Origin of the sequence: Amycolatopsis sp. 505, assembly GCF_031625235.1 — a bacterium.
Classification (GTDB): domain Bacteria; phylum Actinomycetota; class Actinomycetes; order Mycobacteriales; family Pseudonocardiaceae; genus Amycolatopsis.
Genome location: NZ_JACKQP010000001.1, coordinates 617660 through 675330, shown reverse-complemented (window position 1 = coordinate 675330; position 57671 = coordinate 617660). Strand labels below are relative to the sequence as shown.

The window sequence follows — 57671 nt, the reverse complement described above, 5'->3', positions numbered from 1 at the left end:
CCCGCGTCCGGGCCGAGCTGCTCGGGCTCACCCAGGACCTCGCCGAGCCGGTGGTGGCGGCCGACCCGGACGAGCCGATCGCGATCGTCGGCATGGCGTGCCGGCTGCCGGGTGGCGTGGCCTCCCCGGAGGACCTGTGGCGGCTGGTGGCCGAGCGCGTCGACGCCGTCTCGGCGTTCCCCGGGGACCGCGGCTGGGACCTCGACACCCTGATCGACCCGGATCGGGAACGCGCCGGGACGTCGTACGTCGGCCAGGGCGGCTTCCTGCACGACGCCGGCCAGTTCGACGCGGGCTTCTTCGGGATCTCGCCCCGCGAGGCCGTCGCGATGGACCCGCAGCAGCGGCTGCTGCTGGAGACGTCGTGGGAGGCCCTCGAGAACGCCGGCGTCGACCCGATCGCGTTGAAGGGCACCGACACCGGGGTGTTTTCCGGCCTGATGGGCCAGGGCTACGGAGCCGGTGCGGTGTCGCCGGAACTCGAAGGGTTCGTCACCACCGGGGTCGCGTCGAGCGTGGCGTCGGGCCGGGTGTCGTACGTGCTGGGCCTGGAGGGCCCGGCGGTCACCGTGGACACGGCGTGCTCGTCGTCGCTGGTCGCGATGCACCTCGCCGCGCAGGCGCTGCGGCAGGGCGAGTGCTCGATGGCACTGGCCGGCGGGGTCACCGTGATGGCGACGCCGGGGTCGTTCGTCGAGTTCTCCCGCCAGCGCGCGCTGGCCCCCGACGGGCGGTGCAAGGCCTTCGCGGCGGCGGCCGACGGCACCGGCTGGTCCGAGGGCGTCGGCGTGGTCGTCCTCGAGCGGCTTTCGGTGGCGCGGGAGCGCGGCCACCGGGTCCTCGCCGTGCTGCGCGGCAGCGCCGTCAACCAGGACGGCGCCTCGAACGGGCTCACCGCGCCGAACGGCCTCTCGCAGCAGCGGGTCATCCGCCGCGCGCTGGCCGCCGCGGGACTAGGACCGTCCGATGTGGACGTCGTCGAGGCGCACGGCACCGGGACGACCCTGGGCGACCCGATCGAGGCGCAGGCCCTGCTGGCCACCTACGGCCAGGAGCGTGAGACGCCGTTGTGGCTGGGGTCGCTGAAGTCGAACATCGGGCACGCGCAGGCGGCCGCGGGCGTCGCGGGCGTGATCAAGATGGTGCAGGCGCTGCGGCACGAGGTTTTGCCGCCGACACTGCATGTCGACAAACCGACTCTCGAGGTGGACTGGGCCGCCGGAGCCGTCGAGCTGCTGACGGAAGCCCGCGAATGGCCGCGCAACGGCCGCTCGCGCCGGGCCGGGGTGTCGTCGTTCGGCGTCAGCGGCACCAACGCGCACCTGATCATCGAGGAAGCACCCGCCGAAGAGGCGGTCGCCACCTCGGAAGCCCCGGTGGTGCCGCTGGTGGTGTCGGCGCGCAGCAAGGAGGCGCTGTCCGGGCAGGCCGAACGGCTGGCGACGCTCCTCGAAGGGGACGTCTCGCTGACCGAGGTCGCCGCGGCGCTGGTGTCGCGGCGCGCGGTGCTGGACGAGCGCGCGGTCGTCGTGGCCGGTTCCCGCGAGGAAGCCGTGACCGGCCTGCGGACCCTGGTCCGCCGCGAAACCGGGACGCCGGGCAAGGTCGTGTGGGTCTTCCCCGGCCAGGGAACGCAGTGGGCCGGGATGGGCCGCGAGCTCCTCGACGAGTCCCCGGTGTTCGCCGCGCGGATCGCCGAGTGCGCGGCCGCGCTGGAACCGTGGATCGACTGGTCGCTGCTCGACGTCCTCCGCGGCGAAGGCGACCTGGACCGGGTCGACGTGCTGCAGCCCGCGTGTTTCGCGGTGATGGTCGGTTTGGCCGCGGTGTGGGAGTCCGTGGGGGTGCGCCCGGACGCCGTCGTCGGCCACTCGCAGGGCGAGATCGCGGCCGCGTGCGTGTCGGGGGCGCTGTCGCTGGAAGACGCGGCCAAGGTGGTGGCCCTGCGCAGCCAGGCCATCGCGGCGGAACTCTCCGGCCGCGGCGGGATGGCTTCGGTCGCCCTCGGCGAGGACGACGTCGTCTCGCGGCTGGCGGACGGCGTCGAGGTGGCCGCCGTCAACGGGCCCACGTCGGTCGTGATCGCCGGGGACGCCCAGGCCCTGGACGAGACCCTCGAAGTCCTGTCCGGCGAAGGAGTCCGCGTGCGGCGGGTGGCCGTGGACTACGCGTCCCACACCCGGCACGTCGAGGACATCGAGGACACCCTGGCCGAGACCCTGACCGGGATCCGCGCGCAGGCGCCGGTGGTGCCGTTCTACTCGACCGTCACGAGCGAATGGATTCGCGACGCCGGTGTCCTGGACGGCGGCTACTGGTACCGCAACCTGCGCAACCAGGTCCGGTTCGGCGCGGCCGCGGCGGCTCTGCTCGACCAGGGCCACACGGTGTTCGTCGAGGTCAGCGCGCACCCGGTGACGGTCCAGCCGCTGAGCGAACTCACCGGTGCGGTCGTCGTCGGGACCTTGCGGCGGGACGACGGTGGCCTGCGGCGCCTGCTGACGTCGATGGGCGAGGTGTTCACCGGCGGCGCCGACGTGGACTGGACGGCGGTGGTGCCCGCCGCCGGCTGGGTGGACCTGCCGACCTACGCCTTCGACCACCGGCACTACTGGCTCGAACCGGCCGCACCCGAGTCGGCCGGCGACCCCCTCCTGGGCACGATCGTCAGCTCGCCCGGCTCGGACCGCCTCACCGCCGTGGCCCGGTGGACGCGCCGGACGCAGCCCTGGGCGGCGGACGGCCTGGTGCCGAACGCGGCGCTGGTCGAGGCGGCCATCCGGCTCGGCGACCTGGCCGCCAGCCCCTTCCTCGCCGACCTGACCATCGACACGCCGGTGGTGCTGCCGCAGCGCGGCGGCCGGGACGTCCAGCTGATCGTCGGCGAGCCCGGCGAGCAGCGGCGACGGCCGATCGAGGTCTTCTCCCGCGAGGCGGACGAACCGTGGACGCGGCACGCCCACGGCACCCTTGCTCCTCCCGCCGCCGCCGAGGGGCCTGACCCGGCGGCGGCGGGAGTCGCCACCGACGTCACCGTCGACGGCCTGCGGGACACCGACCGCTTCGGCATCCACCCCGCGCTGCTCGACGCGGCCGTCCGCACGGTCGTCGGCGACGACCTGCTCCCGTCCGTCTGGACCGGCGTGTCCCTGCTGGCTTCCGGGGCCACGGCCGTGACCGTGACGCCGACGGCGACCGGCCTGCGGCTGACCGACCCGGCCGGGCAGCCCGTCCTGACCGTCGACGCGGTGCGCGGCACGTCGTTCGCGCGTGAACCGGGGACCACCGACGCGCTCTTCCGCGTCGACTGGACCGAAATCCCGCTTCCCGCGGGCGAAGCCGGCTTCGTCACCCACGAAGCCACGTCGGTCGAGGGCACCCTCTCCGCGCTCCAGGCCTGGCTGGCCGAGCCCGGGGAAACCCGGCTGGCCGTCGTCACCGGGGACGGCACCGAACCCGGCGCGGCCGCGATCTGGGGCCTGGTGCGCTCGGCGCAGTCGGAACACCCCGGCCGGATCGTCCTGGCCGACCTCGACGACCACGCCGCGCTGCCCGCCGTGGTGGCGAGCGGCGAACCCCAGGTCAGGGTGCGCGACGGCGTCGCTTCGGTGCCGCGGCTGGCCCGGGTGACCCCGCTCCCGCCGGCGCGGCCGCTCGACCCCGAAGGCACCGTCCTGATCACCGGCGGCACCGGCACGCTCGGCGCGCTGACCGCCCGGCACCTCGTCACCGCGCACGGCGTCCGGCACCTGGTGCTGGTCAGCCGCCGCGGCGAGGCCCCCGAACTGCACGCCGAGCTGACCGCGCTCGGAGCGTCCGTCACCATCGCCGCCTGCGACGTGGCCGACCGGGCGCAGGTCGAGGCCGTCCTGCGGGCGATCCCGGCCGAGCACCCGCTTACCGCCGTGATCCACACCGCCGGCGTGCTGACCGACGGTGTCATCACCGAGCTGACCCCCGACCGGCTCGACACCGTGCGGCGCCCGAAGGTGGACGCCGCCCGGCACCTGGACGAACTCACCCGGGACGCCGACCTCGCCGCGTTCGTGCTGTTCTCCTCGGCCGCGGGGGTGCTCGGCAACCCCGGCCAGGCCGGGTACGCGGCCGCCAACGCCGAGCTGGACGCGTTGGCCCGCCGGCGGAACAGCCTGGGTCTGCCGGCCGTGTCCATCGCCTGGGGCTACTGGTCGACGGTCAGCGGCATGACCGAGCACCTGGGCGCCGCCGATCTGCGGCGCAACCAGCGGATCGGCATGTCCGGCCTCCCCGCCGACGAAGGCATGGCCCTGCTCGACGCCGCCATCGGCACCGGCGGTGCGCTGGTCGCGGCCAAGTTCGACGTCGCCGCCCTGCGGGCGACGGCGAAGGCCGGTGGCCCGGTGCCGCCGCTGCTGCGCGGCCTGGCTCCGCTGCCGCGCCGGACCGCGGCCAAGACGGCGTCGCTCACCGAGCGTCTCGCCGGCTTGGGGGAGGCCGAACAGGCCGAAGCGCTGCTCGATCTGGTCCGGCGGCACGCCGCCGAGGTCCTCGGCCACTCCGGTGCCGAGTCCGTCCACTCCGGACGGACGTTCAAGGACGCCGGCTTCGACTCGCTGACCGCGGTCGAGCTGCGGAACCGCCTCGCGGCCGCGACCGGCCTCACCCTGTCCCCGGCGATGATCTTCGACTACCCGAAGCCCCCGGCGCTCGCGGAACACCTGCGCACCAAACTGTTCGGCGAAACCGCCCGGCGGCCGGCCGAGATCGGCACCGCCGTCGTGGACGAGCCGATCGCGATCGTGGCGATGGCGTGCCGGTTCCCCGGCGGCGTGCGCAGCCCCGAGGACCTGTGGCGGCTGGTCGCCGACGGCGTCGACGCGGTCACCGAGTTCCCCGCCGACCGCGGCTGGGACACCGACCGGCTCTACCACGAAGACCCCGACCACGAAGGCACCACGTACGTCCGGCACGGCGCCTTCCTCGACGACGCCGCCGGCTTCGACGCCGCCTTCTTCGGCATCTCGCCGAACGAGGCGCTCGCCATGGACCCGCAGCAGCGGCTGCTGCTGGAAACGTCCTGGGAGCTGTTCGAGCGGGCCGCGATCGACCCGACCACCCTGGCCGGGCAGGACATCGGCGTCTTCGCCGGCGTCAACAGCCACGACTACAGCGTGCGGATGCACCGGGCCACCGGGGTCGAGGGCTTCCGGCTCACCGGCGGCTCGGCGAGCGTGCTCTCCGGCCGCGTCGCCTACCACTACGGCATCGAAGGCCCGGCCGTCACGGTCGACACCGCGTGCTCGTCTTCGCTGGTCGCGCTGCACATGGCGGTGCAGGCGCTGCAGCGCGGCGAGTGCTCGATGGCGCTGGCCGGCGGCGTGATGGTGATGGGCACGGTCGAGACGTTCGTCGAGTTCTCGCGGCAGCGCGGCCTGGCGCCGGACGGCCGGTGCAAGGCGTTCGCCGACGCCGCCGACGGCACCGGCTGGTCCGAGGGGGTCGGCCTGCTCCTGGTGGAGCGGCTGTCCGAGGCGAGGCGACAGGGCCACCAGGTCCTGGCCGTGGTCCGCGGCTCGGCGGTCAACTCCGACGGCGCGTCCAACGGCCTGACCGCCCCGAACGGCCCGTCCCAGCAGCGCGTGATCCGCAAGGCCCTCGCCGCCGCCGGACTGTCCACAGCGGACGTCGACGCGGTGGAGGCGCACGGCACCGGGACCACCCTGGGCGACCCGATCGAGGCCGAGGCGCTGCTCGCCACCTACGGGCAGGATCGCGAGCAGCCGCTGTGGCTGGGTTCGGTGAAGTCGAACCTCGGGCACACGCAGGCCGCGGCCGGGGTCGCGGGCGTGATCAAGATGGTCATGGCCATGCGCCACGGCGTCCTGCCCAAGACGCTGCACGTCGACCGGCCGTCGTCCCACGTGGACTGGTCGGCCGGGGCGGTGGAACTGCTCACCGAGGCCCGCGACTGGCCGGCCGGCGGCCACCCGCGCCGGGCGGGCGTGTCCTCGTTCGGCATCGGCGGCACCAACGCGCACGTCGTCCTCGAAGAGGTGCCGCAACCGGCCGGGACCGCGGCCCCGGAGCCGGCCGGGTTCCTGGTGCCGGTGCTGCTCTCCGCGCGTTCGGCGGCCGGACTGCGCGGACAGGCCGCGCGGCTCGCCGGCTTCCTCGGCACCGAGGTGCGCGTCCCCGACGTCGCCCACGCGCTCGCCACCACCCGGGCTCAGCTCGACCACCGGGCCGTCGTCCTGGCCTCCGACCGGGACCGGCTCCGCGGCGACCTCACTGCCCTCGGCCCCGGTGTCGTGACCGGGACGCCGGTGGACGGCAAGCTGGCCGTCCTGTTCACCGGCCAGGGCAGCCAGTGGGTGGGCATGGGCCGCGAACTCGCCGAGACGTTCCCGGTCTTCCGCGACGCCTTCGAGGCCGCCTGCGCCGCCGTGGACACGCACCTGGGCGGACGTCCGCTGCGCGAGGTCGTCTTCACCGACCGCGACCTGCTCGACCGGACGATGTACACCCAGGGCGCGCTGTTCGCCGTGGAAACCGCGCTGTTCCGGCTCTTCGAGTCCTGGGGCGTCCGGCCGGACCTCCTGGCCGGCCACTCGATCGGCGAGCTCGCCGCCGCGCACGTGTCCGGGGTCCTGGACCTGGCCGAGGCGGGCGAACTGGTCGCCGCGCGCGGCCGGCTGATGCAGGCGCTGCCCGCGGGTGGCGCGATGGTGGCCGTCCAGGCGACCGAGGACGAGGTCGCACCCCTGCTCGGCGCCGGCGTCTGCGTCGCCGCGGTCAACGGCCCGGACTCGGTCGTGCTCTCCGGCGCCGAGGACGCCGTGCTCGCCGCCGCGGCCGACCTGGCGGGCCGTGGCCGCAAGACGAAGCGGCTGACCGTCAGCCACGCCTTCCACTCGCCGCTCATGGAGCCGATGCTCGACGAGTTCCGGGCGGTCGCGGAACGCCTGACCTACCGGCCCGGCGCGCTGCCCGTCGTCTCGACGCTGACCGGGGAGACCGCGGCGCTCGACACCCCGGACTACTGGGTCCGCCAGGTGCGCGACGCCGTGCGGTTCAGCGACGCCGTCACCGCGCTGAGCGGCCAGGGCGCGACGACGTACCTCGAACTCGGTCCGGGCGGGGCGCTCGCCGCCATGGCGCTCGGCACGCTCGGCGGGTCCGAGCAGAGCTGCGTCGCCACCCTGCGCAAGAACGGCGCCGAGGTCCCGGACGTCCTGACCGCGCTCGCCGAACTGCACGTCCGCGGCGTGGCCGTGGACTGGACGGCCGTCATCGACCGGCCGGCGACGGCGGTCGGGACCGTTCTGCCCACCTACGCCTTCCAGCACCAGCGCTTCTGGGTCGACACCGACGACACCCCGGAACTCGCCCCGCCTGCCGAGCCGGTCGCCGCCCGGCTGGTGACGGACGTCCTCGAGCTGGTCCGGGAGAGCGCCGCCGTCGTGCTCGGGCACCGGGACGCCGACGCGTTCGACCTCGACCGGTCCTTCAAGGACCACGGGTTCGACTCCCTGAGCGCGATCAAGCTGCGCAACCGCCTGCGCGACTTCACCGGCGTCGACCTGCCCAGCACGCTGATCTTCGACTACCCGAACCCGGCCGTCCTCGCCGGCCACCTGCGGGCCGAGCTCTCCGGCGAGCGTCCGGCCGCGCCGGTCGTGGTGACGCGGGAGGTCTCCGACGAGCCGATCGCGATCGTCGGCATGAGCACCCGCCTGCCGGGTGGCGCGGACAGCCCCGAAGAGCTGTGGAACCTCGTCGCCGAGGGCCGGGACGCGATCACCGGCTTCCCGGTCGACCGCGGCTGGGACCTCGACGGCCTCTACCACCCGGACCCGGCCCACGCCGGGACGAGTTACACGCGCTCGGGTGGCTTCCTGCACGACGCCGCCCAGTTCGACGCCGGTCTCTTCGGCATTTCGCCGCGCGAAGCCCTCGCCATGGACCCGCAGCAGCGGCTGCTGCTGGAGACGTCGTGGGAGGCCCTCGAACGCGCGGGCGTCGACCCGCTCTCCGCGCGCGGCAGCGACGTCGGCGTCTTCACCGGGATCGTCCACCACGACTACGTGACGCGGCTGCGCGAAGTGCCCGAGGACGTCCAGGGCTACACGATGACCGGCACGGCTTCGAGCGTCGCGTCCGGCCGGGTGGCCTACGTCTTCGGCTTCGAGGGCCCGGCGGTCACCGTGGACACCGCTTGCTCGTCGTCCCTGGTCGCCATCCACCTCGCGGCGCAGGCCCTGCGGCAGGGCGAGTGCTCGATGGCGCTGGCCGGCGGCGCGACCGTGATGGCCAGCCCGGACGCCTTCCTGGAGTTCTCCCGCCAGCGCGGCCTGTCCGCCGACGGCCGGTGCAAGGCCTACGCGGAGGGCGCGGACGGCACGGGCTGGGCCGAGGGCGTCGGCGTGGTCGTCCTCGAACGGCTTTCGGTGGCGCAGGAGCGCGGCCACCGGATCCTGGCCGTGCTGCGCGGCAGTGCGGTGAACCAGGACGGCGCGTCCAACGGCCTCACCGCCCCGAACGGGCCTTCGCAGCAGCGGGTGATCCGCGGCGCGCTGGCTTCGGCCGGACTCGCTCCGTCCGATGTGGACGTCGTCGAAGGCCATGGGACCGGCACGGCGCTGGGTGACCCGATCGAGGTCCAGGCGCTGCTGGCCACCTACGGGCAGGAGCGGGAGACGCCGCTGTGGCTCGGCTCGCTGAAGTCGAACATCGGGCACACGCAGGCCGCCGCCGGGGTGGTCGGCGTGATCAAGATGGTCATGGCCATGCGGAACGGCGTCATGCCGGCCACGCTGCACGCCGGCGAGCGCACGAGCCAGGTCGACTGGTCCGCGGGCGCGATCGAGGTGCTCACCGAGGCCCGGGAGTGGCCGCGCCACGGGCGGCCGCGCCGGGCCGGGGTGTCCTCCTTCGGCGCCAGCGGCACGAACGCGCACCTGATCATCGAGGAAGGCCCCGCCGAGGAACCCGCGGCGGAAGCGACGGCGTCCGTCGTGCCACTGGTGGTGTCCGCACGCAGCACCGGATCCCTGACCGGGCAGGCCGGCCGGCTGGCCGCGGTGCTCGAAGACGAGTCGCCGGCCGGGGTGGCGAAGGCCCTGGTCTCGGGCCGCGCGATGCTGAACGAGCGCGCGGTCGTCATCGCGGGCTCGGCCGGCGAGGCGCAGGAAGGCCTGCAGGCACTGGCTCGCGGCGAGAACGCGCCCGGCGTCGTGACCGGGACCGCGGGGAAGCCCGGCAAGGTCGTCTGGGTCTTCCCCGGCCAGGGCTCGCAGTGGCTCGGCATGGGCCGGGACCTCCTGGACTCGTCGCCGGTGTTCGCCGAGCGGATCAAGGACTGCGCCTCCGCGCTGGAGCAGTGGACGGACTGGTCGCTGCTCGACGTCCTGCGCGGCGACGCCGACCTGCTGGACCGCGTCGACGTCGTGCAGCCCGCGAGCTTCGCGATGATGGTCGGCCTCGCCGCCGTGTGGGACTCCCTGGGTGTCGTCCCCGATGCCGTGCTGGGCCACTCGCAGGGCGAGATCGCCGCCGCGTGCGTGTCCGGGGCGCTGTCGCTGGACGACGCGGCCAAGGTGGTCGCGTTGCGCAGCCAGGCGATCGCCGCGGAACTGGCCGGCCGCGGTGGCATGGCGTCGGTCGCCTTGAGCGAGGAAGACGCGGTCGCGCGGCTGACGTCGTGGGCGGACCGGGTCGAGGTGGCCGCGGTCAACAGCCCGTCCTCGGTCGTCATCGCGGGCGACGCGCAGGCCTTGGACGAGGCCCTCGGAGCCCTCGAAGCCGACGGCGTCCGGGTGCGGCGGGTCGCGGTGGACTACGCCTCGCACACCCGGCACGTCGAAGACCTCGCCGGCACCCTGGACCGGACCCTGGCCGGGATCGACGCGCAGGCGCCGCAGATTCCGTTCTATTCCACCGTTCTCGGCGCGTGGCTCGAGAAGGGCGTCGTCGACGGCGGCTACTGGTACCGGAACCTGCGGCAGCAGGTGCGGTTCGGCCCGTCGGCCGCGGTCCTGGCCGGGCTGGGGTACACCGTGTTCGTCGAGATCAGCGCCCACCCGGTGCTGGTCCAGCCGCTGAGCGAGATCAGCGACGACGCCGTGGTGACCGGCTCGCTGCGGCGCGAAGACGGCGGGCTCCGGCGCCTGCTGGCCTCGGCGGCCGAGCTGTTCGTCCGGGGCGTGGCGGTCGACTGGGCCGCGACGCTGCCCGCGGCCGGCTGGGTCGACCTGCCGACGTACGCCTTCGACCGCCGCCACTACTGGCTGCACGAAGCCGAAACCACCGAAGCCGCCGCCGAAGGCGTGGACGCCGAGTTCTGGACCGCCGTCGAACAGTCCGATGTGGACAGTCTGGCCGAGCTGCTCGACCTGGTGCCGGAACAGCGCGGGGCGCTCAGCACCGTGGTGCCCGTGCTGGCCGGGTGGCGGGACCGGCGCCGCGAACGGTCGACCGCCGAAAAGCTGCGGTACCAGGTCACCTGGCAGCCCCTGGAGCGCGAAGCCACCGGCGTGCCGGGCGGGCGCTGGCTCGCCGTCGCCCCGGCCGGCACCTCCGACGCGCTGCTGAAGGAGCTGACCGGCCAGGGCCTCGACCTCGTCCGGCTGGAGATCGAGGACCCGTCGAGGGACCAGCTGGCCGAGCGGTTGCGCGGTGTCCACGACCTCGACGGCGTCCTGTCGCTGCTCGCGCTCGACGGCGGGCCCGCGGACGCCACCGAGATCACCGCTTCGACCCTCGCGCTGGTCCAGGCCCTGGGTGACGCCAACGTCACCGCGCCGCTGTGGTGCCTCACCTCCGGCGCGGTGAACATCGGCATCCAGGACGCCGTCACCGCACCGGCCCAGGCGGCCGTGTGGGGCCTCGGCCGCGCCGTCGCGCTGGAGCGCCTCGACCGGTGGGGCGGCCTGGTCGACCTGCCGGCCGCGATCGACGCGCGCACGGCCCAAGCCCTGCTCGGGGTCCTGAACGGTGCCGGCGGCGAGGACCAGCTCGCGGTCCGCCGGTCCGGCGTCTACCACCGGCGGCTGGTCCGCAAGCCGGTGCCGGAGTCCGCGACGGGCAAGTGGGAACCCCGCGGCACGGTCCTGGTCACCGGTGGGGCCGAAGGGCTCGGCCGGCACGCCTCGGCCTGGCTCGCGCGGTCCGGCGCCGAGCGGCTCATCGTCACCGGCACCGACGGCGTCGAGGACCTGCGGGCCGAGCTGGCCGGGTTCGGCACCACGGTCGAGTCCTGCGCCGACGGCGACCGGGACGCGATCACGCGGCTGGTGGCGGAGTCGGAGGTCACCGCGGTGGTGCACGCCGCCGACATCGCGCAGACCAGCTCGGTCGACGACACCGGGCGGGCCGACCTCGACGAGGTGTTCACCGCCAAGGTGACCACCGCGGTGTGGCTGGACCAGCTGTTCGAGGACACCCCGCTCGACGCCTTCGTCGTGTTCTCCTCGATCGCCGGCATCTGGGGCGGTGGCGGCCAGGGCCCGGCCGGTGCGGCGAACGCCGTCCTCGACGCCCTGGTCGAATGGCGCCGGGCCCGCGGCCTCAAGGCGACGTCGATCGCCTGGGGCGCCCTGGACGAGATCGGCATCGGCATGGACGAGGCCGCCCTCGCCCAGCTGCGCCGCCGCGGTGTCCTCCCGATGGCGCCGCCGCTGGCGGTGACCGCGATGGTGCAGGCCGTCGCGGGCAACGAGAAGGCCGTGGCGGTGGCCGACATGGACTGGGGTGCCTTCATCCCCGCGTTCACGTCGGTGCGGCCCAGCCCGCTGTTCGCCGATCTCCCCGAAGCGAAGGCGATCCTCCAGGCGACGCAGGACGACGGCGAAGACGGCGACACCGCGGCGTCGCTCGCGGACTCCCTGCGGGCGGTCCCGGACGCCGAGCAGAACCGCATCCTGCTGAAGCTGGTCCGCGGGCACGCCTCGACCGTCCTCGGCCACAGCGGCGCCGAGGGCATCGGCCCGCGGCAGGCGTTCCAGGAGGTCGGCTTCGACTCCCTGGCCGCGGTCAACCTCCGCAACAGCCTGCACGCGGCCACCGGGCTCAAGCTGCCCGCGACGCTGATCTTCGACTACCCCACCCCGGAGGCGCTGGTCGGCTACCTGCGCGTCGAACTCCTCCGGGAGGCCGACGACGGGCTGGACGGGCGGGAAGACGACCTCCGGCGGGTCCTCGCGGCCGTGCCGTTCGCCCGGTTCAAGGAAGCGGGCGTCCTGGAAGCCCTGCTCGGCCTGGCCGAAGCGGAAACCGGCCCGGAGCCGGAGGTCCCCGCACCGGCCACCGCCGACGACGCAGAACTGATCGACGCACTGGACATCTCCGGTCTCGTGCAACGGGCCCTCGGGCAGACGAGCTGACCGCCGATGGCGAACGAATCGTGGAGGAAGAACATGTCCGCGCCGAACGAGCAGATCGTTGACGCACTGCGCGCTTCGCTGAAGGAGAACGTCCGCCTCCAGCAGGAGAACGCCGCGCTCACCGCGGCCGCGGCGGAGCCCATCGCGATCGTCTCCATGGCCTGCCGCTACGCGGGCGGGATCCGCGGCCCGGAGGACTTCTGGCGCGTGGTGTCCGAAGGCGCCGACGTCTACACCGGCTTCCCGGAGGACCGCGGCTGGGACGTCGAAGGCCTCTACCACCCGGACCCCGACAACCCGGGCACGACGTACGTGCGCGAAGGCGCCTTCCTGCAGGACGCGGCCCAGTTCGACGCCGGGTTCTTCGGCATCTCGCCGCGCGAGGCCCTCGCCATGGACCCGCAGCAGCGGCAGCTCCTGGAGGTGTCCTGGGAGACCCTCGAACGGGCCGGCATCGACCCGCATTCGGTGCGGGGCAGCGACATCGGCGTCTACGCCGGGGTCGTCCACCAGGACTACGCCCCCGACCTCAGCGGGTTCGAGGGTTTCATGAGCCTGGAGCGCGCGCTGGGCACCGCGGGCGGCGTCGCCTCCGGCCGGGTCGCGTACACGCTCGGCCTCGAAGGCCCCGCGGTCACCGTCGACACCATGTGCTCGTCGTCGCTGGTGGCGATTCACCTTGCCGCACAAGCCCTTCGCCGCGGTGAGTGCTCGATGGCCCTGGCCGGTGGCTCGACCGTGATGGCCACGCCGGGCGGGTTCGTCGGCTTCGCGCGGCAGCGCGCCCTGGCCTTCGACGGGCGCTGCAAGTCCTACGCCGCGGCCGCCGACGGCTCCGGCTGGGCCGAGGGCGTCGGCGTCCTGCTGCTGGAGCGGCTCTCGGTGGCCCGCGAACGCGGGCACCAGGTCCTGGCCGTCATTCGCGGCAGCGCGGTCAACCAGGACGGCGCGTCGAACGGCCTGACCGCGCCGAACGGCCCGGCCCAGCAGCGCGTCATCCGCAAGGCCCTCGCCGCCGCCGGGCTGGCACCGTCCGATGTGGACACGGTGGAGGGGCACGGTACGGGGACCGTGCTCGGCGACCCGATCGAGGTCCAGGCTTTGCTGGCCACCTACGGGAAAGACCGCGAGACGCCGTTGTGGCTCGGCTCGGTCAAGTCGATCGTCGGGCACACGCAGGCGGCGTCCGGCGTGGCCGGCGTGATCAAGATGATCCAGTCGCTGCGGCACGGGCAGCTCCCGGCCACCCTGCACGTCGACGCGCCCACCCCGCAGGTCGACTGGTCGGCCGGCTCGATCGAGCTGCTGACCGAAGGCCGCGAGTGGCCGCGCAACGGCCACCCGCGCCGTGGCGCGATCTCCGCGTTCGGCGCCAGCGGCACCAACGCGCACATGATCCTCGAAGAAGCGCCCGAAGAGGAGCCGGTGACGTACGAGCCGGCGCCCGCGGGCGTCGTGCCGCTGGTGGTGTCGGCCGCGACCGCGGCTTCGCTGGCGGCCCAGGCCGGTCGGCTGGCGGAGGTCGGCGACGTTCCGCTCGCGGACGTCGCCGGGACGCTGGTGTCCGGCCGCGCGATGCTCAGCGAACGCGCGGTCGTCGTTGCCGGTTCGAACGAAGAAGCCGTCACCGGGCTGCAGGCGCTGGCCCGCGGCGAGAGTGCCCCCGGCCTGCTGACCGGCCGCGGCTCGGGTGCGCCGGGCAAGGTCGTCTGGGTCTTCCCGGGCCAGGGGACGCAGTGGGCCGGGATGGGCCGCGAGCTCCTCGACGCTTCGCCGGTGTTCGCCGCCCGGATCGCCGAGTGCGAGACCGCGCTCGGCCGGTGGGTCGACTGGTCGCTGACCGATGTCCTCCGCGGCGACGCCGATCTCTTGGACCGGGTCGACGTCGTGCAGCCGGCGAGCTTCGCCGTGATGGTCGGGCTCGCGGCCGTGTGGGCCTCGCTCGGCGTCGAGCCCGAGGCCGTGGTGGGCCACTCGCAGGGCGAGATCGCGGCCGCGTGCGTGTCGGGCGCGTTGTCCCTCGACGACGCGGCGAAGGTGGTTGCGTTGCGCAGCCAGGCGATCGCCGCCTCGCTGGCCGGCCGCGGCGGGATGGCCTCGGTCGCGCTGAGCGAAGAGGACGCGACCGCGCGGATCGAGCCGTGGGCGGGCCGGGTGGAGGTCGCGGCGGTCAACGGGCCGACGTCCGTGGTCATCGCCGGCGACGCCGAAGCCCTGGACGAAGCCCTCGACGCGCTCGACGACCAGGGGGTCCGGATCCGGCGGGTCGCGGTGGACTACGCCTCCCACACCCGGCACGTCGAAGCCGCCCGCGACGCACTGGCCGAGATGCTCGGCGGGATCCGCGCGCAGGCCCCGGAGGTGCCGTTCTACTCGACCGTCACCGGCGAGTGGGTCGAAGACGCCGGCGTCCTCGACGGCGGCTACTGGTACCGCAACCTGCGCCGCCAGGTCCGGTTCGGCCCGGCCGTGGCCGCCCTGCTCGAGCAGGGTCACCGGGTGTTCGTCGAGGTCAGCGCCCACCCGGTGCTGGTCCAGCCGATCAACGAACTCGTCGACGACGCCGAAGCCGTCGTGACCGGGACGCTGCGGCGCGAGGACGGCGGGCTCCGGCGCCTGCTGGCTTCGGCGGCCGAGCTCTTCGTGCGCGGCGTGACCGTGGACTGGTCCGGCGTGCTTCCGCCGTCCCGGCGGGTCGAGCTGCCGACGTACGCCTTCGACCACCAGCACTACTGGCTGCGGATGGGCGGGGCGGCGACCGACGCGGTTTCGCTGGGTCTCGCCGGGGCCGACCACCCGCTGCTCGGCGCGGTCGTCCCGCTGCCGCAGTCCGACGGCCTGGTCTTCACCTCGCGGCTGTCGCTGAAGACGCACCCGTGGCTGGCCGGGCACGCGATCGGCGGCGTCGTGCTCATCCCGGGCACGGTCTACGTCGACCTCGCCCTGCGGGCCGGGGACGAACTCGGCTTCGGCGTCCTGGAAGAGCTCGTCATCGAGGCGCCGCTGGTGCTCGGCGAACGCGGCGGGGTCCGCGTGCAGGTCGCGGTGAGCGGGCCGAACGAAACCGGCTCCCGCGCGGTGGACGTGTTCTCCATGCGGGACGACGGCGACGACTGGACCCGGCACGCGACCGGCCTCCTCGGCGCGTCGACGTCCCGGGAACCGGGCCGCTTCGACTTCGCCGCCTGGCCGCCCGCCGGGGCCGAGCCGATCGACGTCGGGAACTTCTACTCCGACCTGACCGAACGCGGCTACGCCTACAGCGGCGCGTTCCAGGGCATGCGGGCGGTCTGGCGCCGCGGTGACGAGGTGTTCGCCGAGGTCGCGCTGCCCGACGACCACCGCGAGGACGCCGGCAAGTTCGGCCTCCACCCCGCGCTGCTGGACGCCGCTCTGCACACCAACGCCTTCGCCAACCCGGACGACGACCGCAACGTGCTGCCGTTCGCGTGGAACGGCCTGGTCCTGCACGCCGTGGGAGCTTCGGCGCTGCGGGTGCGGGTCGCGCCGGGCGGGCCGGACGCACTGACGTTCCAGGCCGCCGACGAGACCGGTGGCCTGGTCGTCACCATGGATTCACTGGTGTCCCGCGAGGTTTCGGCCGCGCAGCTGGAGACGGCGGCGGGCGAGGAGCGCGACTCGCTGTTCCAGGTGGACTGGGTCGACCTGCCCGCGGCCGAAACCGTCGCCACGGACCACGTCCAGGTGCTCGAAGCCGTCGGCGGTGCGCCCCTGGACCTGACCAGCCGGGTGCTGGAAGCCGTGCAGGCGTGGCTCGACGGCGCGGCCGAGGAAGCCCGCCTGGTCGTCGTGACCCGCGGTGCGGTCCGCGAGGTGACCGACCCGGCCGGGGCCGCCGTGTGGGGCCTGGTGCGGGCCGCCCAGGCGGAGAACCCGGGCCGGATCGTCCTCGTCGACACCGACGGCGAGCTGCCGCTGGGTGCGGTGCTGGCCACCGGCGAGCCGCAGGTCGCGGTGCGCGGCGGTGCGTTCTCCGTCCCGCGGCTGGCCCGCGCGGCCGGCGAGGTGCCCGATGCGCCCGCGGTGTTCAGTCCGGACGGGACGGTCCTGCTCACCGGCGGCACCGGCTCGCTCGGCGCGCTCGTGGCGAAGCACCTGGTCGCCCGGCACGGCGTCCGGCGCCTGGTCCTCGCGAGTCGTCGAGGCGTGGCTGCCGAGGACCTCCTCGCCGAGCTGACCGGGCAGGGCGCGGACGTGTCCGTGGTCGCCTGCGACGTCTCCGACCGCGACCAGGTCGCCGCGCTGCTGGCCGAGCACCGCCCGACCGGCGTCGTGCACCTGGCCGGCCTGCTCGACGACGGCGTCATCGGAGCACTGAACCGCGAGCGGCTGGCCGGGGTGTTCGCGCCCAAGGTCGACGCCGTCCGGCACCTCGACGAGCTGACCCGGGACAGCGACCTCGACGCCTTCGTCGTGTTCTCCTCCGCGGCCGCGCTCATGGGCTCGGCCGGGCAGGGCAACTACGCGGCGGCCAACGCCTTCCTCGACGGCCTGATGGCCGGGCGCCGGGCGGCGGGTCTGCCGGGCGTGTCCCTGGCGTGGGGCCTGTGGGAGCAGGCCGACGGCCTGACCGCGCACCTGTCCGCCACCGACCAGGCCCGGATGAGCCGCGGCGGCGTGCTCGCCATGACGCCCGCCGAGGCCCTCGACATCTTCGACATCGGCCTGGCTTCCGAGCAGGCGCTGCTGGTCCCGATCAAGCTCGACCTGAAGACCCTGCGCGGCGGCGGGGAGGTCCCGCACCTGCTGCGCGGCCTGGTCCGCGCGAGCCGCCGGGTGGCCCGGACGGCGGCCGCCAGTGGTGGCGGCGGTCTGGTCCACAAGCTCGCCGGGCGGCCAGCCGAGGAGCAGGAAGCGGTCCTGCTGGGCATCGTCCAGACCGAGGCGGCCGCGGTGCTCGGCTTCAACGCGCCCGAGCTGGCCCAGGGCACCAAGGGGTTCAGCGACCTCGGCTTCGACTCGCTGACCGCGGTCGAGCTGCGCAACCGGCTGAGCGCGGCGACGAGCGTCAAGCTGCCCGCCACGCTCGTCTTCGACTACCCGACGCCGGTCGCGCTCGCCCGGCACCTGCGTGAGGAACTGGGGGAGACCGTCGCCGGGGCGCCCGCCGCGCCGACCGCGGTCGCCGCGGACGCGGGCGAGCCGATCGCCATCGTCGGCATGGCCTGCCGCCTGCCGGGCGGGGTGCTGAGCCCGGACGACCTGTGGCGGATGGTCGCCGAAGGCCGCGACGGCATGTCCGCGTTCCCCGAGGACCGCGGCTGGGACCTGGACGGCCTGTTCGACTCCGACCCGGAGCGCCCGGGCACGGCCTACATCCGGCAAGGCGGCTTCCTGCACGAAGCCGCCCAGTTCGACCCGGGCTTCTTCGGCATCTCGCCGCGCGAAGCCCTGGCCATGGACCCGCAGCAGCGCCTGCTGCTCGAAGCGTCCTGGGAAGCCCTGGAGCGCGCGGGCATCGACCCGACGAAGGCCCGCGGCGACGCCGTCGGCGTCTTCTCCGGCGTCTCCATCCACGACTACCTCGAGTCCCTGAGCAACATGCCCGCCGAACTCGAAGGCTTCGTCACCACGGCCACCGCGGGCAGCGTGGCCTCCGGCCGGGTGTCCTACACCTTCGGGTTCGAAGGCCCGGCGGTCACCGTGGACACGGCGTGCTCGTCGTCGCTGGTGGCGATCCACCTCGCGGCGCAGGCACTCCGGCAGGGCGAGTGCACGATGGCGCTGGCCGGCGGGGTCGCCGTGATGGGCTCGCCGATCGGGGTGATCGGCATGTCGCGGCAGCGCGGCATGGCCGAGGACGGCCGGGTCAAGGCGTTCGCCGACGGCGCGGACGGGACCGTCCTGTCCGAGGGCGTCGGCATCGTCGTCCTCGAACGGCTTTCGGTGGCCCGCGAGCGCGGGCACCAGGTGCTGGCCGTGCTCCGCGGCAGCGCGGTCAACCAGGACGGTGCGTCGAACGGCCTCACCGCCCCGAACGGCCCGTCGCAACAGCGGGTGATCCGGGCCGCGCTGACCACGGCCGGGCTGCAACCGTCCGAAGTGGACGCCGTCGAGGCGCACGGTACCGGCACCGCCCTGGGCGACCCGATCGAGGCGCAGGCGCTCCTGGCCACCTACGGCAAGAACCGCGAGACGCCGTTGTGGCTCGGCTCGCTGAAGTCGAACATCGGCCACACCCAGGCCGCCGCGGGCGTGGCGGCCGTCATCAAGATGGTCCAGGCGCTGCGGCACGACACCCTGCCGCCGACCCTCCACGTGCAGGAACCCACCAAGCAGGTGGACTGGTCCGCGGGCGCGGTCGAGCTGCTGACCGAAGGCCGCGAGTGGGCCCGCAACGGCCACCCGCGCCGGGCCGGCGTCTCGTCGTTCGGCATCAGCGGCACCAACGCGCACCTCATCCTCGAAGAGGCGCCCGCCGAGGAGCCTTCCGAGGCGGACGTGCCCGACGGTGTCGTGCCGGTCGTGGTGTCCGCGCGCAGCACCGCATCCCTGGCGGGCCAGGCCGCCCGGCTGGCGGACTTCCTCGAAGGCGACGTCTCGCTGACCCGCGTGGCCGGGGCCCTGCTGTCGACCCGGGCGACGCTGACCGACCGGGCCGTCGTCGTGGCCGGCTCGGCCGCGGAAGCCCGCGAGGGCCTGACCGCACTGGCCCGCGGCGAGAGCGCGACCGGCCTGGTCACCGGCACCGCCGGAATGCCCGGCAAGACCGTGTGGGTGTTCCCCGGCCAGGGCACGCAGTGGGCCGGCATGGGCCGCGAGCTCCTCGACGCGTCCCCGGTGTTCGCCGAGCGGATCACCGAATGCGCGGCCGCGCTGGAGCCGTGGGTCGACTGGTCGCTGCTGGACGTCCTCCGTGGCGAGGGTGACCTGGACCGCGTCGACGTGCTGCAGCCCGCGTGTTTCGCGGTGATGGTCGGGCTGGCCGCCGTGTGGGCGTCGGCCGGGGTCGTGCCGGACGCCGTCCTGGGCCACTCCCAGGGCGAGATCGCCGCCGCCTGCGTCGCTGGTGCACTGTCCCTTGAGGACGCCGCGAAGGTGGTCGCGCTGCGCAGCCAGGCGATCGCGGCGGAGCTGTCGGGCCGTGGGGGCATGGCGTCGGTCCAGCTGAGCCACGACGAGGTGGCCGCGCGGCTCGCACCGTGGGACGGGCGGGTCGAGATCGCCGCCGTCAACGGCCCGGCCTCGGTGGTGATCGCCGGTGACGCCGAAGCGCTCACCGAGGCCGTCGAAGCCCTCGGTGGCCGGCGGGTGGCGGTGGACTACGCGTCCCACACCCGGCACGTCGAAGACATCGAGGACACCCTCGCCGAGACCCTGGCCGGGATCACCGCCCAGGCACCGGTCGTGCCGTTCTACTCGACCGTCACCGGCGAATGGATCACCGGAGCCGGGGTCGTCGACGGCGGCTACTGGTACCGGAACCTGCGCAACCAGGTCGGCTTCGGCCCGGCCGTGGCCGAGCTGCTCACCCAGGGCCACGGCGTGTTCGTCGAGGTCAGCGCGCACCCGGTGCTGGTCCAGCCGATCACCGACGTGGTGGACGGCACCGAGGTCGACGCCGTCGTCACCGGAACCCTGCGGCGGCAGGACGGCGGGACGCGGCGGCTGCTGACCTCGATGGCCGAGCTGTTCGTCCGGGGCGTCCCGGTCGACTGGACCACGATGGCGCCGCCGGCCCGCGTCGAGCTGCCGACGTACGCCTTCGACCACCAGCACTTCTGGCTCAGCCCGCCCGCCGCGGCCGACGCGCCCGCGCTGGGCCTGGCCGGGGCCGATCACCCGCTGCTCGGGGCGGTCGTTCCCCTGCCGCAGTCCGGCGGCCTGGTCTTCACCTCGCGGCTGTCGGTGCGGACGCACCCGTGGCTCGCCGACGGCGTCCCGAGCTCCGCCCTGGTCGAGCTGGCCGTGCGGGCCGGGGACGAAGCCGGGTGCCCGGTCCTCACCGACCTGACCGTCGAGACACCTCTGGTCCTGCCGGAGAGCGGTGGCCTGCGGGTGCAGGTCGTCGTGAGCGGCGAACGCACGGTCGACGTGTATTCGCAGCGCGAAGGCGACGAAGACTGGACCCGGAACGCCACCGGGCACCTCGCGGCCACCGCCCCGGCGTCCGAGCCGTTCGACTTCACGGTGTGGCCGCCCGCCGGTGCCGAACAGGCCGACGGCGGGTGGCGGCGCGGCGAGGAGCTCTTCGCCGAGGTCTCGCTGCCCGAGGGGCAGGACGCCGGTGCGTTCGGCATCCACCCGGCGCTGCTGGACGCGGCCCTGCGCCCGGCCCTCGCCGACGACGAGCAGCCGGCGGAGTGGCACAACGTGGTCCTGCACGCCGCGGGCGCCTCGGCGCTGCGGGTGCGGCTGGTGCCCGGCGGCGTCCTCCAGGCGGCGGACGAAACCGGCGGCCCGGTCGTCACGGCGGAATCGGTCGTGGCCCGGCAGTTCTCGGCCGGGCAGGCCCGCGCGGGATCGCTGTACCGGGTCGACTGGACCGAAGTGTCCCTTGTGGACGATGCGGTGCCGGATCAGGTCGAGGTGCTCGAAGCGTCCGGCGAGGAGCCCCTGGACCTGACCGCCCGGGTGCTGGAAGCCGTGCAGACGTTCCTCGCCGGCGCGGGGGAGGAAGCCCGGCTGGTCGTGGTGACCCGCGGTGCGGTCCGTGACGTGACCGACCCGGCCGGAGCGGCCGTGTGGGGTCTGGTCCGGGCCGCGCAGGCGGAAAACCCCGACCGGATCATCCTGCTCGACACCGACGGCGAACTCCCGCTCGGTGCGGTCCTGGCGAGCGACGAGCCCCAGGTCGCCGTGCGCGGCGGGAAGTTCTTCGTGCCCCGGATCGCCCGCGCGGAGCAGGGCGGCGACGCCGTGTTCCGCCCGGACGGGACGGTCCTGATCTCGGGCGCCGGCGCGCTCGGCAGCCTGGTCGCCCGGCGCCTGGTCGAACGCCACGGCGTGCGGAGGCTGGTGCTGGCTTCCCGGCGGGGCCCGGACGCCGAGGGTGTGGCGGAGCTGGTCGCCGACCTGGCCGCGGAAGTGTCGGTGGTGGCGTGTGACGTCTCCGACCGCGCCCAGGTGGCCGCTCTGCTCGACGAGCACCGGCCGACCGCCGTGGTGCACACCGCCGGCGTCCTCGACGCCGGTGTCATCGAGACGCTCGACCGGGACCGGCTGGCCCGGGTGTTCGGCCCCAAGGTCGACGCCGTCCGGCACCTCGACGAACTGACCCGCGACCGGGATCTCGACGCCTTCGTCGTCTACTCCTCGGTCTCGGCGGTGTTCATGGGCGCGGGCAGCGGCAGCTACGCCGCGGCGAACGCCTTCCTGGACGGCCTGATGGCCCACCGCCGGGCGGCGGGCCTGCCGGGCCTGTCGCTGGCGTGGGGCCTCTGGGACCAGAGCACCGGGATGGCGGCCAACACCGACGAAGCCACCCGGGCCCGGATGAGCCGCCGCGGCGGCCTGCAGATCATGACCCAGGACGAGGGCATGGACCTGTTCGACGCGGCCCTGCCGTCAGCGGAATCGCTGCTGGTGCCGGCCAAGCTGGACCTGCGCGGGGTGCGCGCCGACGCCGCCGCGGGCGGGACCGTGCCACACCTGCTGCGCGGCCTGGTCCGCGCGGGCCGCCGGCAGGCTCGCACGGCGTCCACTGTGGACACTGGACTGGCCGCCCGGCTGGCCGGCCTCGCCCCGGCGGACCAGCTCACCCTGCTCCTGGACCTGGTCCGGGCGCAGGTGGCGGCCGTGCTCGGGCACGCCGACGCGAACGCCGTCCGCGTGGACACCGCGTTCAAGGACGCCGGCTTCGACTCGCTGACCGCGGTCGAGCTGCGCAACCGGATGCGGACCGCCACCGGGCTCAAGCTGCCCGCGACGCTGGTCTTCGACTACCCGAACCCCCAGGCCCTCGCCCGGCACCTGCGCGAGGAACTCGGCGGCGCGGCCGAGACGCCGGTGACCGCGGCGGCCGCGAAGGCCGACCTCGACGAGCCGATCGCCATCGTCGGCATGGCCTGCCGCCTGCCGGGCGGTGTCGCCGGTCCCGAGGACCTCTGGCGCCTGGTCGCCGAGGGCCGCGACGCGGTGTCGGAGTTCCCGGCCGACCGCGGCTGGGACCTCGAGAGCATCTACGACCCGGACCCGGCCCGTCCGGGCAAGACCTACACCCGGCACGGCGGGTTCCTGCACGAAGCCGGCCTCTTCGACGCGGGCTTCTTCGGGATCTCGCCGCGCGAAGCCGTCGCCATGGACCCGCAGCAGCGGCTGCTCCTGGAGTCCTCCTGGGAGGCCATGGAAGACGCCGGGGTCGACCCGCTTTCGCTCAAGGGCACCGATGTCGGCGTGTTCACCGGCATGTTCGGCCAGGGCTACGTGGCGCCGGGGGACAGCGTCGTCACCCCGGAGCTGGAGGGCTTCGCGGGCACAGGCGGGTCGTCGAGCGTGGCGTCCGGCCGGGTGTCGTACGTGTTCGGGTTCGAAGGCCCGGCCGTGACGATCGACTCGGCGTGTTCGTCGTCGCTGGTCGCGATGCACCTCGCCGCGCAGTCCCTGCGGCAGGGCGAGTGCTCGATGGCACTGGCCGGCGGTGCGACGGTGATGGCGAACCCCGGTGCGTTCGTGGAGTTCTCCCGCCAGCGGGGCCTCGCCGTCGACGGGCGCTGCAAGGCGTTCGCCGCCGCGGCCGACGGCACCGGCTGGGCCGAGGGCGTCGGCGTGCTCGTCCTCGAACGGCTTTCCGTGGCCCGCGAACGCGGCCACCGGATCCTGGCCGTGCTGAGCGGCAGCGCGGTCAACCAGGACGGCGCGTCCAACGGCCTGACCGCCCCGAACGGACCTTCGCAGCAGCGGGTGATCCGGCGGGCCCTGGCCAGTGCCGGGCTGGCACCGTCCGATGTGGACGCCGTCGAAGCGCACGGCACCGGGACCACGCTGGGTGACCCGATCGAGGCGCAGGCCCTGATCGCCACCTACGGCAAGGACCGCGAGACGCCGTTGTGGCTCGGCTCGCTCAAGTCGAACATCGGCCACGCGCAGGCCGCGGCGGGGGTCGCGGGCGTGATCAAGATGGTGCAGGCGCTGCGGCACGAAGTCCTGCCGCCGACGCTGCACGTCGACGAACCGACTCCCGAGGTGGACTGGTCCGCCGGGGCGGTCGAACTGCTGACCGAGGCTCGCGAGTGGCCGCGCACCGGCCGGCCGCGCCGGGCCGGGGTGTCCGCGTTCGGCGTCAGCGGCACGAACGCGCACCTGATCCTGGAAGAGGCGCCCGCCGAAGAGCCGGTGCCCACGCCCGAGGTGCCCGTGGTGCCGGTCGTCGTTTCCGCCCGCAGCACGGCTTCGCTGGCCGCCCAGGCCGGCCGGCTGGCCGGGTTCGCGGCGGGTGACGCGCCGCTGGCGGGCGTGGCCCGGGCACTGGTGACGAACCGGGCCGCGCTGACCGAACGCGCGGTCGTCGTCGCGGGCTCCCGCGAAGAAGCCGTAACGGGCCTGGAAGCGCTGGCCCGCGGCGAAGACACCGCCGCGGTGGTCACCGGCCGGGCGGGGGCGCCGGGCAAGCTCGTCTGGGTCTTCCCGGGCCAGGGCTCGCAGTGGGCCGGCATGGGCCGGGCGCTGCTCGAAGAGTCCCCGGTGTTCGCCGAGCGGGTCGCCGAGTGCGCGGCGGCGCTGAAGCCGTGGACCGATTGGTCGCTGCTCGACGTGCTGCGCGGGGACGCCGACCTGCTGGACCGCGTCGACGTCGTGCAGCCGGCCAGTTTCGCGATGATGGTCGGCCTGGCCGCGGTGTGGCAGGCCGCCGGCGTGCGGCCGGACGCCGTGGTGGGGCACTCCCAGGGCGAGATCGCCGCCGCCTGCGTGTCGGGCGCGCTGTCGCTGCAGGACGCGGCGAAGGTCGTGGCCCTGCGCAGCCAGGCGATCGCCACCCGGCTGGCCGGCCGCGGCGGCATGGCCTCGGTCGCGCTGAGCGAAGAAGAAGCCACCGCGTGGCTGGCGCCGTGGGCCGACCGGGTCCAGGTGGCCGCGGTCAACAGCCCCACCTCCGTGGTGATCGCCGGGGAAGCCCGGGCCCTCGACGAGGTCGTCGAAGCGCTGTCCGGGCAGGACGTCCGCGTCCGGAGGGTGGCCGTGGACTACGGGTCCCACACCAATCAGGTCGAAGCCATCGAGGACCTGCTCGCCGAAACCCTGGCCGGGATCGAGGCGCAGGCCCCGGAGGTGCCGTTCTTCTCGACGCTCACCGGCGACTGGATCACCGACGGTGTCGTGGACGGCGGCTACTGGTACCGGAACCTGCGCAACCGGGTGGGGTTCGGCCCGGCGGTGGCCGAGCTCGGCCGCCAGGGCCACGGCGTGTTCGTCGAGGTCAGCGCGCACCCGGTGCTGGTCCAGCCGCTCAGCGAGATCAGCGACGACGCGGTGGTGACCGGGTCGCTGCGGCGCGACGACGGTGGCCTCCGCCGCCTGCTGACGTCGATGGCCGAGCTGTTCGTCCGGGGTGTGGCGCTCGACTGGACCGCGGTCCTGCCTCCGGCCGGCCGGGTCGACCTGCCCAAGTACGCCTTCGACCACCGGCACTACTGGCTCCGGCCGGCCGAGTCCGCGACCGACGCGGCCTCGCTGGGCCAGGCGGCGGCCGACCACCCGCTGCTCGGCGCGGTCGTCGAACTGCCGCAGTCCGACGGCCTGGTCTTCACCTCGCGGCTGTCGGTGCGGACGCACCCGTGGCTGGCCGACCACGCGGTCGGCGGCGTCGTGATCGTCCCGGGCTCCGGGCTGGCCGAACTGGCCGTGCGGGCCGGTGACGAAGCCGGGTGCACCGCCCTCGACGAGCTGATCATCGAGGCGCCGCTGGTCGTGCCCGCCCAGGGCGCGGTCCGGGTCCAGGTCGCGCTGAGCGGCCCGGACGAGACCGGCTCGCGCACGGTGGACGTCTACTCGCAGCGTGACGGCGGCACCGGCTGGACGCGGCACGCCACCGGCGTCCTGTCGTCGGCGCCCGCCCAGGCCGCGGCGTTCGACTTCCGGGCCTGGCCGCCCGCGGACGCCGAGCGCGTCGACGTCGGCACCTTCTACACCGGCCTCGCCGACCGGGGTTACGGCTACGGGCCGGCGTTCCAGGGGCTGCGGGCGGTGTGGCGGCGCGATGGCGACGTCTTCGCCGAGGTCGTGCTGCCCGAGGACCTGCGCAAGGACGCGGGCCGGTTCGGCGTCCACCCGGCGCTGCTCGACGCGGCCCTGCAGGCCGCGACCGTCGGTAGTGAGCCCGGTGAGCCGGTGCTCGCCTTCGCGTGGAACGGCCTGGTCCTGCACGCCGCCGGTGCCTCGGCCCTGCGGGTCCGGCTTTCGCCGAGCGGCTCGGACGCGCTGTCCGTCGAAGCCGCCGACGAGACCGGCGGCCTGGTCCTGACCATGGACTCGCTGGTGTCCCGGCCGGTTTCGGCCGAGCAGCTGGGCGCCGCGGCCGGCCCGGGCCACGACGCGATGTTCCGCGTCGGCTGGACCGAACTCCCCGTGGGCCGGCTGACGGCCGCCGTGGAGGACGCCGAAGTCCTGGAGGTCGCCGGAGGTGACTCCGCGCTGGCCGCGACCACCCGGGTGCTGGAGAAGCTCCAGGCGTGGCTGGCCGGACCCGAAGCGGAACGCCTGGTCGTCGTCACGCGCGGGGCGGTCCCCGCCGGGGGCGACCACACGCTGACCGACCCCGCGGCGGCGGCGGTGTGGGGCCTGGTCCGGTCCGCCCAGGCGGAACACCCGGACCGGATCGTCCTCCTGGACACCGACGGCGAACTCCCCCTGGACGCCGTCCTGGCCTCGGGCGAGCCGCAGCTCGCGGTCCGCGGCACGACCCTGCTCGTGCCCCGGCTGACCCGCGCCACCCGGATCGCGGACACGCCCGCCGCGTTCGACCCGGACGGCACGGTCCTGGTCTCGGGCGCCGGATCGCTGGGCACGCTGGTGGCCCGGCACCTGGTGACCCGCCACGGCGTGCGGAAGCTCGTCCTGGCCAGCAGGCAGGGCCTGGACGCCGACGGCGCGAAAGACCTGATCAGTGACCTGCCCGACGCGGACGTGTCCTTTGTGGCCTGTGACGTCTCGGATCGGAGCCAGGTGGCCGCTCTCGTCGCGGACCTCCCGGAGCTGACCGGGGTGGTGCACACCGCCGGCGTCTTCGAGGACGGCGTGATCGAGGCGCTGACCCCCGAGCAGCTGGCGAACGTCTACGCGGCGAAGGTCGACGCGGTCCGCCACCTCGACGAGCTCACCCGGGACCGGGACCTCGGCGCCTTCGTCGTGTTCTCGTCCGTCGCCGGCGTGATGGGCGGCGGCGGCCAGGGCCCGTACGCGGCGGCCAACGCCTTCCTGGACGCGGCGATGGCCCACCGCCGGGCCGCGGGCCTGCCCGGCCTGTCCCTGGCCTGGGGCCTGTGGGAACGCAGCAGCGGCATGGCCGCCCACCTCAGCGAGGTCGACCACGCGCGGGCCGGCCGCAACGGCGTCCTGGAACTGAGCCGGGCCGAGGGCCTGGAGCTGTTCGACCTCGGGCTGCGGATGGCCGAATCGCTGCTGGTGCCGATCAAGCTCGACCTGGTCGCCCTGCGCGCTGGCGCGGTGCCGGTGCTGTTCCGCGGCCTGGTGCGGCCGGCCCGGAGCCAGGCCCGTTCGGTGTCCACTGTGGACCAGGGGCTGGCCGGGCTCGCCCCGGCCGAGCGGGAGGCGCGGCTCGTCGACCTGGTGCGCGGGCAGGTCGCGGTCGTGCTCGGCTACGACGGCCCGGAGGCGGTCCGCCCGGACACCGCGTTCAAGGACACCGGGTTCGACTCGCTGACGTCGGTGGAGCTGCGCAACCGGCTGCGCGAGGCAACCGGCCTGAAGCTGCCCGCCACGCTGGTCTTCGACTACCCGAACCCGTTGGCCGTGGCCCGGTACCTGAGCGCGCGGCTGGTGCCGGAGAGCACCGGGAATGGGCACGGCGCGGACGGCGACCGGCTGCGGCACGCGCTCGCGGCCGTCGTGACCGAAGAGCCGTCGATCGCCGACCTCGGTGTCGACGACCTCGTGCAACTGGCTTTCGGCGACGAGTGATGGGGAGCAAGTGGTGAGTGCGTCGTATGAAAAGGTCGTCGAGGCGCTGCGGAAGTCCCTCGAAGAGGTCGGCACGCTGAAGAAGCGGGTCACCGCCGCCAGCGAGCCGATCGCGATCGTCGGCATGGCGTGCCGGCTGCCCGGCGGCGTCACCGGCCCCGCCGACCTGTGGCGGCTGGTGGCCGAGGGCGGCGACGCCGTGTCGGAGTTCCCCACCGACCGCGGCTGGGACCTGGACACCCTGTTCGACGCGGACCCCGACCACGCGGGGACGTCGTACACCGACCAAGGCGGCTTCCTCCACGACGCGGCCCTGTTCGACCCGGGCTTCTTCGGGATCTCGCCGCGGGAAGCGCTGGCCATGGACCCGCAGCAGCGGCTGCTGCTGGAGGCGTCCTGGGAAGCGCTGGAACACGTCGGCCTCGACCCGACGTCGTTGAAGGGCACCGACGTCGGCGTGTTCACCGGCGCCGGCGGCTCGGGCTACGGCGGCGGCCTGACCGGGCCGGAGATGCAGAGCTTCGCGGGCACCGGGCTGGCGTCGAGCGTGGCGTCGGGCCGGGTGTCCTACGTGTTCGGGTTCGAAGGCCCGGCCGTCACGATCGACACCGCGTGCTCGTCGTCGCTGGTCGCGATGCACCTCGCCGCGCAGGCCCTCCGCCAGGGCGACTGCTCGATGGCACTGGCCGGCGGCGCGATGGTGATGTCGGGCCCCGATTCGTTCGTCGTCTTCTCCCGGCAGCGGGGACTGGCCGCGGACGGCCGGTGCAAGGCGTTCGCCTCGGGCGCCGACGGCATGGTGCTCGCCGAGGGCATCAGCGTGGTCGTGCTGGAGCGGCTGTCGGTCGCCCGGCAGCGCGGGCACCAGGTGCTGGCCGTGCTGCGGGGCAGCGCGGTGAACCAGGACGGCGCGTCCAACGGCCTCACCGCCCCGAACGGCCCTTCGCAGCAGCGGGTGATCCGCGCCGCGCTGGCGAACGCCGCCCTCGAACCGTCCGATGTGGACCTCGTCGAGGCGCACGGCACCGGGACGAGCCTGGGCGACCCCATCGAGGCGCAGGCGCTGCTGGCCACCTACGGGCAGGAGCGGGAGACGCCGCTGTGGCTCGGCTCCCTCAAGTCCAACATCGGCCACACCCAGGCCGCCGCGGGCGTGGCCAGCGTGATCAAGGTCGTCCAGGCCCTGCGGCACGGCGTCATGCCGGCGACCCTGCACGTCGACGAGCCCAGCTCGCAGGTGGACTGGACCGAAGGCGCGGTGGAACTGCTGACCGAGAGCCGCGAGTGGCCGCGCGGCGAGCGGCCGCGCCGGGCCGGGGTGTCCTCGTTCGGGGTCAGCGGCACGAACGTGCACCTGATCATCGAGGAAGCCCCCGCCGAGCCCGCCGCTCCGGTGCCGGGTCCGGTGGCCGTCGTTCCGCTCGTGGTTTCCGCGCGCAGCACCGGTTCCCTGGCCGGGCAGGCCGGCCGGCTGACCGGGCTGGACGTGCCCCTGGCGCAGCTCGCCGGGGCGCTGGTGTCCGGGCGCGCGGTGCTGGAGGAACGCGCGGTCGTCGTGGCCGGTTCGGACGAGGAAGCCCGTGCGGGACTGGCTGCGCTCGCCCGCGGTGAGGCCGCGCCCGGCGTCCTGACCGGGTCCGCGGGCAAGCCGGGCAAGATCGTCTGGGTGTTCCCGGGCCAGGGAACGCAGTGGGTCGGCATGGGCCGGGAGCTCCTGGATGCCTCGCCGGTCTTCGCCGAGCGGATCAAGGAGTGCGCGGCCGCCCTCGATCAGTGGACCGGCTGGGCCCTGCTCGACGTCCTCCGTGGCGAAGGCGATCTGGACCGCGTCGACGTGCTGCAGCCCGCGTGCTTCGCGGTGATGGTCGGGCTGGCCGCCGTCTGGGCGTCCGTCGGGGTCCGGCCGGACGCCGTTGTCGGGCACTCGCAGGGCGAGATCGCCGCGGCCTGCGTGTCGGGCGCGTTGACGCTGGACGACGCCGCGAAGGTGGTGGCCTTGCGCAGCCAGGCGATCGCGGCGCGGCTGTCCGGCCGCGGTGGGATGGCGTCGGTCGCGCTGAGCGAAGCCGAGGCGGACGCGCGGCTGGCGCTGTGGGACGGCCGGATCGAGGTCGCCGCGGTCAACGGCCCGTCCTCGGTGGTGATCGCCGGGGACGCCCAGGCGCTGAACGAGGCCCTGGAAGTGCTGGCCGGCGACGGCGTCCGCGTCCGGCAGGTCGCCGTCGACTACGCCTCCCACACCCGGCACGTCGAGGACATCCGCGACACCCTCGCCGAGGCACTGGCCGGGATCACCGCGCAGGCCCCGGCCGTGCCGTTCCTCTCGACCGTCACCGGCGAGTGGGTGCAGGACGCCGACGTCCTGGACGGTGGCTACTGGTACCGGAACCTGCGCAACCAGGTCGGCTTCGGCCCGGCGGTGGAAGCCCTGATCGCCCAGGGGCACGGCGTGTTCGTCGAGGTCAGCGCGCACCCGGTGCTGGTACAGCCGATCAGCGGGATCGCCGACGACGCGGTCGTCATCGGCACGCTCCGGCGCGACGACGGCGGCCTGCGGCGGCTGCTGACGTCGATGGCCGAGCTGTTCGTCCGTGGCATCGACGTCGACTGGGCCACGCTGGTCCCGCCCGCCCGGGTCGATCTGCCGACGTACGCCTTCGACCATCAGCACTTCTGGCTCCGGCCGGCCGCGCAGGCGGACGCCGTCTCGCTCGGCCAGGCCGAGGCCGGGCACCCGCTGCTCGGCGCGGTCGTGCGGCTGCCGCAGTCGGACGGCCTCCTGTTCACCTCGCGGCTGTCGCTGCGGACGCACCCGTGGCTGGCCGACCACACCATCGGCGGCGTGGTGCTCTTCCCCGGTACCGGGCTGGTCGAGCTGGCCGTGCGGGCCGGGGACGAGGCCGGTTGCCCGGTCCTCGACGAGCTCGTGACCGAGGCGCCGCTGGTCGTGCCCGCGCAGGGCGGTGTGAACGTCCAGGTCACGGTGAGCGGCCCGGACCGGAACGGCACGCGCACGGTCGACATCCACTCCGAGCGCGACGGCGGGTGGACCCGGCACGCGACCGGCACGGTCTCGGCGACCCCGGCCACCGGCACCCGGTTCGACTTCACCGCGTGGCCGCCGCCGGACGCACAGCGCGTCGAGATCGGCGACTTCTACCCCGACCTCGCCGAGCGCGGATACGCGTACGGGCCGCTGTTCCAGGGCGTGCGGGCGGTGTGGCAGCGCGGCGAAGAGGTGTTCGCCGAGGTCACCCTGCCCGAAGACCGGCGGGACGACGCCGTCCGGTTCGGCCTGCACCCCGCGCTGCTCGACGCGGCCCTGCAGACCGGGACGATCTCCGCGGCCGCGTCCGGACAGCCCGGCAAGTCGGTCATGCCGTTCTCCTGGAACCGGCTGGCGCTGCACGCGGCGGGGGCCGCGGGCCTGCGGGTCCGGGTCGCGCCCGGCGGACCGGACGCGCTGACCGTCGAGGCCGCCGACGAGACCGGCGCCCCGGTCCTGACGTTGGCCTCGCTGATCCTGCGCGAAGTCGCCCTCGATCAGCTCGACACCGCGCGCACCAGCTCGCTGTACCGGGTGGACTGGCCCGAACTGACCACTGTGGACAGTGTGATCCCGGCGCGCCGGGCCGAGGTGCTGGAAGCCTTCGGCGCGGAGCCCCTGGCGCTGACCAGCCGGGTCCTGGAGGCCGTGCAGGCGTTCCTCACCGACGCGCCGGACGAAGCCCGGCTCGTCGTGGTGACCCGCGGCGCCGTCCGCGAGGTGACCGACCCGGCCGGGGCCGCGGTGTGGGGCCTGGTCCGGGCCGCGCAGTCGGAGAACCCGGACCGGTTCGTCCTGTTCGACACCGACGGCGAGGTGCCCCTGGACGCGGTCCTGGCCACCGGCGAGCCGCAGCTGGCGTTGCGCGGCACGACGTTCTCGGTGCCGCGGCTCGCCCGGGTCACCGAACCGGCCGAAGCGCCCCTGACCTTCCGCCCGGACGGGACGGTCCTGGTCTCCGGGGCCGGGACGCTCGGCGCGCTCGCGGCCCGCGACCTCGTCACCCGGCACGGCGTGCGCCGGCTCGTGCTGGCCAGCCGCCGCGGCCGGGACGCCGACGGCGTCGAAGACCTCATCACCGAACTGACCGAGCACGGCGCGTCGGTGTCCGCGGTGACCTGTGACATCTCCGACCGCGACCAGGTGGCCGCGCTCCTCGAGGAGCACCCGGTGACCGCGGTCGTGCACACGGCCGGCGTGTTCGACGCCGGTGTCACCGGGGCACTCGACCGCGACCGGCTGGCCAAGGTCTTCGCCCCCAAGGTGGACGCCGGCCGCCACCTCGACGAGCTGACCCGCGACGCCGACCTCGACGCGTTCATCGTCTACTCGTCCGCCTCCGCCATCTTCATGGGCGCGGGCAGCGGCGGGTACGCGGCGGCGAACGCCTTCCTCGACGGCCTGATGGCCGCCCGCCGCGCGGCCGGCCTGCCCGGCCTCTCGCTGGCCTGGGGCCCGTGGGAGCAGCTCACCGGCATGGCCGGCACCATCGACGACCTCACCCTGGCCCGGATGAGCCGGCGGGAAGGCCGCGGCGGCGTCCGGGCGCTCGGGTCCGCCGAGGGCATGGCGCTGTTCGACGCCGCACTCGCGGCCGGAGAAGCCCTGCTGGTGCCGATCGAACTCGACCTGCGCGAGGTCCGGGCCGACGCGGCCGCCGGCGGCACCGTCCCGCACCTGCTGCGCGGCCTGGTCCGGGCGAGCCGGCAGGCGGCGCGCACGGCGTCCGGCGACGACGGCGGCCTGGCCCGCAAACTGGCCGGGCTCACCGTCGCCGACCAGGAAACGCTGCTGCTCGACCTCGTCCGCGGGCAGGTCGCGGTGGTGCTCGGGCACGCCGACAGCTCCGGCGTCCGCGCCGACGCGGCGTTCAAGGACGCCGGGTTCGACTCGCTGACGTCGGTGGAACTGCGCAACCGGCTGCGCGAGGCAACCGGCCTGAAACTGCCCGCCACGCTGGTCTTCGACCACCCGAACCCCCTAGAACTGGCCCGGCACCTGCGGACGGAACTCGCCGTCGAGGAAGCGTCCCCCGCGGACGCGGTGCTGGCCGGCCTCGCCGGGCTTGAGGCGGCCATCACGGCCGTCGCCGACAGCCCGGACGGCGACCGGATCACCGCGCGGCTGCGGGAACTGCTCAAGACCGCCGAAGCCCGGCCGGACCAGACCGACGATCTCGACACGGCCAGCGACGAGGAGCTCTTCGCCCTCGTCGACGGGCTCGACTGAAACCGCACACGTGAAATTGGGAGTTGAGTTCAGTGGCTGACGAGGGACAGCTCCGCGACTACCTCAAGCGGGCGATCGCCGACGCCCGCGACGCCCGCACGCGGCTGCGCGAGGTCGAAGAGCAGGCGCGCGAGCCGATCGCCATCGTCGCCATGGCGTGCCGCTACCCGGGCGGGGTCGCCTCGCCCGAGGACCTGTGGCGGCTGGTGGCCGACGGGACCGACGCCGTCTCCGCGTTCCCCGCCGACCGTGGCTGGGACGTCGACGGCCTGGTCGACCCGGACCCCGACCGCCCGGGCACGACGTACACCGACCAGGGCGGCTTCCTCCACGACGCCGGCCTCTTCGACGCGGGGTTCTTCGGGATCTCACCGCGCGAGGCCGTCGCGATGGACCCGCAGCAGCGGCTGCTGCTGGAGACGTCCTGGGAAGCCATCGAACGCACCGGCACCGACCCGCTTTCGCTGAAGGGCAGCGACGTCGGCGTCTTCACCGGGGTCGCGAGCATGGGCTACGGCGCCGGCGGCGGCGTGGTCGCCCCGGAGCTGGAGGGCTTCGTCGGCACCGGCGCGGCGCCGTGCATCGCGTCCGGCCGCGTGTCGTACGTCCTCGGCTTCGAGGGCCCGGCGGTCACCGTCGACACCGGATGCTCGTCGTCGCTGGTGGCGATGCACCTCGCCGCGCAGGCGCTGCGGCGCGGTGACTGCTCGATGGCCCTGGCCGGCGGCGCGATGGTGATGGCCCAGCCCGGTTCCTTCGTGTCCTTCTCGCGGCAGCGCGGGCTCGCCCTGGACGGGCGCTGCAAGGCGTTCGCCGACAGCGCCGACGGGATGGGGCTGGCCGAGGGCGTCGGCGTGGTCGTGCTGGAGCGGCTGTCGGTCGCCCGCGAGCGCGGCCACGAGGTCCTGGCGGTACTGCGCGGCATCGCGGTGAACCAGGACGGCGCGTCGAACGGCCTGACCGCGCCCAACGGCCCGTCGCAGCAGCGGGTGATCCGCGCCGCACTGGCCGAAGCCGGCCTGGCACCGTCCGATGTGGACGCCGTCGAAGGCCACGGCACCGGCACGACGCTCGGCGACCCGATCGAGGCGCAGGCCCTCCTGGCCACCTACGGCAAGGACCGCGAGACACCGTTGTGGCTCGGGTCGATCAAGTCGAACATCGGGCACACGCAGGCGGCCGCGGGCGTGGCCAGCGTGATCAAGATGGTGCAGGCCCTGCGCCACGGCGTCCTGCCCCCGACGCTGCACATCGACCAGCCGTCCACCGAGGTCGACTGGTCGGCGGGCGCGGTCTCGCTGCTGACGGAGGCGCGGGAGTGGCCGCGCGAAGGCCGTCCGCGCCGGGCCGGGGTGTCCTCGTTCGGGATCAGCGGCACCAACGCCCACCTCATCCTGGAAGAAGCGCCCGAGGAAGAGCCGCCCGGCGCGGTCGAACCGCCCGCCGGGGTCGTGCCGCTGGTGCTGTCGGCCCGCGGGGCGCTGGCCGGTCAGGCCGGGCGGCTGGCCGCGTTCCTCGGGACGTCCGGCGAGCCCCTCGGGAGCGTGGCCGGAGCGCTGGTGTCCGGCCGCTCCCGGTTCGACGACCGGGCCGTCGTGCTGGCGGGCACCCGGGACGAGGCCGTGGCGGCCCTGGAAGCGCTGGCCCGCGGGGAAGACGCGGCCGCGGTCACCGGCCGGGCCGGTTCGCCGGGGAAGGTCGTGTGGGTGTTCCCGGGCCAGGGCTCGCAGTGGGTCGGCATGGGCCGGGAACTCCTGGACGCCTCGCCGGTGTTCGCCGAGCGGATCGCCGAGTGCGCCGCCGCGCTGGAGCCGTGGATCGACTGGTCGCTGCTGGAGGTCCTCCGCGGCGAGGGCGATCTGGAGCGCGTCGACGTGCTGCAGCCCGCCTGCTTCGCGGTGATGGTGGGGTTGGCCGCGGTGTGGGAGTCGGTCGGCGTCCGGCCGGACGCGGTGGTGGGCCACTCGCAGGGCGAGATCGCCGCCGCCTGTGTGTCGGGGGCGCTGTCGCTGCAGGACGCCGCGAAGGTGGTCGCCCTGCGCAGCCAGGCCATCGCGGCGAAGCTGGCCGGACGCGGCGGCATGGCGTCGGTCGCGCTGAGCGAGGAAGACGCGCTCGCCCAGCTGACGCCGTGGGCGGACCGGGTCGAGGTGGCCGCGGTCAACAGCCCGTCGTCGGTCGTCATCGCCGGGGACGCCGAAGCCCTCGACCAGGCCCTCGAAGCGTTGGCGGGCCAGGAAATCCGGGTCCGGCGGGTGGCCGTGGACTACGCCTCGCACACCCGGCACGTCGAGGACATCCAGGAGCCACTGGCCGAGGCGCTGGCCGGGATCGAGGCCCAGGCGCCTTCGCTCCCGTTCTTCTCCACCCTGACCGGCGACTGGATCCGCGACGCCGGCGTCTTCGACGGCGGCTACTGGTACCGGAACCTGCGCAACCAGGTCGGCTTCGGCCCGGCCGTGGCCGAGCTGGTCGCGCAGGGGCACGGCGTGTTCGTCGAGGTCAGCGCGCACCCAGTGCTCGTCCAAGCGATCAGCGAGATCGCCGACGACGCCGTCGTCACCGGGACGCTCCGGCGCGACGACGGCGGCCTGCGGCGGCTGCTGACGTCGATGGCCGAGCTGTTCGTCCGCGGCGCCGACGTCGACTGGGCCACGCTGGTCCCGCCCGCTCGGGTCGCCCTGCCGACGTACGCCTTCGACCACCGGCACTACTGGCTGCGGTACCTCGAGACGGCGACCGATTCGGCCGGCCCGGTGGTGCGGCTGCCGCAGACCGGTGGCCTGGTCTTCACCTCGCAGTGGTCCCTGAAGTCACAGCCGTGGCTGGCCGGCCACACCGTGGACGACGTCGTGGTCGTACCCGCCACCGCGCTCGTCGAACTGGCCGTCCGGGCCGGGGACGAGGCCGGGACCCCGGTGCTGGACGAGCTCGTCATCGAGACACCGCCGGTCCTGCCCGAACGCGGCGCGATCCGGGTGCAGGTCAGCGTGTCCGGACCCGCCGAAGACGGCACCCGGACCCTGCAAGTGCACGCCCAGCCCGAAGACGCCACCGACGAGTGGACCCGGCACGCCACCGGCACCCTCTCGGCGACGCCGCCGACGGGCGCGGGGCAGGCCGGCGACGAGATCGTCACCGAAGTCTCCCTGCCCGACGGCGTCGACGCCGGCGCCTTCGTCCTCCACCCGGCGCTCCTGAACGCGGCCCTGTCCGGCGACGACGGCCTGACGCAGCCCATGGAATGGCGCGGCCTGACCCTGCACGCCGAAGGCGCGTCGACCCTACGGGTCCGGCTGGCGCCTGGAGGTGCCCTGGAAGCGGTCGACGGCGCCGGCAACCTGGTCGTCACGGCCAGGGAAGTGGTGCTGCGGCCGGTGTCCGTCGGGCCGCCGAGCGGCACCCAGGACTCGCTGTTCCAGGTGAACTGGATCGAACTCCCCGGGAGTCACGAAGCCGGCGGCGTCGCCGACGTGCTGGAAGTCCCCGGCGGCGAGTCCCCGCTCGCGGCGACCACCCGCGTCCTGGAGAAGCTGCAGACCTGGCTGACCGAGCCGGAGGCGGAGCGGCTGGTCGTCGTCACGCGCGGCGCGGTGCCCGCCGGGGACACCCCGGTCACCGACCCGGCCGCGGCGGCGGTCTGGGGCCTGGTCCGGTCGGCGCAGGCGGAAAACCCGGACCGGATCGTCCTGCTGGACACCGACGGCGAAGTCCCGCTCGGCGCGGTGCTGGCCACCGGGGAGCCGCAGGTCGCCGTTCGCGGCGCGGCCCTCCACGTCCCGCGCCTGGCCCGCGCCGACGCGGCACCGGTGTCCGGCCTCCAAGGGCCGGTCCTGGTCTCCGGAGCCGGGGTGCTCGGCGAGTTCGTGGCCCGGCACCTGGTCGCCCGGCACGGCGTGCGGAACCTGGTCCTGGCCAGCCGCCGTGGCCTGGACGCGGATGGCGCGAAGGACCTGGTCACCGACCTCACCGCCGCCGGCGCGGACGTCTCCGTCGTCGCCTGCGACCTGGCCGACCGCGACCAGGTGGCCGCCCTGCTCGACGCACACCGCCCGGCGAGCGTCATCCACACCGCGGGCGTCCTCGACGACGGCGTCATCGGGACGCTCACCCCGGACCGGCTGGCCAAGGTCTTCGCGCCCAAGGTCGACGCCGTCCGCCACCTCGACGAACTCACCCGCGACCTCGACCTCGACGCCTTCGTCGTGTTCTCCTCCGGCTCCGGCGTCTTCGGCTCGCCCGGCCAGGGCAACTACGCGGCCGCGAACGCGTTCCTGGACGCGGCGATGGCGAGCCGCCGGGCCGCGGGCCTGCCCGGCCTGTCGCTGGCGTGGGGCCTGTGGGAGCAGGCCACCGGCATGACCGCGCACCTCGGCGGCACCGACCAGGCCCGGATGAGCCGCGGCGGCGTGCGGCCGATCACGGCCGAGGAGGGCATGGCCCTGTTCGACGCCTCGCTGGCCGCCCGGCCCGCGCTGCTCGTGCCGGTCAAGCTCGACCTGCGGGAGGTCCGGGCCGGCGGCACTGTGCCGCCCCTGCTGCGCGGCCTGGTCCGGACCGGGCGGCGGCAGGCGCAGAGCGCGTCCACAGTGGACAACGACCTGCTGCGGAAGCTGGCCGGGCTGGGCGCGGACGAGCAGGAGGCCCTGCTCGTCGACCTGGTGCGGAACCAGGTCGCGGCGGTGCTCGGGCACGCCGGGCCGGACGCCGTCCGCGCCGACACCGCGTTCAAGGACGCCGGGTTCGACTCGCTCACCTCGGTCGACCTGCGCAACCGGCTGCGGGAGAGCACCGGGCTGAAACTGCCCGCCACGCTCGCCTTCGACTACCCGACCCCGCTGGTCCTCGCCCGGTACCTGCGCGACGAACTCGGCGCCGGCGACGACGCGCTTTCGGTCGTGCACGCCCGGCTCGAAGACGTCGAGGCCCTGCTCGGCGGGCTGGTCCTCGACGAATCCACGAAGACCGGCCTCACCCTCCGGCTGCAGGGCCTGGTGGCCCGGTGCAACGGGGTGAGCGACGACCCGGACGGCGAAACGCTGGCGGACCGGCTCGAGGCCGCGTCCGCCGACGAAGTCCTCGACTTCATCGACGAGGAGCTGGGCCTCGCCTGACCCGGTTCGAGACCCACGCTCCCAGCAAACCTTTGTGAGGACCCAGGAATGGCCACGGACGAGAAACTCCTCAAGTACCTCAAGCGCGTCACGGCGGAGCTGCACAGCCTGCGCAAGCAGGGCGCCCGGCACGCCGACGAGCCGCTCGCGGTCGTCGGCATGGCCTGCCGGTTCCCCGGTGGCGTGTCCTCGCCCGAAGACCTGTGGCGGCTGGTGGCCGACGGGGTCGACGCCCTCTCCGGCTTCCCCGACGACCGCGGCTGGGACCTGGACGGCCTGTTCGACCCGGACCCGGACAACCCCGGGACGTCCTACACCAGCCAGGGCGGGTTCCTGCGCGGCGCCGGGCACTTCGACGCGGGCCTGTTCGGCATCTCGCCGCGCGAGGCCCTCGTCATGGACCCGCAGCAGCGGGTGCTGCTGGAGACGTCGTGGGAGGCCCTGGAGGACGCCGGGGTCGACCCGCTTTCGCTGAAGGGCAGCGACGTCGGCGTCTTCTCCGGCGTCTTCACCCAGGGCTACGGCGCCGGGGCGATCACACCGGACCTGGAAGCCTTCGCGGGCATCGGGGCGGCGTCGAGCGTGGCGTCGGGCCGGGTGTCCTACGTCTTCGGGCTCGAAGGGCCGGCCGTCACCATCGACACCGCGTGCTCGTCGTCGCTGGTGGCCATCCACCTCGCCGCCCAGGCCCTGCGCGCGGGCGAGTGCTCGATGGCGCTGGCCGGCGGCGCGACGGTGATGCCGACGCCCGGCACGTTCGTGGCCTTCTCCCGGCAGCGGGTGCTGGCCGCCGACGGCCGCTCCAAGGCCTTCTCCTCGACCGCCGACGGCACCGGCTGGGCCGAGGGCGCCGGCGTCCTCGTCCTCGAACGGCTTTCCGTGGCCCAGGAACGCGGGCACCGGATCCTCGCGGTGATCCGCGGCAGCGCGGTCAACCAGGACGGCGCCTCCAACGGCCTCACCGCGCCGAACGGGCCTTCGCAGCAGCGGGTGATCCGCAAGGCCCTCTCCGGGGCCGGGCTGGTCGCGTCCGATGTGGACATCGTCGAGGCGCACGGCACCGGCACCGCGCTCGGCGACCCGATCGAAGCGCAGGCGCTGCTGGCGACCTACGGCCAAGGCCGCGAACGGCCGTTGTGGCTGGGCTCGGTCAAGTCGAACTTCGGGCACACGCAGGCGGCCGCCGGGGTCGCGGGCGTGATCAAGATGGTCCAGGCGCTGCGGCACGGCACCATGCCGCCGACCCTGCACGTGGCCGAGCCGACGCCGGAGGTCGACTGGTCGGCCGGTGCGGTCGAGCTGCTGACCGAGGCGCGCGAGTGGCCGCGCGAAGACCGGCCCCGCCGGGCCGGGGTGTCCGCGTTCGGGATCAGCGGCACGAACGCCCACCTGATCCTGGAGGAGGCGCCCGAGGCGGACACCGTCCCGGATGAACCGGCCGTCGAGGGGCCGCTGCCGCTGGTCGTTTCCGCGGGCAGCCCGACCTCCTTGGCGGCCCAGGCCGGCCGCCTCGCGGACGCCCTCGAGTCCGGTGCGCCGAGGGCTCGGCTGGCGAGTGCGCTGCTGACGAGCCGGGCGCTGCTGAACGACCGCGCGGTCGTCGTCGCCGGAACGGACGAAGAGGCCGTGGCCGGGCTGCGGGCGCTGGCCCGCGAAGAACGCGCGCCCGGCGTGGTCACCGGTTCGGCCCGGCCGGGCAAGGTCGCCTTCGTCTTCCCCGGCCAGGGTTCGCAGCGGCTCGGGATGGGCCGCGAACTGTACGACCGGTACCCGGTGTTCGCGACGGCGTTCGACGAAGCCTGCGCGGAACTGGACAAGTGCCTGGCCGGCCGGGGCGGGCACCCCGTGCGGGACGTCGTGCTGGGCGCGGTGCCGGCCAGCACCGGGCTGCTGGACCAGACGATGTTCACCCAGGCCGGGCTGTTCGCGGTGGAGAGCGCGCTGTTCCGGCTCGCGGAGTCCTGGGGCGTCCGGCCGGACGTCGTGCTCGGCCACTCCATCGGCGAGCTCACCGCCGCCTACGCCGCGGGCGTGTTCTCGCTGCCGGACGCGGCCCGGATCGTCGCGGCCCGCGGGCGGCTGATGCAGGCACTGGCGCCGGGCGGGACGATGGTCGCCGTCGCCGCGTCCGAAGCCGAGATCGCCGGACTGCTCGGCGACGGCGTCGAACTCGCCGCCGTCAACGGCCCGTCCGCGGTGGTCCTCTCCGGGGACGAAGACGCGGTCCTCGCGGCCGCCGCCCGGATGCGCGAGCGCGGGCACAAGACCAAGCAGCTCAAGGTTTCCCACGCGTTCCACTCCGCGCGGATGGCGCCGATGCTCGCCGAGTTCGCCGCCGAGCTGGCCGGCGTGACCTGGCACGAGCCGGAAATCCCCCTGGTCTCCAACGTGACCGGCCGGCTCGCCGAACCCGGCGAACTCACCGAGCCGGGCTACTGGGCCGAGCACGTCCGGCGGCCGGTGCGGTTCGCCGAGGGCGTCACGGCCGCGGCGGAGTCCGGCGCCTCCCTGTTCGTCGAACTCGGGCCGGGCGCGGCGCTGACCGCCCTCGTCGAGGAGACGGCCGAGGTCACCTGCGTCGCGGCCCTGCGGGACGACCGGCCGGAAGCCACCGCGCTGATCGCCGCGGTCGCCGAGCTGTTCGTCCACGGGACAGCGGTCGACTGGTCCGCGCTGCTGCCGCCGGTGACCGGCTTCGTCGACCTGCCGAAGTACGCCTTCGACCAGCGGAACTACTGGCTGCACCCGGCCGCGCAGGCCACCGACGCGGCTTCGCTCGGGCAGGTCGCGGCCGACCACCCGCTGCTGGGCGCGGTCGTGCGGCTGCCGCAGTCCGACGGCCTGGTCTTCACCGCGCGGCTGTCGCTGAAGTCGCACCCCTGGCTGGCCGACCACGTCATCGGCGGGGTCGTGCTGGTCGCGGGCACCGGGCTCGTCGAGCTGGCCGTCCGGGCCGGGGACGAAGCCGGCTGCCCGGTCCTCGAGGAGCTCGTCATCGAGGCCCCGCTGGTCGTCCCCGACCACGGCGGGGTCCGGATCCAGGTCGTCGTGGGCGCGCCGGGGGAGACCGGTTCGCGCGCGGTCGAGGTGTATTCCCTGCGCGAGGACGCCGGGGCCGAGGTCTGGGCCCGGCACGCGACCGGCTTCCTGGCCGCTTCCGCGGAAGCGGCCGAGGCGTTCGACTTCACCGCGTGGCCGCCTGCCGGCGTCGAGCGCGTCGACGTCGAGGACTTCTACGACGGGCTCGTCGAGCGCGGGTACGCCTACGGGCCGTCGTTCCGGGGCCTGCGGGCGGTGTGGCGGCGCGGTGCCGAGGTGTTCGCCGAGGTCTCGCTCTCCGAAGACGACCGCGCGGACGCGGCCCGCTTCGGCCTCCACCCCGGCCTGCTGGACGCGGCCCTGCACGCGGGCATGGCCGGTGCGGCCACGACCGAAGAGCCCGGCCGCCCGGTGCTGCCGTTCGCCTGGAACGGCCTGGTCCTGCACGCCGCCGGGGCGTCCGCGCTGCGCGTCCGGCTCGCCCCGAGCGGCCCGGACGCGCTGTCGGTCCAGGCCGCGGACGAAGCCGGCGGTCTCGTCGTGACGGCGGATTCGCTGGTCTCCCGGCCGGTGTCGACCGAACAGCTCGGCGCGGCGGCGAACCGTGACGCGCTGTTCCGCTTGGAGTGGGCGGAGGTTCCGGCGACCGGGGACGCGCCCGCGGACCACGTCCAGGTGCTCGAAGCCACCGGCGAGGACCCCCTGGAACTGACCGGCCGGGTCCTGGCGGACGTGCAGGCCTGGCTCGCCGACGCACCCGACGACGCCCGCCTGGTCGTGGTGACCCGCGGCGCCGTCCACGAGGTGACCAACCCCGCCGGTGCCGCGGTGTGGGGCCTGCTCCGGGCCGCGCAGGCGGAAAACCCCGACCGGATCATCCTGCTGGACACCGACGGCGACGTCCCGCTGGGCCGGGTGCTGGCCTCCGGCGAGCCGCAGGTCGCCGTCCGCGGCACCACGCTGACCGCCCCGCGGCTCGCCCGCGCCGCGGCCGCGGAGGCGCCGGCCGTGACCGGCGGGACGGTCCTGATCTCGGGCGCCGGCTCGCTCGGCGTGCTCACCGCCCGGCACCTGGTCGCCCGGCACGGCGTCCGGCGGCTGGTGCTCGTCAGCCGCCGCGGCCCCGACGCCGACGGCATGACCGACCTGACCGCGGAGCTCACCGCGCAGGGCGCCGCGGTCTCCGTGGTCGCCTGCGACCTCTCCGACCGGGACCAGGTGGCCGCGATGCTGGCCGACCACCGGCCGACCGCCGTCGTGCACACGGCCGGCGTCCTCGACGACGGTGTCTTCGAGTCGCTGACGCCGGAGCGGCTGGCCAAGGTGTTCGCGCCGAAGGTCGACGCCGTCCGGCACCTCGACGAGCTCACCCGCGACCTGGACCTCGACGCCTTCGTCGTGTTCTCGTCCGCCTCCGGAGTCTTCGGCTCCGCCGGGCAGGGCAACTACGCCGCGGCCAACGCCTACCTGGACGCCGTGGTCGCGAACCGCCGGGCCGCGGGCCTGCCCGGCACGTCGCTGGCCTGGGGCCTGTGGGAACAGACCGACGGGATGACCGCGCACCTCGGCGGCGCCGACCAGGCGCGGGCGAGCCGCGGCGGGGTCCTCGCCATCTCACCCGCCGAAGGCATGGAGCTGTTCGACGCAGCTCCGGACGGGCTCGTCGTCCCGGTCAAGCTCGACCTGCGCAAGACGCGGGCCGCCGGGACGGTGCCACACCTGCTGCGCGGCCTGGTCCGCCCGGGACGGCAGCAGGCGCGTCCGGCGTCCACTGTGGACAAGGGACTGGCCGGGCGGCTCGCCGGGCTCGCCCCCGCGGAGCAGGAGGCGCTGCTGCTCGACGTCGTCCGCACGCAGGTCGCGCTGGTGCTCGGGCACGCCGGGCCGGAGGCCGTCCGCGCGGACACGGCGTTCAAGGACACCGGGTTCGACTCGCTGACGTCGGTGGAACTGCGGAACCGGCTGCGCGAGGCGAGCGGGCTGAAGCTGCCCGCCACGCTGGTCTTCGACTACCCGACGCCGGCGGCGCTGGCCCGCTATCTGCGTGCCGAGCTCGGCGACACGGTGTCGGACGCGCCGGCCGTGGCGGTGGCCGCCGTGGACGCCGGCGAGCCGATCGCCATCGTCGGCATGGCGTGCCGGCTGCCTGGTGGCGTCACCGACCCCGAAGGCTTGTGGCGCCTGGTGCGTGACGGTCTCGAAGGGTTGTCCCCCTTCCCCGAGGACCGCGGCTGGGACCTGGAGAACCTGTTCGACGACGACCCCGACCGCTCGGGCACGACGTACACCAGCCAGGGCGGCTTCCTCGAAGGCGCGGGCCTGTTCGACGCGGGCTTCTTCGGCATCTCGCCGCGCGAGGCGCTGGCGATGGACCCGCAGCAGCGGTTGCTGCTGGAAGCCTCCTGGGAAGCCCTGGAAGGGGTCGGGATCGACCCGAGCTCGCTCAAGGGCGCCGACGTCGGGGTGTTCGCCGGCGTGTCCAACCAGGGCTACGGAATGGGCGCGGACGCCGCCGACCTGGAGGGCTACGCCAGCACTGCGGGCGCGTCGAGCGTCGTGTCGGGCCGCGTGTCCTACGTCTTCGGCTTCGAAGGACCGGCGGTCACGATCGACACGGCGTGCTCGTCGTCGCTGGTCGCGATGCACCTGGCCGGGCAGGCCCTGCGGCAGGGCGAGTGCTCGATGGCCCTGGCCGGCGGCGTCACGGTGATGGGCACGCCCGGCACGTTCGTGGAGTTCGCCAAGCAGCGCGGGCTGGCCGGCGACGGCCGGTGCAAGGCCTACGCCGACGGCGCGGACGGCACGGGCTGGGCCGAGGGTGTCGGGATCGTCGTGCTGGAGCGGCTTTCGGTGGCGCGCGAACGCGGGCACCGCGTCCTGGCCGTGCTGCGCGGCAGCGCGGTCAACTCCGACGGCGCGTCCAACGGACTGACCGCCCCGAACGGGCCGTCGCAGCAGCGGGTCATCCGCCGCGCCCTCGCCGGGGCCGGCCTGCAACCGTCCGATGTGGACGTCGTGGAGGGCCACGGCACCGGGACGGCGCTGGGCGACCCGATCGAGGCGCAGGCCCTGCTGGCCACCTACGGCCAGGACCGCGACCCGGAGCGGCCGCTGTGGCTGGGGTCGGTGAAGTCGAACTTCGGGCACACGCAGTCGGCCGCCGGGGTCGCCGGGGTGATCAAGGTGGTGCAGGCGCTGCGGCACGGCGTCATGCCGCCCACCCTGCACGTGGACCGGCCCACCAGCCAGGTCGACTGGTCCGCCGGAGCGGTCTCGCTGCTGACCGAGGCCCGGGAGTGGCCCCGGAACGGCCGTCCCCGCCGGGCCGGGGTGTCCTCGTTCGGGATCAGCGGCACCAACGCCCACCTGATCATCGAAGAAGCGCCCGCCGGACCCGAGCCGGTCGCCGGACCGCACCACGGCGGGGTGGTGCCGCTGGTCGTGACGGCCCGCAGCGCCGGTTCCCTCGCCGGGCAGGCCGCCCGGCTGGCCGATGTCCTGGACGCCCAGGCCCTGGCCGGCGTCGCCGGTGCCCTCCCGGGCCGTGCCCGGTTCGGCGAGCGTGCGGTCGTCGTGGCGGAGACGGCCGAGGAGGCCCGCACCGGACTGGCCGCCCTCGCCCGCGGCGAGGACGCGCCGGGCCTGGTCACCGGCCGGGTGCCCGCGTCCGGCTCGCCGGGCAAGCTCGTCTGGGTGTTCCCGGGCCAGGGGACGCAGTGGGCGGGCATGGGCCGGGAGCTCCTGGACGCGTCCCCGGTGTTCGCCGAGCGGATCGCCGAGTGCGCGGCCGCGCTGGAGCCGTGGGTCGACTGGTCGCTGCTCGACGTCCTGCGCGGCGAAGGCCCCGGGCTGCTCTACCGGGTGGACGTCCTCCAGCCCGCGAGTTTCGCGATGATGGTCGGCCTGGCCGCGGTGTGGTCGGCGGCCGGGGTCGTCCCGGACGCGGTGGTCGCCCACTCCCAGGGCGAAATCGCCGCCGCGTGCGTGTCCGGCGCGCTCTCGCTCGAAGACGCGGCGAAGGTGGTCGCCCTGCGCAGCCAGGCCATCGCCGCGAAGCTCTCCGGCCGCGGCGGCATGGCTTCGGTCGCGCTGAGCGAAGAAGACGCCGTCACGCGCTTGGCGCCGTGGGCGGACCGGGTCGAGGTGGCCGCGGTCAACAGCCCCACGTCGGTGGTGGTCGCCGGGGACGCCGAAGCGCTCGCCGAAGCCCTCGAAACGCTGGCCGGCCAAGGCGTCCGCGTCCGGCAGATCGCGGTGGACTACGCCTCGCACACCCGGCACGTCGAGGACATCGAGGAAACCCTGGCCGAAGCTTTGGCCGGGCTCGACGCGCGGGCGCCGCTGGTGCCGTTCCTCTCCACCCTCACCGGCGAGTGGATCACCGGCGCCGGGGTCGTCGACGGCGGCTACTGGTACCGGAACCTGCGTGGCCAGGTGCGGTTCGGCCCGGCCGTGGAAGCTCTGATCGAGCAGGGCCACGGCGTGTTCGTCGAAGTGAGCGCGCACCCGGTGCTGGTGCAGCCGATCACCGAACTCACCGAAGACGCCACGGCCGTCGTCACCGGCACCCTCCGGCGCGACGACGGCGGCCTCCGGCGGCTGCTGTCGTCGATGGCCGAGCTGTTCGTCCGCGGGGTCGACGTCGACTGGCCATCCCTCGTGCCGCCCACCCGCGCGGACCTGCCGGCGTACGCCTTCGACCACGAGCACTACTGGCTGCGCGCCGCGGACACCGCTTCCGACGCCGTCTCGCTCGGCCTGGCCGGGGCCGACCACCCGCTGCTGGGCGCGGTCGTCGAGCTGCCGCAGTCCGACGGCCTGGTCTTCACCTCGCGGCTGTCGCTGCGGACGCACCCCTGGCTGGCCGACCACGCGGTCCGGGACGTCGTCATCGTCCCCGGTACCGGGCTGGTCGAGCTGGCCGTGCGGGCCGGCGACGAAGCCGGCTGCCCGGTGCTCGACGAGCTGGTCATCGAGGCGCCGCTGGTGGTGCCCCGCCGCGGCGGGGTCCGCGTGCAGGTCGCCCTCGGCGGCCCCGGCGCGGACGGCTCGCGCACGGTGGACCTCTACTCCCTGCGCGAAGACGCCGACAGCTGGGTCCGGCACGCCACCGGCGTCCTCCAGCCGGACGACCGGCCGCGGGGGACCGCCGCGTTCGACTTCGCGGCCTGGCCGCCGCCCGAGGCGAAGCCCATTGACATCAGCGGTGCCTACGACGTGCTCGCGGACGTCGGTTACGGCTACGGGCCGACGTTCCGGGCCGTGCGGGCGGTGTGGCGGCGCGGGGACGAAACCTTCGCCGAGATCGCCCTGCCCGAAGACACGGAAGCCGGCCGGTTCGGCATCCACCCGGCCCTGCTCGACGCGGCCCTGCACTCGACGATGGTCAGCGCCGCCGCGGACACCGAGTCCTACGGCGACGAGGTGCGGCTGCCGTTCGCGTGGAACGGGCTGCGGCTGCACGCGGCCGGTGCCTCGGTGCTGCGGGTGCGCGTCGCCAAGCCCGAGCGGGACAGCCTGTCCCTGGAGGCCGTGGACGAGACCGGCGGCCTGGTCGTCACGCTGGATTCCCTGGTCGGCCGTCCGGTCTCGAACGACCAGCTCACGACGGCGGCGGGCCCGGCGGGCGCCGGTTCGCTGTTCCGGGTGGACTGGACGCAGGTGTCCTCTGTGGACACTTCGGCGCCGGTGCCGTCGTGGGTTCCGGTCGCCACCGCGGAAGAGGTGGCGACCCTGGCCGACGACGTCGAGACCGGCGTGGCCGAGGCCCCGGCGGTGGCCGTCATGGAAGCGGGCAAGGGCGAGGCGCTGGCGCTCACCGTCCGGGTGCTCGACGTCGTCCAGTGCTGGCTGGCCGGCGGCGGGCTGGAGGCGGCGAAGCTCGCGATCGTGACCCGGGGCGCGGTGCCCGCCGGCGACGGCGTGGTGACCGACCCGGCCGCGGCCGCGGTGTGGGGGCTGGTCCGGGCCGCCCAGGCGGAGAACCCGGACCGGATCGTCCTGCTCGACGTCGAGCCGGACGCCGACGTGCCGCCGCTGCTGGCTTCGGTGCTGGCCGACGGCGAACCCCAGGTCGCGGTCCGCGGCACGACGGTGGCCATCCCGCGGCTCGCCCGGGTGGCCCGGCCGGACTCGCCCGCCGGGTTCACGACCCGCGGGCCGGTGCTGATCACCGGCGGCACCGGGTCGCTCGGCGGCCTGGCCGCCCGGCACCTGGTCGAGCGGCACGGCGTCCGGCAGCTCGTACTGGCCAGCCGCCGCGGCCTGGACGCCGAGGGCGCGAAGGACCTGGTCACCGACCTCACCGCACTGGGCGCCGACGTCGCGGTCGCCGCCTGCGACGTCGCCGACCGGGACCAGGTGGCCGCGCTGCTGGCCGAGCACCGGCCGGCCGCCGTCGTCCACACGGCCGGCGTCCCGGACGCCGGGGTGATCGGGACGGTCACCCCGGATCGGCTGGCCGAGGTGTTCGCGCCCAAGGTCGACGCGGCCCGCCACCTCGACGAACTGAGCCGCGACCTGGACCTCGACGCGTTCGTCGTCTACTCCTCGGTGTCCGCGGTGTTCATGGGCGCCGGCAGCGGCAGCTACGCCGCGGCCAACGCCTACCTGGACGGGCTGATGGCCCACCGGCGCGCGGCGGGCCTGCCGGGCCAGTCGCTGGCGTGGGGCCTGTGGGACCAGACCACCGGCGGCATGGCGGCCGGCACCGACGAAGCCGGCCGGGCCCGGATGACCCGGCGCGGCGGCCTGGTCGCCATGAACCCCGCGGACGGCATGGACCTGTTCGACGCCGCCATCGGGTCCGGGGCGGCGCAGCTGGTGCCCGCCCAGCTCGACCTGCGCGGCCTGCGGGCCGAAGCGGCGTCCGGCACCGAGGTGCCGCACCTGCTGCGCGGCCTGGTCCGCCCGAGCCGGCAGCAGGCCCGCACGGCGTCCACAGTGGACGAAGACTGGGCCGGCCGGCTCGCCGGGCTCGAACCGGCCGAGCGGGCGAAGGTCCTCCTGGAGCTGGTGCGCGCCCAGGTGGCCGCGGTGCTGGGCTACCGCGCCGCCCACCAGGTCGACCCGGACCAGGGCCTGTTCGAGATCGGCTTCGACTCGCTCACCGCGATCGAACTCCGCAACCGGCTGCGCGCCCGCACCGAACGGAAGATCGCGCCCAGCGTCGTCTTCGACCACCCGACGCCGGCCCTGCTCGCCGCGCACCTGACCGAGCTGCTCTGAAAGAAGGTGGATGGACGTTGTTCGACGTGGAGACCTACCTCCAGCGGATCGGCTGCGCCGGCGAAACCGGCGTGGACCTCGAGACGCTCGCGAAGCTGCAGAAGCACCACCTGATGGCGATCCCGTACAACAGCCTCGCCTACCAGCTGCGGGACGCGGTGAACGTCGTCGACCTCGACGAGGACGACGTGTTCGTGACCAGCATCGCCGAAGGCAAGGGCGGTGCCTGCTACCACCTGAACCGGCTGTTCCACCGGCTCCTCACCGAACTGGGCTACGACGTCACGCCGCTCGCGGGCAGCACCGCCGAGGGCCGGGAGACCTTCGCGACCGACGTCGAGCACATGTTCAACCTGGTCACCCTGGACGGCGGCGACTGGCTCGTGGACGTCGGCTACCCCGGCCCCACCTACGTCGAGCCGCTGGCGGTCTCGCCCGCGGTGCAGACCCAGTACGGGAGCCAGTTCCGGCTGGTGGAGCGGGAAACCGGGTACGCGCTGCAACGCCGGGGCGCGGTCACCCGCTGGAGCGTCGTCCACACCTTCACCACGCAACCGCGGCAGTGGAGCGACTGGAAGGAGCTGGAGGACAACTTCCGGGCCCTGGTCGGGGACACCACCCGCACCGACACGCAGGAAACCCTGTGCGGCCGGGCGACCGCGACCGGCCAGGTCTTCCTGCGGCAGCGCCGCTACCTGACGGTCGAGAACGGCCGCGAGCAGGTCCGCACGATCACCGACGACGAAGAACACCGGACGCTGGTGGCCGGGGTGCTGTCCGGCGACCTCGGCTGAACTGGGGAAAGGCACGACGATGACGGAAAAAGAGGGCCTGCTGGCGAAGTTCGCCGGCTTGTGCCGGACGGCGTACCGGCAGCACTACGTCCCCTACCTGAACTTCTTCTACGGCGGCGAATACCTCCACCACGGCAGCGAGCCGGTCTCCCGGATCGCCGACCTGCCCTACCTGACGCTGCCGGAGCCGCGGGAGCCCTCGCCGTGACGACGACGATCCCGGTACGCCTGGAAGAACGTTCCTACGACGTGCTCGTCGGCCCCGGGGTGCGGCACTCGCTGCCCGGGGTCGTCCGGCGGCTCGGCGCCCAGCGGGCCGTGGTCGTCTCGGCCCGCCCGGCGGAGTGGGTGCCGGACACCGGCGTCGAGACGCTGCTGCTGCCGGCGCGCGACGGCGAGCCGGACAAACGGCTGTCCACAGTGGAAGAGCTGTGCGGTGAGTTCGCGCGGTTCGGGCTGACCCGGTCCGACGTCGTCGTCTCCTGCGGCGGCGGCACGACCACCGACGTCGTCGGGCTCGCGGCCGCGCTGTACCACCGGGGGGTCGCCGTGGTCCACCTGCCGACGTCCCTGCTCGCGCAGGTGGACGCCAGTGTCGGCGGGAAGACGGCGGTGAACCTGCCGGCGGGCAAGAACCTCGTCGGCGCGTACTGGCAGCCCAGCGCGGTGCTGTGCGACACCGACTACCTGACCACCTTGCCGCGGCGGGAGCTGCTGAACGGCCTCGGCGAGATCGCCCGCTGCCACTTCATCGGCGCACCCGGCCTGCGGGGGCTGCCGCTGCCGGAGCAGATCGCCGCCAGCGTCACCCTCAAGGCGGGCATCGTCGCGCAGGACGAGCGCGACACCGGGCTGCGGCACCTGCTGAACTACGGCCACACACTGGGCCACGCGCTGGAGATCGCCACGGACTTCGCGTTGCGCCACGGCGAGGCGGTGGCCATCGGCACGGTCTTCGCGGGCCGGCTGGCGGGCGCGCTGGGCCGGATCGACCAGTCCGGTGTGGACGAACACCTCGACGTCGTCCGCCACTACGGCCTGCCGGCCGCGCTGCCCGAGGACGTCGCCCCGGCGGTGCTCGTGCGCCAGATGCACCGGGACAAGAAGGCGATCACCGGGCTCGCCTTCGTGCTGACCGGACCGCGGGGCGCGGAGCTGGTGAGCGACGTGCCACCGGAGGTGGTCACGGACGTCCTGGCCGCGATGCCCCGCGACCGCCTGGAGAACCTGGTGGGGGCGACGGAAGCGGCGGCGACGTGAAGCGGCTGCTCACCGGCCCGGCGGCCGACCGGGTGCTGGCCGGCCGGCTGAGCGCGGCGCTGGCCAAGCCGGCCGCGCAGCAGCCGTGCTGGCCGGACGCCGCCCGGGCGGAGGCGGTGGTCGAACTGCTGCACAACGCCGAGCCGATCGTGGCGCCGGAGGAGACCGCGCGGCTGCGCACGCGGCTCGCGTCGGTCGCCCGCGGCGAGGCGTTCCTGCTGCAGGGCGGGGACTGCGCGGAGACGTTCGCCGGCAACACCGAACCGCACCTGCGGGCCAACCTGGGCCTGCTGGAGCGGATGGGCGAAGTGCTGGCCGAAGCGGCCGGCCTGCCGGTGGTCAAGATCGCCCGGATGGCCGGGCAGTTCGCCAAGCCGCGGTCCAAGACCGTCGACTCGCTGGGACTGCCGGTCTACCGCGGCGACATCGTGAACTCCCCGGAGTGCACGGCCGCGGCCCGGACCCCCGACCCGCACCGGATGCTGATGGCCTACGCCCACGCGGCCAGCGCGATGGACCTCGTCCGCAAGCTCTGCGCCGAGGGCATCGAGGAGCCGCTGCCGGCGCTCGCCGGTGCGTCCCACCGCAGTGAACCCCGGTTCGCCGGCCGCGAGGTCGCGAATGACTCATTGGGGACCTCGCACGTCCCGAATGAGTCATTCGGGACACCGAGCGAGATGTACGTCAGCCACGAAATGCTGCTGCTCGACTACGAGCGGGCCGTCCTGTCGGCGGACACCGGCGGGCCGGAACCGCGGCTGTCCAGCGGGCTGGCGCACTTCCTGTGGATCGGCGAGCGCACCCGGCAGCTCGACGGCGCCCACATCGCGTTCGCGGAGCTGCTGGCCAACCCGATCGGCCTGAAGCTGGGGCCGTCCACCACGCCGGAACAGGCCGTCGAATACGTGCGGCGGCTCGACCCGGACCGCACGCCGGGCCGGCTGACGCTGGTCAGCCGGATGGGGCACGCCCACGTCCGCGAGCTGCTCCCGCCGATCGTGGAGAAGGTCGCCGCCTCCGGGCACGAGGTGATCTGGCAGTGCGACCCGATGCACGGCAACACCCGCACCTCGGGCAACGGCTACAAGACCCGGCACTTCGGCCACGTCGCCGACGAGCTCGCCGGCTTCTTCGCCGTCCACCGGGCGCTCGGCACCCACCCGGGCGGCATCCACGTCGAGGTGACCGGCGACGACGTGACCGAGTGCCTCGGCGGGGCCGCGGGCATCGCGGAGGCCGACCTGCCGGACCGCTACCTGACCGCCTGCGACCCGCGGCTCAACGCCGACCAGTCGGTCGAACTCGCCCACGCGATCGGGAAGATGCTGCGCTAGCCGCAGCGGGAAGGCCGAGATGACCATCAGCGGCACCACCCGCCTGTACGTCGTGCTGGGCGATCCGGTCGCGCAGGTCCAGTCGCCCGGGCTGCTGAACCCGCTCTTCGCGGACCTCGGCGTCGACGCCGTGCTCGTCCCGGTGCACGCGCCGGCGCCGGACTTGGAGCGGATCGTCGCCGGGCTGAAGGCGGTGGGCAACCTCGACGGCATCTTCGTCACCGTGCCGCACAAGGTGGCCGTGGCCGGGCTCGCCGACCGGTGCAGCCCGATGGTGGAGATCACCGGCAGCGCCAACGCGCTGCGCCGGGAAGCCGACGGCCGGTGGTACGCCGAGAACTTCGACGGCACCGGCTTCGTGGCCGGGCTCGTCGAAGCCGGCCACGACCCGAAGGCGCGGCCGGTCGCCCTCGTCGGCGCGGGTGGTGCGGGCAGCGCCATCGCGGCCGCGGTGCTGGCCGCGGGCGCCGACCGGCTCGCGGTGTGCGACCCGGACACCGCGAAACTGACGGCGCTGCAAGCCCGGCTGGACGCGCACTGGCCGGGCCGGACGTCGGTGTCGGCCGAGCCGGACACCGCGGGCGCCGAGCTCGTCGTCAACGCGACGCCGCTGGGCCTGCGTCCCGACGATCCGCTGCCGTTCCGGCCGGAGGAGCTGGCGCCGGGCTGCGTGGTCGCCGACATCATCATGAAACCGCGCGAAACCCGCCTTCTGCGCGAAGCGGCCGCCCTCGGCCACGACGTCCACTATGGAATCCACATGCTCGGCGGGCAATTGGACTCCTACCGCGCTTTCTTCGGCCTGGGCTGAAGATCGGCACTACCAAGCCGGGGGATGTGAGCCATCCGAGGCCGACCTAGCCTGGTCTTGACGCTGATATTTCGCAGCATTCCGGACACGGCACGGGCTTTTTTCTGCCATTCGAACCCCAGCGGAGATTCGGAGAACCATGAACGCGCGAAAGGCACCGGAATTCCCCGCGTGGCCGCAGTACGACGACGCCGAGCGGGACGGCCTGGTCCGCGCGCTCGAACAGGGTCAGTGGTGGCGCATGGGCGGGGACGAGGTGAACTCCTTCGAGCGCGAGTTCGCCGCCCACCACGGCGCCGCGCACGCGCTGGCGGTCACGAACGGCACGCACGCGCTGGAACTCGCCCTGCAGGTCATGGGCGTCGGCCCGGGCACCGAGGTCATCGTGCCCGCCTTCACCTTCATCTCCTCCTCGCAGGCGGCCCAGCGGCTCGGCGCGGTCACCGTCCCGGTCGACGTCGACGCGGCCACCTACAACCTCGACCCGGAGGCGGCCGCGGCCGCCGTCACCCCGCGCACCAAGGTGATCATGCCGGTGCACATGGCCGGGCTGATCGCCGACATGGACGCGCTGGCGAAGATCTCCGCCGACACCGGCGTCGCGCTGCTGCAGGACGCCGCGCACGCGCACGGCGCCCGCTGGCAGGGCAAGCGCGTCGGCGAGCTGGACAGCATCGCCACCTTCAGCTTCCAGAACGGCAAGCTGATGACCGCCGGCGAAGGCGGCGCGGTCGTCTTCCCCGAGGGCGAGACCGAGAAGTACGAGACGGCGTTCCTCCGGCACAGCTGCGGCCGTCCCCGCGAAGACCGCCGGTACCTGCACAAGATCGCCGGCTCCAACATGCGGCTCAACGAGTTCTCCGCGTCCGTGCTGCGCGCGCAGCTGGCCCGCCTCGACGAGCAGATCGCCGTCCGCGACGAGCGCTGGACGCTGCTGTCCCGGCTGCTCGGCGAGATCGACGGCGTCGTGCCCCAGGGCTGCGACGTGCGCGCCGACCGCAACTCCCACTACATGGCCATGTTCCGCGTCCCCGGGCTCACCGAGGAGCGGCGCAACGCGCTGGTCGACCGGCTCGTCGAAGCCGGCCTGCCCGCCTTCGCCGCGTTCCGCGCGATCTACCGCACCGACGCCTTCTGGGAGCTCGGCGCCCCCGGCGAGAGCGTCGACGCGATCGCGGAACGCTGCCCGAACACCGACGCGATCAGCCGGGACTGCGTCTGGCTGCACCACCGGGTGCTGTTGGCCGACGAGCCGGTGCTGCAGGCGACCGCGGAGATCATCGCCGCCGAAGTGGCGCGGGCATGAGCGTCCGGGCCGCGGTGGTCGGGCTCGGCTGGGCCGGGCGGGAGCTGTGGCTGCCCCTGCTGCGCGAGCACGCCGACTTCGAGGTGGTGGCCGCGGTCGACGCCGACCCGGCGTCCCGGCAGGCGTTCACGAAGGCGACCGGCATCCCGACGCACCCCGCGGTGTCCGCGCTGACCGCGCGCGACGTCGACCTCGCCGTCGTCGCCGTGCCCAACTACCTGCACACCGAGGTGGCGGGCGCGCTGCTCGCCACCGGGATCTCGGTCTTCCTCGAGAAGCCGGTCTGCCTGACCTCGGCCGAGATCGACGTCCTCGCGGCGGCCGAACGCAGCGGCGGCATGCTGCTGGCCGGCAGCGCCGCCCGCTACCGCGGTGACGTCGGCGCGCTGCGGGACGTCCTCCCGGACCTGGGCGACATCCGGCACGTCGCGATGGGCTGGATCCGGGCCCGCGGTGTGCCGCGCGCGGGCGGCTGGTTCACCCAGCGCGAGAAGGCCGGCGGGGGAGCGCTGTACGACCTCGGCTGGCACCTGCTCGACACGCTCGCGTTCCTGCTCGGGCCGGCCGCCTTCACCCAGGTCATCGGCGTGACGTCGGACGACTTCGTCAACGCGGGCGCCTGGCGCGCGGCCTGGCGGCAGGACCAGCTGGGCGCCGACGCCGCCGACGTCGAGGACACCGCGCGCGGCTTCCTGGTCCGGGACGACGGCGTCTCGGTCTCGCTGCGCGCGAGCTGGGCCTCGCACCAGGCGCGGGACGTCTCGGTGATCCACGTCGAGGGCAGCGCCGGCACCGCGGACCTGCGGTGCACCTTCGGCTTCAGCCCCAACCGCGAGCCCGAGCCGGTGCTGACGGTGACCCGCGAGGGCACCACCACGCAACTGCCGGTGCCGATCGAGCGGATCGGCGTCGAGTACACGCGCCAGGTGAGCGACCTCGCCGCGATGCTGGCCGACCCGGGCAGCCGCGGCCGGGCCGTCGCCGAAGCGCGGCCGATCGTCTCGATGATCGAGGACTTCTACGCCTCCGCCGGTTCGGTGCGGGGCGCGGTCCCGGCGTACCAGTAGAGAGGGCGCTCCATGACTTTCCCGATCGTCGATCGGCCGGACACCGGGGCCGATCCCTCGGTACCGGTCCGGCACGCGGTCATCTTCGACCTCGACGGCGTCGTCGTCGACAGCTTCGCGGTGATGAGCGAGGCCTTCGCCATCGCCTACGCCGAAGTCGTCGGCGACGGCCCCGCGCCCTTCGAGGAGTACCGGCGCCACCTCGGCCGCTACTTCCCGGACATCATGCGGATCATGGACCTGCCGCTGGAGATGGAGGAACCCTTCGTCCGCGAGAGCTACCGCCTCGCCGGCGAGGTCCAGGTCTTCGACGGCGTCACCGAGCTGCTGGTGACGCTGCGGGCGCGCGGGCTGCGGCTGGCCATCGCCACCGGCAAGAGCGGGCCGCGGGCCCGGTCCCTGCTGGACAACCTCGGCCTGCTGCCGTTCTTCGAGCACGTCATCGGCTCCGACGAGGTCGCCCGGCCCAAGCCGGCCCCCGACATCGTGCGGCACGCCCTCACCCTGATGGACATCGAGCCGGAGCGGGCCATCATGATCGGCGACGCGCCCACCGACCTGGCCAGCGCGCGCGGGGCCGGTGTCGCTTCGGCCGCCGCGCTGTGGGCGCCCCCGGACGACATCGGCGAGCTGCTCGCCGCCGGTCCGGACGTGGTGCTGCGGCAGCCGGCCGACCTGCTCGCGCTCTGCCCGTCGGTGCCCGGCCGCTGACCGACGTGCGCACCCCGTACCACCTCGGCATCGACGTCGGCGGCACCAAGGTCGCCTTCCGCGTCGAAACCGGCACCGCGTGCGTCGAGGAGACGTCGTTCGGCTGGGGTCCCCGGCACCGCGCCGAGGCCGACCTCGCGCAGCTGGCCGCGCACGTGGCCGGGCTGCGCGACCGCCTCGGCGGGCCGCTGGAGGCGGTCGGGGTCGCGATGCCCGGCACGGTCGGCCCGGACGGCCGGGTCGTCACCTGGCCGAGCCGTCCGGAGTGGACGGACGTCGACTTGAAAGCGGTGCTGCACAAGCTGTTTCCCGAGGCGGCCGTCGCCTGGGCGGACGACGGCGACCTCGGCGCGCTCGCCGAAGCACAGGCTTCGGGCTGCGAAAACCTGCTGTACGTGGGAATCGGCACCGGCATCGGCGGCGGCCTGGTTCTCGGCGGCGTGCCGTGCCCGGGCCTCGGCCGCGGCTCGTTCGAGATCGGGCACGTGCTCGTCGAACCGGACGGCGCGCGGTGTGTCTGCGGCCGCCGCGGCTGCCTCCAGGCGCTCGCCTCCGGCCCGGCGACCCTCCGCCGCGCCGAAGCACTGCGCGGGGCGGACGTCACGTTCGACGACCTGCGCGAGGCGGTGCGCGGCGAACAGCCGTGGGCGATCGAGGCGATCGACACGACGGCCCGGGCGCTGGCCGCCGCGGTGACGAGCGTCCAGGAGCTCGTCCACCCGGAGCGCGCCCTGCTCGGCGGCGGGTTCGCGGCCGGATTCCCTTCGCTGACCGGCCGGGTGGCCGCGCACCTCGGCACGCTGGCCCGCCCCGGACTGTCCCCGCTGCCGCTGGCACCGGCCGCGCTGGGCGGCCTGTCCTCCCTGCGCGGCGCGGTGGCCCTCGCCCGCCTGATCGCCGGCGGATCCGGCGAGAGGGAGAACGTCACACAATGGAGTACACATGACTGAAACGACCCTCGACGCCCGCTGCCCGGTGGCCTTCCCGCTGGAACGCCCGGCACCGCCGGAACCGGCCGCCGAGTACCGCCGGCTGCGCGCCGAGGACCCGATCATCAAGGTCTCGCTGCCGACCGAGCAGGAGGCCTGGCTGGTCACCCGGCACGCCGACGTCCGGGCGCTGCTGGTCGACGAACGGATGAGCGCCGACCGCAGCCACCCGAACTTCCCGCTGCGCCGGCCGGTGCAGCAGGTGCTGCGCAAGGGGTTCAGCGCCCAGGCCAAGTCGCTGCTCGCGCTGGACCTGCCGGAGCACACCGCGCCCCGGCAGATGCTGGCCAACGAGTTCACCCTCCGCCGGATCAACACGCTGCGGCCGATCATCCAGCAGATCGTGGACGAGCGGATCGACGCGATGCTCGCCGCGGGGCCGCCGGCCGACCTGGTCAGCGACCTGGCGACGCAGGTGCCGTCGCGGATGATCTGCGAGCTGCTCGGCGTCCCGCTGGACAGCCGGGAGTTCTTCCAGGACCGCACCCTGGTCCTGCAGCTGCCGGGCAGCACCCCGCAACAGCAGCTGGCGGCGGCCGACGACCTCAACAAGTTCCTGGACGAACTGGTCACGGAGAAGGAGCTGGCGCCGAGCGACGACGTGCTCGGCCGGCTGATCGTCCGCAACCGCGGCACCGGGGTGTACACGCACGACCTGCTGGTCGGCATGGCGCAGAACCTGCTCATCGGCGGCCACGAGACGACGATCAACGCGATCGCCCTCGGCACCATCGGCCTGCTGCAGCGCCCGGAGGTCATCGCCGAACTGCAGGCCGACCCGGGCCTGATCGTCTCGACGGTCGAGGAGATCCTGCGTTACTACCCGATCTTCGACGTGATGGTCCGGGTGGCCAAGGAGGACATCGAGATCGGCGGCGTCACGATCAAGGCGGGCGATGGCGTGGTGCTGGCCCTCGGTTCCAGCAACCGCGACGAGGAGCGCTTCGCCGACGCGGACACGTTCGACGCCCACCGCGGCGACCGCCACCACATCACCTTCGGCCACGGGATCCACCAGTGCCTCGGCCAGAACCTGGCCCGGGTGGAGCTGGAGATCGTGTTCGGCACCCTGTTCCGCCGCATGCCGACGTTGCAGCTGGCGGTCGACGTCGATTCGGTGCCGTTCAAGGTGACCTCGACGATCACCGGGGTGTTCAGCCTGCCGGTCACCTGGTAGCCGTCGTGGGTGGTGGGGGGGGGGGGAGAACCCCCCACCCCCCACCCCCCCCCCGGGGGACCCGCCCGCCCCCGCGCCCCCCCCCCCCCGGAATCCCCCCCCCCGGGGGCCC

Annotated in this window: 15 protein-coding genes (1 of these 15 cut by a window edge); all 15 read left to right on the top strand. The window is 74.4% G+C overall.

All coding sequences use genetic code 11. From position 1 onward, the window contains the following. On the top strand, positions 1-12359 hold the 3' portion of the coding sequence (locus tag H5965_RS03145) for a type I polyketide synthase (protein ID WP_310967781.1). Its footprint begins 1822 nt before the window's first position; 12359 of the gene's 14181 nt are visible here — the last part of the coding sequence; its start codon lies off the left edge, out of view; the stop codon is at positions 12357-12359. 33 nt (positions 12360-12392) lie between these two features. Beyond that, positions 12393-27455, top strand: coding sequence for a type I polyketide synthase (locus H5965_RS03140; protein ID WP_310967779.1), 15063 nt, complete (start codon positions 12393-12395; stop codon positions 27453-27455). A gap of 10 nt (positions 27456-27465) precedes the next feature. Next, complete coding sequence (locus H5965_RS03135) at positions 27466-32730, top strand: beta-ketoacyl synthase N-terminal-like domain-containing protein (protein ID WP_396136854.1); 5265 nt, start codon at positions 27466-27468, stop codon at positions 32728-32730. Positions 32731-32762: 32 nt separating this feature from the next. Beyond that, on the top strand, positions 32763-37844 hold the full coding sequence (locus tag H5965_RS03130) for a polyketide synthase (protein ID WP_310968485.1): 5082 nt from the start codon (positions 32763-32765) through the stop codon (positions 37842-37844). Between the two features lie 48 nt (positions 37845-37892). Further along, positions 37893-48110 (top strand): type I polyketide synthase, encoded by a 10218-nt coding sequence (locus H5965_RS03125; protein WP_310967775.1) that lies wholly within the window; start codon positions 37893-37895, stop codon positions 48108-48110. Positions 48111-48127: 17 nt separating this feature from the next. After that, positions 48128-48904 carry an arylamine N-acetyltransferase gene (locus tag H5965_RS03120; protein WP_310967774.1) on the top strand — a complete coding sequence of 259 codons (777 nt, stop codon included), beginning with the start codon at positions 48128-48130 and terminating at the stop codon, positions 48902-48904. A gap of 19 nt (positions 48905-48923) precedes the next feature. Next, entirely contained in the window at positions 48924-49112 is a 189-nt protein-coding gene (locus H5965_RS03115) for a hypothetical protein (RefSeq protein WP_310967772.1), read from the top strand. Continuing rightward, positions 49109-50164 (top strand): 3-dehydroquinate synthase family protein, encoded by a 1056-nt coding sequence (locus tag H5965_RS03110; RefSeq protein ID WP_310967771.1) that lies wholly within the window; start codon positions 49109-49111, stop codon positions 50162-50164. The genes H5965_RS03115 and H5965_RS03110 overlap by 4 nt, the downstream gene beginning before the upstream one ends. Continuing rightward, on the top strand, positions 50161-51498 hold the full coding sequence (locus H5965_RS03105; protein ID WP_310967770.1) for a 3-deoxy-7-phosphoheptulonate synthase class II: 1338 nt from the start codon (positions 50161-50163) through the stop codon (positions 51496-51498). The genes H5965_RS03110 and H5965_RS03105 overlap by 4 nt, the downstream gene beginning before the upstream one ends. Before the next feature lie 19 nt (positions 51499-51517). Beyond that, positions 51518-52309: a shikimate dehydrogenase gene (locus H5965_RS03100; RefSeq protein ID WP_310967769.1), complete on the top strand. Its 792-nt coding sequence runs from the start codon at positions 51518-51520 to the stop codon at positions 52307-52309. 139 nt (positions 52310-52448) lie between these two features. After that, positions 52449-53615: a 3-amino-5-hydroxybenzoate synthase gene (gene rifK, locus H5965_RS03095; protein ID WP_310967768.1), complete on the top strand. Its 1167-nt coding sequence runs from the start codon at positions 52449-52451 to the stop codon at positions 53613-53615. Continuing rightward, entirely contained in the window at positions 53612-54682 is a 1071-nt protein-coding gene (locus tag H5965_RS03090) for a Gfo/Idh/MocA family oxidoreductase (RefSeq protein WP_310967767.1), read from the top strand. The genes rifK and H5965_RS03090 overlap by 4 nt, the downstream gene beginning before the upstream one ends. Before the next feature lie 12 nt (positions 54683-54694). After that, complete coding sequence (locus H5965_RS03085; RefSeq protein WP_310967765.1) at positions 54695-55393, top strand: HAD-IA family hydrolase; 699 nt, start codon at positions 54695-54697, stop codon at positions 55391-55393. Positions 55394-55398: 5 nt separating this feature from the next. Beyond that, positions 55399-56343 carry a kanosamine kinase gene (rifN, locus tag H5965_RS03080; RefSeq protein ID WP_310967764.1) on the top strand — a complete coding sequence of 315 codons (945 nt, stop codon included), beginning with the start codon at positions 55399-55401 and terminating at the stop codon, positions 56341-56343. Beyond that, entirely contained in the window at positions 56336-57559 is a 1224-nt protein-coding gene (locus H5965_RS03075) for a cytochrome P450 (protein WP_310967763.1), read from the top strand. Before rifN ends, H5965_RS03075 begins: the two co-directional genes overlap by 8 nt. Positions 57560-57671: the final 112 nt, after the last annotated feature.

Excerpts from the sequence above, each read along its gene's own strand:
- H5965_RS03140 (WP_310967779.1), top strand. The coding sequence starts at position 12,393 with ATGTCCGCGCCGAACGAGCAGATCGTTGACGCACTGCGCGCTTCGCTG.
- H5965_RS03075 (WP_310967763.1), top strand. The coding sequence starts at position 56,336 with ATGACTGAAACGACCCTCGACGCCCGCTGCCCGGTGGCCTTCCCGCTG.
- H5965_RS03090 (WP_310967767.1), top strand. The coding sequence starts at position 53,612 with ATGAGCGTCCGGGCCGCGGTGGTCGGGCTCGGCTGGGCCGGGCGGGAG.
- H5965_RS03100 (WP_310967769.1), top strand. The coding sequence starts at position 51,518 with ATGACCATCAGCGGCACCACCCGCCTGTACGTCGTGCTGGGCGATCCG.
- H5965_RS03125 (WP_310967775.1), top strand. The coding sequence starts at position 37,893 with ATGGCCACGGACGAGAAACTCCTCAAGTACCTCAAGCGCGTCACGGCG.
- rifK (WP_310967768.1), top strand. The coding sequence starts at position 52,449 with ATGAACGCGCGAAAGGCACCGGAATTCCCCGCGTGGCCGCAGTACGAC.
- H5965_RS03115 (WP_310967772.1), top strand. The coding sequence starts at position 48,924 with ATGACGGAAAAAGAGGGCCTGCTGGCGAAGTTCGCCGGCTTGTGCCGG.
- H5965_RS03085 (WP_310967765.1), top strand. The coding sequence starts at position 54,695 with ATGACTTTCCCGATCGTCGATCGGCCGGACACCGGGGCCGATCCCTCG.